The organism is Bifidobacterium sp. C0047B3, assembly GCF_056590535.1.
In genome coordinates, this window is sequence record NZ_JBWPWH010000002.1 from 1 (window position 1) to 57,671 (window position 57,671).

The window sequence follows — 57,671 nt, forward strand, 5'->3', positions numbered from 1 at the left end:
TAACTAATAAGTAGTACAGACACGCTCTTGAGTTCTCAAACCACCACCACACCAGCCGGCTCATCAACCTCAACCGAGGAGAACCAGCCGCGCTGAGCAGCAAGAGATAAACTTACACCAACCCACGCTAAAACGCAAACCCGCCAAAAATAAACACCCCAAAACCATTGAAAACAAGCCAAAACGCCGGCGTGTCGAAAAACGCGAAAAAGCACCCAAAAACCAACACAAAACCAGGAACAATAATCAAAACCAACAAAAAATAATCAAAAATAGCCCCAAAAACCTCAAAACCGGGAGTGTCGCATCGACTTGCTTTTCGCTTAAAGCGTAGCGCGAAAAGCAACCCGATGCGGTAGCGCTTGCTTATGCAGAAAGCACAGTGTGCTTTCCGCGCAAGCGCGCAAACAATTACGCTTTCTTTAAACTAATTAAGAAAGCGTAATCTGACGACCAAAGAAGATTAACTTAAAGTGAGCTTAATGCGGTAGCGCTTGCTTTACAACGCTCGCACAAACTCAGCAGCAGTACACACAAAATATATGAGCTCTATTTATGAAATAAGAAATACCTATATAAATAGATACTTATTAAATAAACTTTTATAAAGAATACAAAGCTAATAAAAACACAAAAAGCGTAAAGCGCATAAAGAGAAAAATAAGAAAATAAGAATAGGATATTAACAGATATTAATAAAAAGAAGGAGCGGAAGAATGAGCAACAAGCAATCGAGCAACAAAGCGCATCACATTGTTGTGCTCACCGGCGCGGGAATATCTACCAGCGCGGGTATTCCAGATTTTCGCGGTCCAGACGGCGTATGGACTAAGCACCCAGAACAAATGAGCGTTTATGACATAAACGCATTTTTAAGCAGTAAAGAGGAACGCATATATTCTTGGAGATGGCAAAAAGAGTCGCCCGTTTGGAACGCACAGCCGGGAACAGCTCACAAAGCACTTGTAAAACTCGAGAAGGCAGGCATGCTCGACCTCATAGCCACACAAAATTTTGATGCGCTTCACGAAAAAGCTGGCAATAACCCAGATATTATAGTGAATTTGCATGGAAGCATTGGAACTTCGCACTGCATGAGCTGCCACGCGAGCTATAAAACTGCCGATATTATGGCAGATTTAGACGAGCATCCAGATCCACATTGCAGGCGCGCTCTGCCGTACCGCAGCAATATGCCTTGTAACGGTCTCATAAAAACAGACGTTGTTTATTTTGGAGAGGCACTTCCTGAAGGCGCTATGGAACGCAGCGCGCAAGCAATAGTTAAAGCGGACGAGCTGTGGGTTATTGGTTCCACGCTAGAAGTATTTCCAGCTGCCAGCCTTGTGCCGTTAGCCGCGCGCGCAGGAGTGCCTATTACGATAATGAACTTGGGCTCTACACAATACGACTATTTGGCAGAGCGTATTATTCGCGAAGATATTGCGAAAGCTCTGCCAAAATTAGTAGACGAAACTATTGCAAAGTGATTATTGCAAAGTAACGCTATTAAAACTATTGCAAAGTAACAGCTATACCTTCCCAAGACGCAAGCGTACCGTTTTTAAGCGATGTAAGCGCGTGATTCACGTCGTAAGTTGTAACCATTACGTCGTGCGTTGTAAAGCTGTTAGAAGCGCGATTTTGCAATAATTGTGCGCTCTGCGTAGGTATAGGCACGGTTGAATCAGTCATATTAACCATTACGAGCATACGTTCTGTAGATTCCGCATTAGATTCCGCATTAGATTTCGCAGATTTAGCAACAGATTCCGCAGCAGTCTCTGCAGAATCATCCTGCTTTGCGCAATCAGATGTAAGCTCGCGCACGAAAGCGTACACGCACTCGTCGTCCGCATCGACCAAATTCCAAGAGCCAGCAGAAACAATCGGCTCCGAATGGCGCAAAGCAATCAAATACTTATAGAAAGAGTAAACGGAATCTGAATCTTCCATCTGCTCAGCCGCATTAATATCCACATAATTAGGATTCACGCTAATCCACGGCTCTGCGTTATTTTTCGATGCGATATTAAAAGGCATAAATCCCGCGTATTTAGACGCATTCCACTGCATCGGAGTTCGAGAATTGTCGCGCCCACGCTTTGCGAGCGCATCCATCATCGACTCAGCCGACTGAATATGTGCTTCTTCTACGCGCTGCTTAAACATATTCAACGCTTCCAAATCGCGATACTGCTCGAGACGCGTAAAGTGCGCGTTAGTCATACCAATTTCCTCGCCTTGATACACGTAAGGTGTGCCGCGATGCATGTGAAGAAGCATTGCAATCGCCTTAGCGGAACGCACGCGCATCTCCTCGCTAGACTCACTACCCCAGCGAGAAAGCGCACGCGGCTGATCGTGATTATTAAAGAACAAACTCGCCCAGCCAGCATCCGCTACCGCTTGCTGCTGCTCAGCCATCACGCGCTTTAATGCCGTAAGCTTTAGCGGCACAGGATTCCACTTAGTTCCGTTTTCGCAATCAATATCCACATGATTGAACAGGAATAACATGTCGAGTTCACTGTGAGCAGGGTCAGTAATATAAGTATTACGGTGCGGAGAAATTCCCGGAGCTTCGCCAACAGTTAAGAAACCTTCGCGCCCTTCGAAAACTTCTGCACGCATCTCACGCAAGAATTCGTCTAAACGAGGACCGTCCGAGCAGAACGGGAATGGCGAAGAATAGCCGTCAGCACCAGCCGGCAAATCTTCAATCTGGCAGCCAGTCTCCCCAGGCAAACGTCCTTCAGAATCAACATGCTTAGAAATCTGCGTAATCACGTCCATACGGAAGCCGTCAATTCCGCGATCCATCCACCAATTCATCATCTTATACACGGCAGCGCGAACCGCAGGATTTTCCCAATTCAAATCTGGCTGCTTTGGAGAATACTGGTGAAGATAGTATTCTCCGCGCTTCGGATCGTAAGTCCACGCGGAACCGCCGAAATACGAACCCCACTTATTCGGCTCCGCACCCGGCTCACCAGGCACACAACCTTCACGCGCAGGTCTCCACCAATACCAATCTGCGTAATCGCTCGAAGCATTCCTAGAAGCCTGGAACCAAGCATGCTCATCTGAAGTGTGATTTACTACTAAATCCATCACGACTTTAAGGCCACGCTCGTGAGCTCCAGCCAGCAGCTCGTCCATATCTTCCAAAGTGCCAAAAAGTGGATCAATATCCTGATAGTCGGAAATATCGTAACCGTTATCGTCTTGTGGAGACTTGTAAACAGGGCTGAGCCAGAGCACGTCAACACCTAAATCAGCCAAATAATCGAGGCGAGAAGTAATTCCCCTCAAATCACCAATGCCATCTCCATTAGTATCTTGGAAGCTTCGCGGATAGATCTGATACACTACTGCATTCGCCCACCAAGGGTTTGGCGTAGCGCCGTTCGTGCGCACGGATTGCGGCAAGTTTGCTCTGTCAAAAGTAGTCATTTAATCCCCATTAATTATTTTTATAATCTATATTCTATTATTTTATATTTCAGCTATCTTTGGATTTTGCAAGCAACGCTAGAGTATTACTTACCATCTCAGAATACTTGTGAATAATTTTAGAATTAGTATGAGCATTGGAGAATAATTCATCATGATTCCCCACTCTTACCAAGACTAAAGAAACAGACAAGCCATCAACCCAATAAATAAGTAGTAAATTTGGCTGCACATGCAACTCACGGTAACCTTTCCAACTACCAGTAAGAGCATGATCACGATATTTACTCTTTAATAGCTGTTGATTATTATCTATGAGAGCCTGAAATACAGCAAGAAAATCTTCAGTATCAATATGCTTTTTACGAATCTTTTTGTAGTCATTATCAAATGACTTGATTGTAAGAAGACGTCTCTTTTCACAGACCATTTAAGTAATCCATCATATCAGAAGCGGTATGTGATTCATGAGTGAATTCGCGATTTTGAACTTGCGCGCGAGCTTCTTCGTTTTTATTTTCAATGGCTTCTTCAATATACTTTTGAAGTTGTTCCTCAAGCGATTGGTAGCGCTCAAAATCTTCGCGGTCAATAATGAAGTACATTGGTTGATTATTTTTTAAAACCGTAACTGGCATACCAGAACTCACTTTAGCAAAAGCCTGTGCAGATTTACCATTACTAAAAGCACTAATAGGAACCATAGTGCTTATTGGAGCGACTGTAACCATATTTATTACCCTAACTTTTCTACAGACAATCCACGCATATACTTAATACATGTATATTTACTATACTTTTCACAAGTGTATATGAAAGTCACTATACTTGTACAGTTAAAAGAATAAAAAAGCGGCCCGCAGTAAAAACCGCGAGCCGCGCCTCCTTCTCATTCATTGCAAGAGTTATAGGGATACTCTCTAAATTATTGCTGATTATGAAGCTTGAACGCGAGTTCCGCCAGATGAACTCCATGCGTTAAGAATTCGTGAGTGCGGCAAACGTAATCATTTTCGCGACCGAGCTTTGCAATATATCCGTTGATGTAATCGACTTCAGTCTTTCGTCCGCGACTCATATCTTGGTACATAGAAGGATAGTGCAAAGGATTTGCAACACGACTTACGTAATCGATAGCCTCCAACTCCTGCTGACGCGTATTAACCATACGAATTCCAGCACGATCGCACACGTCGTACGCTTCGTTAATAAGCTGTCGAGCCATATCCATAGCGCCAGGATACGAAATAAACTGACCCATTTGAATCTGATACATTGTGCACAAAGTGTTAACTACAGAATTGAAAACTACCTTCGCCATGCACGTACCCTTGAAATCTTCCGTAATAGTAGGATTCAAGCCTGCAGCTTTAAAGTCGTCTCGCATAGCAAGCTCAACATTGCTCACCTGCTCGTTCAACGCGCACATGTTCATGGTGCCAACGCCAACTTTACCAATAAAATCAACGTCGCCCGGACCGTTCAAAACTGTTGCAATCATTGCAGTTCCGCCATAAATGTGGTCATCCGGGAAATATTGCTGCAACTTTTCGAAGTGTCCCCAGCCGTTCATTGCAGCAAACACAACCTGATGCTCTTTAAACAAATGCTTACAACGCTCCAACATTTCCGCAAGCTGCATTTGCTTCATAAACACAATCCACACGTCCGGATCGCCGTCATAATCTTCAGGCGTATACATATTAATCGGCACTAAATGACGGTTTTCATGGTCGCGACTCACCATTACGCCGCCTTGCTCGCGGACCTTATTCACATTTTCATCCCAGGCATCAATGAAATCAACATGAATGCCAGCCGTTTCCTGCAACAAAACGCCATAGCGATATCCCATAGCTCCCGAACCGATCATTGCATATTTCATGCCACTCATAGTGACACCTCCTTTTAGGTAAAAATGTGCTTAGGCGAAATTCGTGTATACATGAAAATTCGTCGAAGCGACTGTAAATATAGTAAAAAGCAGTAAGGCTGATTGTAGTGACTAAAATCAGCCAACTGCTTTTTGGTTTTTATAGCATATTACACAGTTTTAGAAGAATGTCAAAATTCTGTACATCGGCAAGGCGCGAACGTCAACTGAATATACTTACAATTTATGCATGCATCACCTACTTACAAGTGAAAAAATTGACGAATTTGAGCAACTGTACCGTAAGAAGCTTGTGCACCAAATCCAGTAGCAGCATATGCAGCTACATAAGAAGCGAGCGACGCTGCATCAACCAACCGCATATCCACAGACAAACACGCAAGCACGGTACCCATAAAAGCATCACCACAACCCGTAGTATCAACGGCATTGACATGCTGAGCCATAATTCGATGCACCGAATTATCAGCATAATCCAAAACCATAGACCCACGTGAGCCAAGTGTTACTATTGCCTCATTAAAGCCAAACTCATGCATTGCATGAAGCGTATGCTTCCAATCAAATGAATCCCAATCACCGCTATCTGGTTCTGAAATATGCAATAGCTGTGCCATTTCATGCTCATTGACCAGTAAGATATCTGCAGATCGTATAAGATCTTGCGGTAATGTATCCAAAAAAGGCGAATTATTAAGCAAAACTTTTACGCCATGCTCATGCGCTAAGCGAGCGCACATCGTAACCGATTCTAATGGACTTTCCAAGCAAAGCCCTAATACTTTTGCATTAGTAATAGCAGCTTGCACAGATGGCGACTGAATATAATCAATATCAACTTGCGAGTTAGATCCAGGCGCATAAACAATAGTATTTTCGCCACTTTGCGCATCCACTGTAATCACTGTTGCGCCACTGTTGCAATTGGGTACATGACGTACATACGTCGTATCAACACCAGATTCTCGCAAAGCACCAGTAAGAAAATCAGCATTAGCATCATCGCCTACAGCACCGAACATACATACGTGCGCACCAAGCTTTGCAGCAGATACTGCCTGATTACCTGACTTACCTCCAGGCAGTATTCGTATTTCGTTACCTTTAATGGTCTCACCAGGCATAGGAAGACGATTAGCAACAATAGTATAATCCGCATTCATAGAACCAACTATCGCTACAGTAGGCATCTTCATATTTCGTAACGCAGGCAATGTCTCGTGTTGCAAAGCCACGTTAACAGGCTGAATGACTTTAATCTTTTCTAAACTCTCCAACGAGTCAAGCATATGATAACTACACATAATTCTCCCTAAATATTGCGCAAAACAAAGCTTAGAATGGAACACCACAACGTAGCAACACGTTAGAATACGGAGTAGTCTCACCCGTTCGAATCACGAATTTAGCTTGCGAAACAAGAGCCTTAAATCCTTGTTCGCCATCATGCGGCACATAAGTCAATGGCACACCAAGCAAATCCTTGACCCATGTTTCTGGAACATCATCACGAGCTTCTTCCGCCATAATACCAGATTCAAGAACAAGATCATCCTTTATTGATGCAAGCACATCAGGAAATCGCGGTATCCCAAAAACCAAAGCTAAATCAATAACTTCTACGCCCGCTGGGACAGGCAAGCCACAGTCAGAAACAACAAATTGGTCCTTATGCCTCAATTTTGCAATAGCAGCTGCTAATTGTGCGTTCAAAATACCATGAGTTAACATAATTCACCCCATATCGTGGCTCATAAAAGTGACATCAACAATGATCATCACTTTTATAACAAGTGCGCCACCACGAACATATATGATAAAAATCTTATTAAGAAAACAATGGCGTTGAGAACACTAAATCATACGGTATTAATAAATTTTACTGTTGCGATTATTTTCACGAAAGCATCATGAATGCTCTCAGCGCCATATAAATTTTGCATTAGCTATATTAATCTATAAAATTACTCAACATAAACTTTAATGTTTATACACAGAATTACATAGTTTTATGCAAATATGTATTACTCAAAATCACCCACATTCTTTACTGTCACTGTTTTCACAGTAATTGGCTCAGTCTTTGGAACACTTTTCCCCTTAATAGCTTTTACAGCAGCAGCAACGGCAGCACGACCAAGTTCCTTTGGCTGCTGAGCAATTGTTCCAGCCATTGCGCCGGCCTTAATAGCTTTCATACCGTCAGCAGTTCCATCGAAACCGACTACTTTAATTTCTTTACCAGCTTTAGCTCCTAATGCTTGAATGGCACCTAATGCCATCTCGTCATTTTCGGCGTAAATGCCGGTTGCATTCGGGTGCGATTGCAATAAATTAGTAGCCACATTTAATGCTTCAGCACGGTCAAAGTTAGCAGTTTGTTCTGCTACAACTTTAATATTTGAATATTTCTTAATACGATCTTTGAATCCTTTGCCACGGTCGCGAGTAGAAGCCGCTCCAGGAATACCTTGCAAAACCAAAACTTCACCCTTTTTGCCCATACTATTAGCTAGCGTGTCAGCAGCCTGAGCACCACCAGCAACGTTATCGGAAGCAATATGCGAAGTAACTTTTTCACCAGTTACAGAACGGTCAACAGAAATCACAGGCAAGTTCGCGCTTAGCAACGGGGCAACTGCAGGACCAGCAGCATCAGAATCTACAGGGTTAATAATAACAGCTTTTGCACCTTGTGATTGAGCATTCTGCGCTTGATCCTGCTGCTTTGCAGAATCATTCTGAGCGTCGGAAACTTGCAAATCAACACCAAGTTTCTTTGCTTCAGCTTGGGCACCATCACGCAAATCCACAAAGAACGGATTGTTCAAAGTAGAAACTAGCAATGCGACTTTATCGCCACCATTAGTACTACCACATGCACTCATGCTGACAATAAGTGCAGATGCTGCTGCAAACGCGCAAGCAATCTTTACGCCTCGACGCATAATTGGATAATTCATCATATCTCCTTTGATTATTGCCCTGTGCTACCGCAAGTTTTAGTTCGATAAATCCACAATGTTGCAGTGGCATAAGGCTGATGTTTCACCATCTCTTTACCTTATTGTTACGTAGTTTTGAGTTATAAAGTTCAGTTATAATATTCCAAAATCGTTTCAATTCTTGCTGAAAATATTGATTACTCGCCACTTACGAATCAACATTTGCAAGATTCATCTCCTTCCTACGAGAAGATCAAGTTTATAAAAAGTATTAATTTGCTGTCAGTGCGTATCTTCCTTGCGGCGCAAAGTGTCAAGGCTCACAGCAAAGGCAATAACCAAACCAATAACTACTTGCTGCCAGAAGGAGGAAACATTCAAAATATTCAAGCCATTACGAATTACAGCCAACAAAATTGCTCCTACGAAAGTGCCAGAAATCTTACCTTTACCTCCCGAAAGCGAAGCACCACCGATAACAACAGAAGCAATAGCATCCATTTCATAGCCAGTGGCAGCTTGAGGCTGAGCGGAATGTAAACGACCGGCAATAACTAAACCAGCGATGGCAGCGAAAATACCGGAAAAAACAAACACCATAATTTGTGTTTTATGAATATTGATGCCAGAAAGGCGAGAAGCCTCCATATTTCCACCAACAGCATACATAGAACGACCAGTAGTGGTGAAGTTCAGTATTACTGCAGCAAAAACGCCCATGATAATCATCATCACAATTGGCATTGGAATACCTAATATGTTGGCACCAAAGAAATTCACCATGCCAGAGGTGGAAATAGGACGACCATCTGAAATAACAAGGGTAAGTCCACGCGCAACAGACATCATTGCCAATGTAGCAATAAACGACGGTAACTTAAGAAAAGCGTTTGCAACACCTGAAATAAGGCCAAAAAGCGCACCGGTTACTATGCCTACAACAACAGTTAACACTGGTGGCAAACCCATAGAAACGCCTGTATACGCAACCAACATACTAGAAATTGCAGCCACTGCACCTACTGACAAATCAATACCAGCGGACACGATAACAAAGGTTTGACCGAATGCCAAAATAGCAACTGTCGCAGCTTGAATACCCACATTGAGAATATTCACACTTGTCAAAAATGCTGGCGTGGCGCACGAAAGCGCAGCACACAAGATAATCAAGCCGATAAGAGCGCCATTGCGTGATGCAAACTTTTTCGCTGCAGGCAAAAATCCTTTATCAACTGCACCGTATCCCAAATGCTCAGATTTTGCACTACTCGTAGCAGCCATAATTTATACTCCTTTAACAAATTTTGCTATAACTCACTGCACTGCTGTGTGCAATAAATTGTTGTATGCAAGTTTTACGTTTGATTGGTAACTTTAATTTTTAAGATTTCAATATGACTCATGTATCAGTTTCATATTGAAAGCAGTAAGGTTTTACTCATTCCTGTATGCTCAAATACCAGATGTATTAAGGTGAGTCACTGCAAGTTCCATCACACTTTCCTGCGTAGCCTCGCTTGCAGCTAATTCACCGCTGATTCTGCCGTTCGACATCACCAATACGCGATCTGACATGCCAAGCACTTCAGGCAAATCTGAGGATGCCATCAGCACAGCACCTCCATTTTCTACGATACTGTTAATCAACTCGTAAATTTCTACACGAGCACCAACATCAACACCACGAGTAGGCTCATCCAGCAACAGCACTTTCACGTTCGCCATAGACCATTTGCCGAACACGATTTTTTGTTGATTACCGCCAGATAGCGAACCAGCGAGTTGATCAATGTTTGCCATACGAATACGCAATTTTTTTGCAGTTTCTTCCTCGCGAGCACGCTGCCCTTTCAAATCCGCAAATCCTGCATGTGCTGTAGTAACTAATGTAGAAATTCCCAAATTTTCTGCAACAGATGCTTCAAGAATCAACCCTTGTACTCGACGATCTTCTGGGACTAAACCAAGACCAGCTGCGATGCTTCCTGCAATATTCGCTTTTGCAATAGATTTACCATCAACAGTTATTGAACCTGAATCATAACTATCTGCACCAAATATTGCACGAAGAACTTCGGTACGACCAGCACCTACCAAACCTGCAAGACCCACAACTTCGCCAGCATGAACGCTGAAGGATACGTTTTCTAACGTACCTTTTCGCGTTAAGCCTTCTACTTTTAGCAGCTCTTTGCCTTGACTACGTTTGCCATGAGGGAATTGATTTGTAATATCACGACCTACCATGAGTTTTACAAGTTCCTTCTCAGGAACTTGCGCATCAACAGTATCGACGTATTTGCCATCGCGAAGTACAGTTACAACATCACCAATACGCGCAATTTCATCTAAATGATGAGAAATAAACACCATTCCAACATTTTTGGATTTTAAATCTTCCATAATGTTAAATAACTGTTCGCATTCTGGTTTTGTTAGAGCAGCTGTTGGTTCATCAAGAATAAGGATAGATGCATGTTGCATAAGTGCTTTTGCTATTTCTACCATTTGTTGACGAGCTACACCAAGTTGTCCCATTGGCTTATTGACATCTTCATCTAAACCGATAACTTGCAATGCAGATTCCGCACGAGCACGCATCGTCGCCCGACTAACAAAACCAGCTTTCGTAGGAAGCATACCAAGGAACAAATTTTCCATAATAGAAAGTTCTGGCACCAAATTTAACTCTTGGTGAATCACAGCAATGCCCAATTTGCGAGCAGTATCCACATTAGGAATTCGCACTGTTTCACCATTGATCTCAATATGACCTTTATCTGGCTGATAAATGCCACTCATCATCTTAATAACTGTTGACTTGCCCGCACCATTTTCACCAAGGAGAACATGCACTTCACCTGGTTTTACTGTTACAGACACATTGTCAACTACCGTAGAATTACCGAATATTTTCGATACTCCTACTAGCGATAGTTCCGTCATGTCCTACCTCTTTCTTCGCTACAGCACCACTGCTGCCACGAAAATGCAATAAATTACGCTACATTACGCTTGTACTTTGGATGAGAATTATGCCGCACTGTGCATGCAAAAACGTAACAACAACGGTACGCTCAGGCGATTGCTGCACACGCCTACAAAGTCACGGTACAAAAATCAATAACAATAGTGTCAAGCTATAGAATAACAGCCTTACAGCTATGCATTTCCTAACGATTCACGCGGAATATACATAGTTTCTACTCGCTGCGATTGAACATCAACATTATGTTCTAACATATCCAAAAAAAGTGCGGCACTAGTACGACCAATGCGCTGAACTTGTTGCGAAATAGTAGAAATACGCGGCGTTGCTAAGCGGAATATTTCAACATCATCAAACGAGATAAGTGAAATATCACTGCCTATCACTAATCCTTCACGAGCCATTACATCCATCACTCGCAGCGCATCTGGCGAATAACCGACAATAAGCGCTTTTACACCAACGCTAATCATGCGATGCAACACGCTAGCACATGAGGATTGTTCAAATCCCGTAGATTCTACAAATACATGTTCTTCGCCAAATATCTCCGAAGCCACTGTACGAAATACTTGTTCACGTTCTTGCAGTGACGGTGAAGCGATAATTGGACCCGACACGTAGCCAACTGAGCAAAAACCATGTTGTTTAACATCCAATAATGCGTCACGAATACCTTGCTCTGGATCCGAATCCACAACTGGCACATGCATCAAATCGCCAGTCCGAGGCTCCACATGTCGATCCATAAACATAAGTGGAAGATGCTGCTCCATCAACATTCTCATAGCATCAGTTTCCTCACCCTGAGGCACAATAATCGCACCATCAATGCGTTGAGAAAGAATACTTGTAATGAATGAATCTTGACGAGCTGCACTCTCAGAAGATGTTCCAATAAACGCACAATAGCCGGCATCAAACAACGAGTCTTGCACAGTATACGCAAGCTCAGCAAAATACGCATTGCGTATATCTGGCACAAGTAGCCCCACTGTCTTAGTGCGAGATGACCGCATCGCCTGAGCGCGAGAATCTGGTATATAACCTAGTTCCGCAACTGCATGCTCAACTTTCGCCTTAGTGTTTGCCGATATACGACCCGTATTATTCAATGCGCGAGAAACAGTTGATACTGATATACCAGCACGTTGCGCAACATCGCGAATCGTAATGTACGACATGACACCTCCAGCTCATCTCTTATGCTCAACCAGTGTTAACAATTTTGCACTGTTATCGATATGTTTTGATTTTAGCTTGTACTCCATGTTTTATACTACGTTTTTCCATATACTCCTCTCGTTGGAGAAAAATAGCACTATGCAACCATGCATAAGAGCCTCTGTGCAATCTTATTCTCAATGAGCAGCTTCATCAGCGCTGAATAGAATCCGCAAATTGAGATAACGTTCCCACAATTGTCGGTTTCTTCAACTTACCTCATGCGGTAACGTTACCGCAACTATAACATTTTGCTAGAATGAACACAAGGGAAACACGCTAAAAAAAATTACTTTTCATGCACTGCGTTATCTTGAATTAAACGCAACATTAAAAAAATAATGCAACACTTATCTAACGGTGATTTTCAAAAAAGTTTCGCAAGAGTTGAGCACACTCAGATTCGCATACTGAGCCAATAACTTCCGGACGCGAACCAACATGAGGATCTCGCAAAATATCCCACACAGACCCACACGCACCAAGTTTGGCATCCCATGCGCCGAAAATCACGCGTTTAAGACGCGTTTGCAGCACAGCTCCAGCACACATAGGACAAGGCTCAAGAGTTACTACCAAAGTGCAATCAGATAGATTCCAAGATTTGCGCGAGATAGCAGCATCTTTCATAGCAAGCACTTCAGCATGAGCCAAAGGATCAGCGCTCTGCTCGCGCATATTTGCGCCTTTGCCAATAATATTGCCGTCGCCATCAAGCACAACTGCTCCAACTGGGACTTCGCCTGCAGAAGCAGACTCTCGAGCCAAATTCAAGGCTTGATTCATTGCAAATACTATCTCATCGCGCATATTCATGAAATCACTTTACAGATTAATTTACAGATTAAGAAAAAACAAAATCGAATAAATTTACATAATCCAAATAAATCTACATAAGCCCAGAAGAAATATCGTGAGTTACAAACCATTTGCGAATATCGCCAATTTCGTTCATATCAACAGCATGATCCAGTCCGCGATAACGACGTTCTTCTAGCCAAGTATGCTCTTCAAGCCACGCGGCAGCAGCCGAAAATTCGTAAGGAGGAATCACGTCATCTTCTAATCCGTAGCCGAAAAATACAGGCGTATTACGTTCCGCTAAATCGTCGTCTTTCAAAGCAATTTCAGATGCAGAAGTAGGAGCATTAGGAGCTATAAACCCAGAAAGCGAAACAGCTGCACGATAACGCGCAGGATTCAAACGCAAAACGTGCACTGCGAGCGCAGCTCCTTGCGAAAAACCAAATGGCACAATGTCGCGATTTGCTGGAATATTTTCACGCACCCACTCGTCGATTGAGACAGCAGCAGCATACATGTCGTAATCTAAATCTTCTCGCTGAGGTACAGCATCGTGGAACCAACTGTAAGCGCCTTCCGCCAGCTTAAGCGGAGCACGTAAAGCGATTGCATCATTATATGGTGCCACTACTCGCAACAAATCCAATAAATCTTCCTCGTTAGAACCCCAACCGTGAAGAAGCAAAAGCAGCGGATGCGTTGGATGAGCTGAAGCATTACCTTGCGAATACTGTGCATTCGTAACTTTTAAAGGTTCACCAAAATGACCAGGCACAACGTGAGATTCACGACCAATATGATGTTCGTAAGAATTGTTATTTGCATTATTGATATTTAGTTCATCGTTAGTGTTCATTACATCACCGTCGCTTGTAATAAATAGAAGTTTGTACAATACTCGAGAAGTTTGTACAACATTCGCACTTTTTGCACTGCAGTTGCAATATAGCTGCTTTATATTTGCACTATACTTGCACAAAAGGCCAGAATCGTAAGAGGCAAAACCCTTGCAATTCCAGCCTTTTTGACGAGTGCGAACGGCGGGACTTGAACCCGCACGAGCATACGCTCACTGCCACCTGAAGACAGCGCGTCTACCATTCCGCCACGTTCGCATACAAAGTGCAAGGCTATCATATTTAACATAGATTCGCAATATTTAGCCTAGCATTTTGCGCTCAAAACTACTATCAGCCTTTAGAACCGTTTTCGTAATAGTGCGCAAGAGTCTCATCGCGGAACTCTTCAAAATATCCGCCGTCAATAGAAGCTCGGATATCGTCGAGTAATTTCACAAAGAAACGCTCATTATGAATGGTCGCAAGCGTAAATCCATTCATTTCACTAGCGCGCAACAAATGATCCACATACATTCTGGAATAATGCGTGCAAGTGTAGCAATCGCAGCCTTCTTCAAGCGGACGCTGATCATGCTTAAACTCAGCACGTTTTACGTTGTAGCGACCATGTCGAGTAAAAATTGCACCGTTCCTTCCGCAGCGAGCAGGAGCAACACAGTCGAAAGTATCTCCACCATTTTCAACACACGCAAAAATATCGTCAACTGCAGCAATACCAAGCACGTGACGAGGTCGATTTTCCGGCATAGCATCGCAAATCCATGCACAAGTATCACCAATAATTCGCTTCTCAATAGCGCCGCCGATTCCGACTCCATCAAAATCTAAAGAAGCAATCTCTTCAGCTGCATGCCTACGCAAATCCTCATAATTCGCGCCCTGCACAACACCATACAACGCTTGATAAGGCTTACCAACGCGCTCCTGCGTTAAACGCTGATGCTCAGCGACACAACGCTTAGCCCAGCGGAAAGTGCGCTCTACTGACTCCTCCTGGTAACGACGCGTATTCATCAAAGTAGTAAGCTCATCGAAAGCAAACATAATATCCGCACCAAGCTTATGCTGTATTCCCATAGAAATTTCAGCACTAAAACGGTGCTTGGCTCCGTTAAGAGGAGACTTAAAAGTTACGCCATCCTCGTCAACAAAAGCCATGCGCTCCTTACCGGCTGCAATAACGTCGTCCGACTTCATGCCAGTAACGTCCATTGCGAGCGTCTTCTTAAAACCAGCACCCAAAGAAAGAACCTGAAATCCACCAGAATCCGTAAAGGTTGGCTTATCCCAGTTCATAAACTTTCCCAATCCGCCAGCTTCGTCAAGAACATCCGCGCCCGGACGCTCATACAAGTGAAAAGCATTTGAAAGCATGCACTGCGCACCCAAATCCTTAATGCTTTCTGGCAATACTGCCTTCATTGCAGCTTGAGTTGCAACAGGCACAAAAGCTGGAGTTTGAATATCTCCGTGAGGAGTGTGAATTACGCCGGTGCGCCCATAGCGAGCGCCATCACGACCTTTACCTTCAGCAGTATTGGAAAGTCGCGTTTTGGTTGTAAAAGAAAATTCTTTGCGGTCACCAGGTTTCCCCGGTTCAGCTCCGCGTGGATGTTCAAGAAGACTTGTCATAACATTTACTTTATTAGAAGGCATGACGAGCGTAAATCAAAAAACACGCACAATTTATATTTTCATGTGACAATATCCAATTAATTTGCAAATTTATGAAATTTATAAAGCAAATTATTTAAAAAATTATAAAAAAACATACTAGCTATTACATAGATAACGGCATGGTTTATTATGGTGTGTTAAGAGTCTTTTGTAAGGAGGATGAATGGCTGACGATATGTATGGTGCAAATCAGCAGGAATCCAATGAAACTGCAAATAATGGATATTACGAGCAGCAGGAACAGCCGACGCAGGCAACGCAACCAGCACAACCAACGCAAGCAGCACAACCAGCACAAACATATAGCCCAGCTCCTGAATTCGGAGCTTACGGTCCAACAAATAACGAAAATGAAGCTGGTACAAACACTACACAGTATCCAGCTAACAATTACGCCGTAAACCAAAATAACGATGCGAATAATACAAATATCAGCAATGCTCCTACGCAATACACCGGATCGCAAAATTACTACGGAAATAATAATTCTAATAGCTTCGGAAATACGTATAATTACGGCACAGACAATAATTCTTACCCAAATAATGAAGTTGGCAATCAAACACCAGCACAACAAAATTTTGGAAATAATGCAAGCAACGAAGAAAATGAAAATATAGCAAAAACGAGCATTATTAACACAAATGCAGAAAATAAAAACGCTAAAAACAATGCGAAAAACACAAATAAGAAAGGTAACAAAAGAAAAACAAAAAGCTCTTCATCAACTGTTTTTGTTGCCATTCTATCCTCTGCAATTTCTGCAATAGTTTGCGTAGTTGTAGTTATGTTTGCAATCTCGCAAGGTCTTATTTCAATTCCACAAAGCAGTTCTTTATCAAGCATCGGATCTAATTCTTCTGGCCCTGGAACCGCAGTAGTTAAAGGCGGTCAAGCTCCAGATTGGCAAGGAGTTGCAAAAAATGTTTCTGGAGCCGTTGTTTCTATACAAACTCGTTTAGAGAAAGGCATGGGAAAGGGTTCTGGAGCAATCATTGACTCAAAAGGTTACGTTGTAACAAATAATCACGTAATTGCTGATGCAAAAGAAATTCAAGTAACGCTTTCTAACGGTCAAATTTATTCAGCCACATTAGTTGGAGCGGATAAAACTACTGATTTGGCAGTACTTAAATTAGACAATTCACCAAATAATTTAAAGGCAGTCCAATTTGCTGACTCTAATCTACTTTCCGTTGGCGAATCGGTTATGGCAATCGGAAATCCGCTTGGATATGACGATACGGCTACTACAGGCATTGTTTCTGCTCTGAATCGTCCAGTATCAGTTATGGATGATCAAAGCCGCTCTGAAGTTGTAACTAATGCTGTACAAATTGATGCAGCTATTAATCCAGGAAATTCGGGCGGTCCAACTTTTAACGCTGCCGGAAAAGTCATAGGCATTAATTCTTCTATTGCAGCAACCTCAATTCAAGGGGAAGCTACAGGATCTATCGGTATCGGCTTTGCAATTCCAGCAAATTTGGTAAAACGAGTAGTTACAGAAATTATTAAAAATGGTTCTGTAAAGCATGTAGCTCTGGGAATCATGATTAAAAGCACAGCAGTTGAGTCTGAAGGAATTACTCGCGGAGGAGCTCAAGTTGTTTCTGTAAATCAAGGAAGCCCTGCTGAAAAAGCTGGCCTCAAAGCCAATGACACTATTGTTGCATTTGACGATAAGCCTGTATCTAATAATTACGCACTTCTCGGCTATGTGAGAGCAACAGCGTTCAACCAAAAAGCTACGATCACAATAGTTCGTAACGGCAACACACTTAAGTTGCAAATCACATTCAACCAAGAAGAAGCTGCTGTTAATGGCACAAATAAGCGAGAAAAGCAGTTAAAGCAAAACCAAAAGAAGCCTAGCAAAAAACGCAGCAGTAAGTCGGATGATGACGACGATTTACAGCAGCGCGGAGATGACGACGGCGACGATGGTGGAATATTTGATCCATTCGGTTTCTGGTAAATAAAACCGCATGTTTTACATTAAAAAGTAAAACATTGTAATAAAAAATGCCCCTAAATAAGTTACTTAACTTACGCAGGGGCATTTTCATAGTGCAATTAAATGTAAGTAAATATACTGAAATATATTTAACTGTATTTACATGTTTATATAAATGCGCTAATTATTTTTTGCGCTCGTATACAATAATTCTTCCTTCTGAAGTTCTTGCTTTCCAAGATGATTTTGTTTTAGCAATAGTACGCTCAGTATAATGGTCAATATTGTAATTTAACGAAACAAAGTAATACCAAGGTTTGCTTGATTCCGTAACGAAGAATTCTGGCTCTTTCTTTGCCTTGCAAACAGCCATCTCATTTGATGCCTGTTCTTGAGATGGCCGCTCATTTGTAATAAACGAGCTATTCTTATAACTGCAATCAATAAGATTCTTTGAGAAATAAGGATTTGCTGTAATAAGCTGCCACGAGTATTGATGAATATCTTCAAATTCCGGAACAATAACATTACCTTGCTTATCGGTTTTTTCGTCTTGATGCAGCCAAGACGTTACAAATCGCTTATTTTCAGCATGATTTTGCTTAATAAATTGCGCAAGTGCACGCGAGCCTGAATAGTCGAATCGAATATCGTTAACGCAAGAATACGCGTTCCAAACTAAGCTTGGGTACAATAAAACAACAGTAATAATGCCAGCAATAACTTTGCTTCCGGCAGATTTACTTGCAGATTTACTATTGCTATTTTCAGTTTTATTTGTATTTTTATACTCAGCTTTGAATAACCTAAAAATAATCGTCGGCATATCTTTAGATTCCAGTGGCTTACGCGCAATGCACATCCAAAGTTGAGCCACGAAGAATACAAAAACGATTCCTACGTGATGCAAAGTGAAATATTGTGTTGCAATTGCTGCAAAAGTCAAGTAAGGGAGTATTAAAGAAACAAGCATGCCCCTTCGATAAGCGATTCTTACAGCGAAAGCCCATATTAAAATCGAAATAATAACGCAAATAATCGCGGAAGGTACGCTTAGTGTGAGTCTGCGTAAAGAAACATCGCCGGCAAATTGAGTAAACATGCTTTCTGATGGCATAACGAAAATAAACGACAAGAATTGCGTAAGAGGAGAATTTCCGTCGAATGTTTCACGTGATGCAAAAGCGTTAGAAGCAGGCCAAATACAAATAATGCTTGCAATTCCAACTAAAGCAAGAATTATCCAGCTTACTAATCTGTTAGCGTTAGAGAATATTTCAGCGAAAGCTTTTTTAATTCCTGCAGATTTTGCAGCTCGCCAAATCCAAGCCAAAGCAAAACCTGCTGCTAAAGCAATGCCGTACGCACTGATTGCACATAAAAGTACAAGACTTAAAGCGAGTTTCCAAGTATCAGAAGGTTTAGAATCAGATTGTTTCCAATAATGCGCAACCATGAACAAAGCCGTGCAAAGAAGAGCATACGGACGAGACGTAACGCCATATTGGAAGCACAAAAAATACGTAAACGGAAGCAAAAATACAGCTAATTTACTAAAAGGCGCGCGGAAAATAAGCCAACCGCCCAAAAGCGCAGTGCATAGAATCTGCACGCCTTTAAGACCAATTTCGTATGGCACTCCTGTTTTTGCCGTGATTGAAAGAAGCAAAGTCCAAAGAGGTGGATGACCCTCATAATGTGGACGAAGAGTTAACAAATCTGCAAACGAAGAATCGCGCGCAATAAGCCAACTTTGAGCTTCATCGAACCAAGGCTCATGGAAGCACATCACTACTACGACAACAGCCATGTACGCAATAAAAATAAGCGTGCGCACATGCTTTAAAAACCATAGTTTATTCGAATTATTTAAAGTTTTAGTCGTATTCGTAATTGCAGTTGCGTCTGTAGTAACTGAATTAGCATTCGCAGTAGTATTTTCGCTCATAGCTATTCTGTTTTCGCAGCCAAACGACGAGCGTTAGCAACAGCATACAAACTAATGCCTGCTGCAACAGAAGCGTTAAGAGACTCAACCGCGCTAGAAATTGGGATTCCAGCAATTGCATCGCACGCTTCTCGCGTAAGACGACTCATGCCCTTACCTTCAGATCCGAGCACAACAACTAGCGGATCAGTTTCAAAACCAGTTTCTCCGACAAGCTTATCGCCGCCGCCATCGAGACCAATTGCATACCATCCGCGCTCGCGCAAACCTTGAATTGCCTTATTTAAATTCACAACTCGAGCAACCGGCAAATGAGCTGCAGCACCGGCAGAAACCTTCCAAGCGGCAGCAGTTACGGAAGCACTTCTGCGCTCAGGCAAAATCACGCCATTAGCACCGAAAGCTGCTGCAGAACGAATAACAGCACCCAAATTTTGAGGATCTGTAACGCCGTCCAAAGCAATAAATAGTGGTCGAGCATTAATGCGAGCAGAATCTGAATCAGCAGCTTCCATTGCGCGCGCCTTCTTTTCAGCGCGTTCAACCAACTCTTGCAAAGAGTGATACTGGTAAGGCTGAACTTTCAAAATAACGCCCTGATGATTCGTGCTATGTGCAATACGATCCATCTCAAGGCGATCTGCTTCAAGCAAACGCAAACCCTGCATGCCTGCTAACTTAACGATTTCGCGCGTGCGATCGTCGTGCTCAATGCGATTAGCAACATACAATTGCGTGCTTGGAACTCCAACCCTTAAAGCCTCTAAAGCAGCATTGCGGCCAATTACCAACTCGTCTGAATCGCTACCAAGCTTATCCACGCGACGGCGCGCAGCCAAACGAGGATCCGCAAACGTGCGCTTAATAGCAGCTTTCTTAGCAAAATAAGCTTTGTGATACACGCGATCTTCAGCCTTCGGAGTAGGCCCTTTTCCGCGTAAAGCATTGCGATGTTTTCCACCCGACCCCTTGGTCGGTCCTTTTTTCGTAGTCATACTCCTATTCTCACATGCCCCCGAGGCATTGCTATTAATGGCTTTCTGCAGTCGGCAAAATTTGCTGATTCTAAGCTCGGCGCGTTGTATGGCATAATAGAACGGTACTTAATTGTTGCAAACTATTGCAATATTCCACAACCGCGCAATAGTTACAATACAAAGCGCTAAAAATGGCGTTAGCATTGCGATTATTGACTACTCCGCGGCACTCCCAAGGGGGAAGATATGGTTGATCACGCTCTTGATCAATCCAATAAAACAGCTGACTCTTCAGCTAATAGCAAAGATCCATCATTGTGTGATGTTCAACAAGTAGCTAAATCGCTTAACGTAGATATTTCATGCGGTTTAAGCTCTGAGGAAGCTGCAAAAAGACTTGATCAATTCGGTCCGAATGCACTTGCTGCTGCTCCTAAAATTCCAGCATGGAAACGATTCCTTGATCAATTTAAAGATCCGCTCGTTTACTTGCTTATTGCAGCAACTATTATTTCTGCAATCGCGTGGTTTGTTGAGCGCGCACAACATAAAGGAAACAGCGGTGGGGAGATTCTGCCGTTTGATTCAATCGTAATTATCATTATTTTGATTGCAAACGCAGTTCTTGGCTACATTCAAGAGTCGCGCGCAGAAGAAGCAGTCGAAGCTTTAGCTAGAATGAGCGCTCCGCAAACTTCAGTTTTGCGCGACGGCAGCGTGGTGCGCATTAATACTGCAGAAGTTGTGCCAGGCGATATTTTAGTGCTTGGCGAAGGCGATGCTGTGTCTGCAGACGGTCGACTTATAGCAGCGGCTTCATTACGCGTAGCCGAGGCAAGTCTTACAGGCGAATCTGTTGCAGTAAGCAAACGTCCGAATACGCTTTCGTCTGCAAAAGCTTTAGGCGATCGTACAAATATGGTTTTCAACGGAACTGCTGTTACGCAAGGAACCGGTCGCGCTATAGTCACCTCTACAGGTATGCGCACGCAAGTTGGCAAAATCGCGGATATGCTTTCAAAATCAGATGACGAAGCAACACCTCTCGAGAAAGAAATGGTACACGTTTCTAAAGTTCTTGGAATTGCGGTGTGCATTATTGCGGCTGTTGTTCTTGCTTCCATGTGGCTGATTGAAGGCTTCCACAGTATTCAAGATATTATTGATTCTCTGCTGCTTTCTGTTTCCCTAGCCGTTGCCGCTGTTCCAGAAGGTTTAGCTGCGATTTTGACAGTAGTTCTTGCACTTGGCGTGCAACGAATGGTGAAGCATCATGCTGTTGTAAAAAAGCTTTCATCTGTGGAAACTCTTGGTTCTGCTTCTGTTATTTGCTCCGATAAAACAGGTACTTTAACTCGAAACGAGATGACTGTTGAGCGCGTAATAACACCTAGCGGCGAAGTTCAGCTTACAGGAAGCGGTTACAAGCCTGAAGGTCGCATGATATTAATTGGTTCTGCAGATGCTGACTTAGCAGTGCCGCAAAATCTTGCTACAGAAGTATTAGGCGCGTTAGGCTCCGGATGTTTAGCTAACGACGGCGATTTACACTATGACGAAACTACTAAAAGTTGGCAGCCTGTGGGAGACCCTACAGAAGTTTCGCTAGTAGTAGCAGCGCGTAAAACAAAAGCAGACAAGCGTTACGCTCATTTGACTCGAGTTGCGGAAGTACCTTTTACTTCTGAACGCAAACGTATGTCTGTTGTTGTTAAAGATGGTTCGGATTCTGGAAATCTGATTGTTTGTGCTAAGGGCGCTCCGGACGTGCTGCTTTCTTATTGCACGCGTATTGCAGTAGCTGGTGCCGTGCGTCCGCTTACTGACGGCGATCGCGAAGATATTTTAGCAACTGTTGAGCGTCTTTCCGGAGAAGCCTACCGCACGCTTGGAATGGCTTATAGGCCGCTTGGAGTCGATAGTCTTTCAAAAGTTGATGGCATGGTTTCTAACGCTGCAGGTCAAATCGCGGACGTCGCGGAACAAAGTGACGTACTAGAATCTGATTTGATTTGGAACGGCATGGTTGGAATTATTGATCCTCCGCGAATTGAAGTTCGAGATAGTGTAGCTCAAGCTCATCGCGCTGGAATCCGTACTGTTATGATTACAGGCGACCATCCTCTTACGGCTACGCGTATTGCTCGAGATCTTGGAATTATTGGAAAAGATGAGCATGCGCTTACAGGCGACGAACTTGACGAGTTGCTCTCACGCGACGACGACAACATTGCTTTTGACGAAGCAATCAGTAAAACTAGCGTGTACGCTCGAGTAGCTCCTGAGCACAAGTTAGCTATCGTTTCTTCGCTTCAACGTCAAGGCAACATTGTTGCTATGACAGGCGACGGCGTAAACGATGCTCCAGCCGTAAAGTCTGCCGATATTGGCGTCGCAATGGGCATTACCGGTACAGAAGTAACTAAAGAGTCTGCCAAGATGATTTTGGCTGACGATAATTTCTCGACAATTGTTGCAGCAGTGCGCGAAGGTCGCGGAATTTTCGACAATATTCGTAAATTCTTGCGATACTTGCTCAGTTCTAACGTTGGCGAAGTTTGCACAGTTTTCGGCGGCGTAGTTTTTGCTGGAGCGCTTGGAATTACGCAGCCAAACTCTGTTGGCGTAACTTTGCCTTTGCTCGCAACTCAGCTTTTGTGGATTAACTTGCTTACGGATGCAGCTCCTGCACTCGCGATGGGCGTTGATCCGCAAACTGACGATGTAATGGATAGAAAGCCTCGAAAACTTACCGATAGCGTTATTGACCGACGAATGTGGGGAGATATTGTATTCATTGGCATAATCATGGCTGCTATCACTTTAATCGGCATGGATATGCATTTGGCAGGCGGATTCTTTACGGACCGTTCTGTTGGAATTATGGATCACGCTGCTCAGCTTACTCACGCTCGCACAATGGGCTTCACAATTCTTGTGTTTGCGCAAATGCTGAATGCGTTAGCATCTCGTTCAGACTCACAAAGCGTATTTGTAGGCTTATTTGCAAATCGTTGGCTTTGGGGTGCTATAGCAGTTTCCGTTGTGCTGCAGTTGGCTGTAATTTACATACCGTTCTTGAACGAGCCATTTGGCACTGTTCCTTTGAGCGTAACGGAATGGTTCGAGTGCCTCGGTCTTTCAATGGTCGTGTTAATTGCTTCCGAATTGCGTAAATGCGTGCTTCGTTTCATTGCAAAACGTAAAGCAGCGAACGCCTTAACTATTGCCGCTTAATAAAATACATTATTAAGCTGTTTTGCAAATACGCGGTACAGTACGTAGTTTTTTACATAACCTACGTTTCTGTGCCGCGTTTTGTGTTTTTATTTTCTATAAAATTTTTTGCAGTCAATCACAGACCGCGGCACGCGCTACAATTGTGCGTATTGTATTTTTCGCGCAAAATAGCAATAAATATTTCGTGCGAACAATGAAGTTGCTGATGTATAAGCTTTATTGCAAGGAGATTTGACGTCATGCTGTTGTCTGATCACGACATTCTCAAAGCTCATGATGAGGGTCACATTGATTTGACCCCGTGGACCCCGGAAATGGTACAGCCAGCGTCAATTGACGTGCGCCTCGACCGTTTCTTCCGATTATTTAACAATCATGCTTACACATATGTTGATCCTGCAGAAAATCAGGGAGAACTTACGGAACAGTTCGAGGTAGCTCCTGACGAGCCATGGATTCTTCATCCTGGAGAGTTCGCACTCGGTGCTACGTGGGAATATGTAAAACTTGACGCTACTATTGCTGCACGTTTGGAAGGCAAAAGCTCGCTTGGTCGTCTTGGTATTTTGACACATTCCACAGCTGGCTTCATCGATCCAGGTTTCGAAGGTCATATTACTTTGGAACTTTCGAACGTCAGCACTTTGCCAGTTAAGCTTTGGCCTGGAATGAAGATTGGGCAAATGTGCTTCTTCCAGTTAAGCTCACCATGTAAAAACCCATATGGTTCAGCTGTTAACGGATCACACTATCAAGGTCAGCGCGGTCCAACTCCGTCGCGTTCGTATGAGCATTTCTATCGTGCTGATTTAAGCGAATAATATTTTTAGAAAAATGATTCCGTTTTCAGAAAATTAATTCCTAAAATAGCAAGATTTAGAAGAAAAGTATATAATTCTCAGGTAATTATCAGTTAGCGTTACTGTTCTGCTCAGAATAGTGTGATTATATAATATTGTCGACAAAAAGACAGGTGCAGAGCACCTAAAACTTATTCTTTTCTTCTCTCCTTTATTTCCCCGGCGCATAGACGCCGGGGTTAAATTTTTTCTGCACGAAACGCCGAATTAACACTAAAAGGTTGACATTGTCACGGCTACGGCTAAACTTGTGCAACAAGATTGGAGGTTGATGAACATGAATACTCGTTTCTGGCGCAGCTGGCGTAGTTAAAAGCGAGTTCACATATCGGTGTGGGCTTGCTGATTTTAAACAATCAACGGGGCTATGCCGGATTCATCATCAACGTTATTTGAGCTGAATGGCATATAAGCTGCCATCCAGCTTTTTTGTTATCTGAGCACACGCCCTTCAAATTTACAAAATAATCAACACAACAAATAACAAATAACAAACCTAATGCCGATTTTCTCGGCACACACAAGAAGGGCAAAATTATGGTAAACGCAGTTGAACAAAACATGTATTACGGCGAATTTGGCGGACAGTACGTACCAGATATGATTCGTCCAGCACTCGACGCAGTAGCAGAAGCTTACTTACAATACAAAGACGATCCAGAGTTCCGCAATGAATTAGCTGGATTATTAAAAGATTACGACGGTCGCGAAACGCCTTTATACTACGCTGAATCTTTCACAAAATATTTAGGCGGCGCAAAAGTGTATTTAAAGCGCGAAGATTTAAACCATCTCGGCGCTCATAAAATGAACAATGTTCTCGGACAAATTTTACTCGCTCAGCGCATGGGTAAAAAGCGCATTATTGCTGAAACTGGAGCCGGTCAGCATGGTGTTGCCACTGCTGCTGCAGCAGCACGATTCGGCATGGAATGCGAAATTTTTATGGGCGCGCTTGATTGTGAACGCCAAAAACTTAACGTTTTTAGAATGACTTTGCTCGGCGCAAAAGTTCATGCTGTTCAAGAAGGCACAAAAACTTTAAAAGATGCTGTAACTGCAGCATTTATGGATTATGCACAACACTTGGATGATACCTTCTACATCGTTGGTTCCGCAGTGGGACCTTACCCTTATCCACAAATGGTTCGCGATTTTCAAAGCGTTATTAGCAAAGAGTCGAGAAGGCAGATCCTAGAAAAAGAAGGCAGATTACCGAATGCTGTAATTGCTTGCATTGGTGGCGGTTCTAATGCAATTGGTTCTTTTGCAGCATATATTGATGATCCGTCTGTACGATTGATTGGTGCTGAAGGCGCAGGTAAAGGCGCTGATACTCCTCAAAATGCTGCTACTATGACGAATGGAAAAATTGGCATTACGGACGGCATGAAAACTTATGTTCTTATGGATGATGACGGTAACGAGCTTCCAGCCTACTCTATTTCTGCAGGATTGGATTATCCTGGAGTCGGTCCAGAACATTCATATTTAAAGGATTCTGGTCGCGCAGAATACTACGCAATCACTGATGATGAAGCAGTTCAAGCTTTCCGCGCACTTTCTAAAGTTGAAGGAATCATACCAGCTTTGGAAAGCTCACACGCAATAGCACAAGCTATGAAGATGGTTCCAAAGATGAGTAAGGATGACATTGTTTTAGTAACAGTTTCCGGCCGTGGAGATAAGGATGTAAATCAAGTAGCACGCTATCTTGGAATTGAATTATAAATCATTAATTTAGCAACAAATAAAACATAGCGAATAAAACGAGGCAGTAATTCTCAAAATAAAGTGAGAATAAAAGAAAAGTAAGAGAAGAAGAATATGGCACTTCTGCAGCTAACTTAGCAAACAGAAGTGCCTATTTTATTTTTATTTTTAAGCAGAATTCCTACTTATTTTTTATGCAAATCAGAGCATGCCGAACTAATTATTTTGCACAATCCTTCCATAATTCTGTCTACTGGAGAAGCTGCGCGCCAATTCAAATATAGTGATCGATAAGGTTTAGGATTCTTAAACTCACGCAACATCAAACCAGCTGGCTGCACAATTGGAGGTACAGTTGCAAGACGCGGCAATAACGTCACATCTTTGCTACCTATAACCATATATCGCAAAGTTTCTAACGATGTTGCTCTAAATTCAGATTGCTTCGCACCTACTTTTTGGCATACGTCGAGCATGCTTCTACGCATACAATGCCCATCTTCTAATAAAAGCACTTTCTGAGTAGACAAATCTGAAAGTTCAATTGGTTTACTTTCGTGTCCTAGCAAAGAATTTGTAGAAGCAGCAAGAAGAAAATCTTCGTCAAAAACATGACACACTTTTATTGAAGGAGCATTCAAACTTTCGCTTAATATAACTGCATCAACTTGACCGCTATCTAGCAAATCAATAAGTTTTGCTGATTTTTCTTCTATAAAGCGAATAGTAAGTTTTGGTTTTAAACGTCTGAGAACAGGCATAATCCGCGGAAGTAAGTATGGTCCTAATGTTGGAAACACACCCAAAACCACTGTAGATGACCATGGATCTTCTGAGCGTCTTGCAGCTTGTCGAATACGTGACATATCTGCCTGAATACGTTTAGCATAATAAACCACTTCCCTCCCAGCAGGAGTTAAGATTTGTTTTCCGGGTGTACGCTCAATAAGTTCTACGCCTAAAGTCTCTTCAAGTTTTTTAATTTGTGTTGAAAGAGTAGGCTGAGAGACGCGCATACGAGCAGCCGCCTTAGTAAAGCTTCCTTCTTGTGCAAAAGCTATTAGATATTCTAACGCTCTAATATTCATAAGACGTCTCCCCCTTGTTTATTGCATAATAAATCTTACAGATTATTTATTTTGCGTGCTGCGGATAAGATAGTCAAATGCAGACAGTGCAGCATTTGCGCCCGTTCCATACGCTGTAACGATCTGCTTATACGGTTCGTCTGAACAATCTCCAGCAGCAAAAACACCCGGAGTATCAGTGCATCCAGCGCGATTTGTAATAATTTCTCCCCGATTATTGAGAGGAATATTATTTGCAAGCCAACGAGTATTTGGAGCTAAACCAATTTGCACAAAAACCCCATCAGTTTCAACAATATGTTCTCTGTTTTCATCATTGTCTGCTTTATTGCGATCTATATAACGTATTGCAGTAACTTTACTACCATTACCTTCAATACTGCTTACTGCAGCACTTGTAATAACTTCAGTGTTAGGTAATTTATGCAAAGCATTAAGCAATACTTGATCCGCTTTAAGCACATCCATGAACTCAACCACCGTCACATGTTTTGCAACTCCTGCTAAATCGATAGCAGCTTCAACACCAGAATTTCCGCCGCCAACAACTACAACATTCTTATCTTTGAAAAGTGGACCGTCGCAATGAGGGCAGAATGATACGCCTCTATTCCTATACTCATCTTCTCCGGGAATGCCCAACGTACGCCAAGTCGCGCCAGTTGCAATAATCACTGCACGCGCTTTCAAAGATCCGCCAGAACGCGCATGAATAGTATGCAACCCATATGGTTCCTTAGATAAATCGAGTGAGTCTGCCCAATCAGGAGTAAATACATCAATATCGTATTGCGAAATATGCTTAGTTAAATCTGCTGCTAGTTGAGAACCAGTCGTATGTGTTTGGGAAATATGATTTTCAATACTTTCAGTTTCTACAACCTGACCGCCACGATGATCCATAATCATAGCCGTACGCAAGCCTTTACGAGCAGTATAAATTGCGGCAGCGGAAGCAGCAGGGCCGCCACCAACAATAACAATATCGTATGGATTTTGTGAATTCATTTTTTCTGCGAGCGCAACATTTGCCGAAGAAACGCTATTTTCATTATTGCCATTCTCATTCTGCTCAACAGATTTTTCTTGTGCTGCAAGAACAGATACAAGTTCGTCAATTCCTGCCCGTCCGGAGGAAATAAGTTTGCCATTTTCAAAAACTGCTGGCACACTCATTACACCGAGTTTGTCTACTTCTTCGCGGAAAGCGCTACCTTCAACTACAGTATGCTGAATTTTAGGGTTAATAATAGAAATGGTATTAAGTGATTGCACAACTTCTGGGCAATTTAAGCAAGTTACCGACATGTATGTTGTCACATTGTGTGAACCAAGCTTTAGTATTGCATTGCGCTGCGCATCACTAATTTTTGGCGCATATCCACTTACTTGTAGAAGCGCTAGTACTAAAGAGCTGAATTCGTGTCCTAAAGGCAATCCTGCAAAACTAACCGACACAGTAGATTCTCCATTTACTGGATTATCTAGTTTTCTGCGCAATTCAAAGCTTGGCTTACGCTTTACATTGCTAATTTCATTATTATTTACTTCAGAAATACTAATTTTGTTGCTTTGTTGAGATACTTCTTCTAACAAGGCTTTGACTTTTTGAGATGTTTCAGAATTATCAACGTAAGAAATAATTTCTATTTTAGATACCATCTTTTTTAGTAATTCTGAAAGCTGAGCAGTTAATGACGCATTCAACAAAGACATAGTTTACTTCCCTTTACAATTTTCGTCACAAGCAAAAATAAGAGAAATGCGTAGGAAACTATGAACGTAGCTCCCTACGCATTGAGATAATTCTTTAAAAATATTCTTTAATATTTAATATTTAATTGCAAAAATCAGATTTTGCCGACTAAATCGATAGAAGGTTCCAAGGTTTCTTCGCCCTGCTCCCATTTTGCTGGGCAAACTTCGCCTGGGTGCGCTGCAATATACTGTGCTGCTTTAACTTTACGAAGCAGCTCGTCTGCGTTACGACCAATTCCGTCTGCAGTCATCTCAAAGAACTGAATCATACCTTGCGGATCCACAAGGAACGTAGCACGGTGAGCTAAACCGGATTCTTGATTCCAAGCGTCAAAATTACGCGAAAGAGCGCCTGAAGGATCGCCCAACATAGTGTACTTTACTTTTGCAATTGCTTCAGAATCGTCATGCCATGCTTTGTGTACAAAATGCGTATCCGTAGAAACTGAGTAAACTTCAACGCCTAACTTTTGCAATTCTTCATAGTGATTTGCAAGATCTTCCAACTCAGTTGGGCATACAAATGAAAAATCAGCTGGATAGAAGAAGAAAATTGCCCATTTGCCAAGAACATCAGTATCGCTTACTTCAACAAATTCGCCATTCTTATAGCCATTTACTTTGAATGGAAGAATATGCGTGTTCATTAAACTCATATCATTCTCCTAAATAGGTCATTTGCGCATTCGTTGCGCTTTTATTTTCATTATTAAGAATAGATTATGGCTATTCATAACTCTAGTTATATAGATGTTTTCTATGGTGCTTATACACATCGTCAATGATTTTAGTAAACAAAAAGAAGCAACAACATTTATTTAGAAGTATGGACTTTTGTTTATGTAGACTATACAATTGAACCGTGTAGAATAGCAATTGTGGCGGCAAAATAAATTTCGATTAATTTATATAACGCGCGTAGTTAACAAAGAGGTGCTACAAATCGTAATCATAATAAGAAACAGTCGTCCTATACATTTGTTGACTACAAAACTAAACAAAATATGGGAGGTACTATGAAACGCAATGCGGTGACAGGGTTCTTAACTAGTCTGTGCATGCTCTTGAGCCTATCTGCTTTCACAACGCCAGCAATGGCAACAACCGCAGATAATTATGCAAAAACTCCACTTACTGCTGAAACAGCTAAACAAATCGCAGATGGAACTATAGGCTTAGATTTACCTGGCGCTTTGGATATGTCTTTATATCACAAGAAGCCTCTTGACCCACAAGCTGATTTAGACGGTGACGGCTTAACTAATAGCCAGGAAATTTACACTTACACTAAAGACGGTAAGACTTATTATGGGTACAATTCTCACCCTATGATGAACGATACCGATGGCGATGGTATTCCAGATAATCAAGACAGCAATCCTCGCAGGTGGGATATTAGTCCTCGCGATATGGTTTTATTCTCTGAACTTTCTTATCGAGATGATAATTACATAAATAAGGTACTCGATTACACTAAACCACTTCACGACATTTACAAAAATCGCAATGAGTACCGCCTTATGCACAACGAGCTTGCACCATTTTGGAAAGTTAAGGAAACCTACCACAAAAGGGGAGGATTTGATGCTGTTTTGTTTGAAAATGTAAGTCCATACCCATTCTTAGAACAAGGCACCGTTCAAGTACTAGCAATTCGTGGAACTTCCCAATTTAATGATTACGATGATGATTTTGCAATAGCTGTAGGTCATAACCCAGATCAAGCTAAAGATGTTGAACAGTTGATTGAGCGTTATGGTCGCGAAAATACTGTTAGCAATTTGTATATTACTGGACATTCCCTCGGAGGATATCTTGCACAGCGTGCTTTAATTCGTGCTAAAGGCAAAGGCTACAACTGGATTAAGAAAATTTACACATTCAATTCACCACAAATTTGGGGAAATATTTTCAACCGTTGGTTACGCGCAGTCGCCAATACTGGCAATAAGCTCACTCAAGAAGGTTACGCTGTTCATTACAAAGTAGACAACGACAAGGTTATTCGTTCTGTTGGCAATTTTGCTGGAGCTATAAGCGTCGGCAATTCTGCGCAAGGACATAGCTCTAGAAGCTATCTTGAGGCTCGTATGAACAATTTCCCAGGTTTCACCGTAGGTACTCGAGGAGATATTTCTGGCACTGGACGTTGGATGGAAGAACTTAACAACTTCTACGATGTTCGCACGTTCTAATTATTGCTAATTAATGATTATTAATTAGCACCAGCAATAGACAGCTATCTCGTGTAATTTATTAACAATAAGCTAAGCGCTGATTTACTGATGATTCATTAATATCATAAGTAACTCAGCGCTTTTTATGTAGCTTGTGTATAGGGACGACTGCTACGTCAAAAAGTACTTGACTACTCAAAACCGCTCAGAACTATTCTGGCTCAAACCTAGGCTAAGCTGCTGTAGTTTTTATACATCCAATGTACAAAAACTGCAACTTACGCAATTTTACAATATGAATGGAGCGGACAACGGGAGTCGAACCCGCCTCTGAAGCTTGGGAAGCTTCCATTCTACCGATGAACTACATCCGCATGCTGAATTAAAAGCAAACTAGTTTCAACAACCATCTAAGGGTATCATGCACAGCTTACCGCTTCAACATTTATAAATCAGTTTATAAACTCAATAAACAAGACAATCAAGTTCAACAAATAAAATATTCATGCAGCAATGCTCATTAAACGCCCAATCCTATCCTGAACAGTAGGACGCGCAGCGCACAAACGCACAAGCGCAGAAGAATTATCATTCCATGGGCAAATAATCATCAAAGAAGCAACCGCTTGCAATCCGGCAGTAGATTTCATCTCGTGAAGCTGCATGCCGTAAGTAATTTTATTAAGTGCGGAAGCAAGAGCAGCAAAATCTCCAGTAATTTCGCCACCTCCCTTATCTGCGTCAAATTCACGCGAACCGGGAATAATTGCGTTGATAATAACAGAAGCAATAGGAGCGAATAAAATATTCAAAAACTTACCGATAAATTTGCAATACTTGCGAATATCACGACGATACGTATCCCCGACATAAACAAGCCAAGAACCAACGTACGTTAATACTGTTGCTGTAGCAGTAGCCAGCGAAGAAGCGAGAATATCATGATTATAAATATGAGTTAATTCATGACCAATAACACTACGCAACTCGCGTTCGTTAAGAATATTAATCAAACCACGAGTACAACATATGCTCGCATGACGCTCACTTCTACCAGTTGCAAAAGCATTAGGACTTTCGTAAGGAGAAACCATTACTCGCGGCATAGGTTTACCAATTCGAGCAGATAAATCTCTAACCATTGCGTAAAGCACAGGCTCTTCTTCTTCACTAACTTCTGTAGCATGCATAGCAATAATCGCAAAATTACTTGAGCACCAATAAGCAAAAATGCTAAATGCGATACCAGGAATAATGAACCATATTAGTGACGAAAGACGCGAGCCAGCAAGAACCCAGCATAAGGCAAGAAAAAGCCACACAACAACAAAAAATAGTGCGGCTTTTAAGCTGCCATAGTGTATTCTCAAGCCTTTCAACATATGAGCCATCTTAATAATGCGAACTTAAATTTTTCTGAATATATACTGCGTATTTACTAACTACAAACTTAAATACTAAGTAATATTTTCAGTTTATTTAGAGCATTACTTGCTACCCAAAGCAATATTTACAAGTTCAGAAGCTGAAACAACTTTCTTTCGAGTTCTCTGCTCATTGGCTCCAAGTTCACGCTCATAAGAGTCGACTCGCTTCCAACCAGCGTAATCAATTGGTTTAATGCCTTTTTCTGCCAACAATTTATCTATAGATTTTTCATCGCGATCAGGTGCGATTCGTCCAGCATTGCCAACTTTAGATAAATCTTCAAGCATATTATTAACAATCAAAAGAGCATCAGATTTTGTAGAGCCGATTAATCCTACCGGCCCACGCTTAGCCCAGCCAGTTGCATACAATCTATCACGAATTTCGCCATTTTCTACAGACGTCACTAAGCGACCATCAATATTGGCAAGCAAAGTACGCTTTTCGTCGTAAGCAATACCTGAAACTTCTGCAGGATGATACCCAATCGCGTGATATACAGCTTGAACGGCATACTCCTCGAACTCTCCAGTACGAGTCATTGTGCCATCCGCGCTTGTAGTTGTACGCTCAACTCGTATTGCTTTTACACGCCCATCTTCACCAAGAATTTCTACCGGCGCGCAGTTGAAGTGGATAATATAGCGTTTGTTGGCTGGATTCCCCTCAAAATCAACGTTCCCGCCATCTTCCATATCTTCAGCCATATCGCGAATAGCGAAAAGCTCCTCAACCATTTGACGAGTTAGCTTATCATTACCGGCAACTTCTATTGTTTCATCGTCAAGTTCAAAATCGTCCTCATTAATAACAATTTGCACTCCGGATAATTTTTCCATTTCGCGCAATTCTTGAACAGAGAATTTTGCTTGAGCAACTCCACGACGAATAAACAAATGCAAAGTTTGAGTTTGATTTTTTTGCAATCCCTCATACACGTCGTCTGGAATATCCGTATGCGAGCGCAAATAATCCGGGTCGCGCAAAAGCTCACGAGCAACATCCATTGCAACGTTTCCGCCGCCAATAACAGCTACTTCTTTAGCTTCAAGTGGCCATTCTCGATTGCTAGTTGGATATCCGTCGTACCATTCCACAAATTTCGCGGCTCCGTACACTCCGTCTAAATCGGCGCCTGGAACTCCTCGAAGAGGCCTATCTTTCACAGCGCCGGTTGCAAATAGCACAGCATCGTAGCGTTCCAATAAATCTTCTAATGCAATATCCTTGCCAAATTCAACATTTGCATACAAATGAATATTTGGATTATCAAGAGTTTTCTCAAGCGCATCCGCAATAAATTTGATACTTGGATGGTCAGGAGCCACTCCGTAACGCACTAAACCGAAAGGCACAGGCAACTTTTCAAAAAGATCAATGCGAGCGCTAGAGCCTAATCCCAATTCTTCTCCACGCTTTGCAATCTGACGTAAGAAGATATCGGAAGAATACACTCCTGCAGGGCCTGCTCCTATTACAGCAATACGCAGTTGAGATGTTTCTTGTGAAACATTTTCGGCTAAGTTATTTTTTTCCATTATTATCCCCATATTGAGCTGTATTATACGGCACTTTTCGCCGTTTTCGCGCTATTTAGCGCGGCCTACAAGCATAGGTTGCCTCAATCCACTCAGCAAAGTAACTGTAAAGCGTTTATATGTAATTCTTCGCCAAAAATAAGTTACGTACAAGCTTGAGCCATTACCGTCTGAAACTAACTCGTATGCTTTCATAATTAGACTAGCGCATTACTTCGTCTTACAACATGCTCAAACGAATAAAACAATTAAATAGATAAAATGCTCAAACGAATATTGTTAAAGGTGTCGTAATGAATATCGTAAAAATATTGCCAAAAATATTTTTATTTTCGTTCGCGCAATGCTGTTAAAGCCCACATAATAGCAACAACATCAATTGCTTCTTGCATCATTGCGCCAATAACTGCTGGGATAAAACCGAAAGCCGCAAAGAGCATACTTATAATTGCCAATCCAATACCCATCAATACTGACTGAACCATGACGCGTTTAGTATGTTTTGCTACTCTTATTGCGCTTGCAACAGAAGAAATATCGTTGTTCATAATAACTACCTGTGCGCATTCAGATGCTGCCGTATCTGTGCCATCCGTTACTGCTACGCCAATATCTGCAGCTGCAAGCACTGGAGCATCGTTTACGCCATCTCCAACCATCATTGTTACAGTTGAATTTTGCTTATTTTTAGACGAGCCATAAATTTCTTTTTTTACGTGCGCTAATTTATCTTGCGGAAGTAAATCTGCATATATTGTTTCAATTCCAACGCTTTTACCAATTGTTGTTGCAGCTTGCAAACTGTCTCCAGTAAGAATAGATATTGAGCGAGTGCCAAGCGTGCGCAATGCGTCAATAGTTGATTTCGCATTATCGCGAGGCACGTCTTTTAACACAATCCGACCAACCAGCACTCCGTCAAAAGACACGTAGGTTGCCATTTCGTCTGCAGCAAGAGATTTGCCTATAGTTTGGTTCGTGTTTTGCTCTGTAACGTACTTGCGTCTGCCTACACGCACTAAAATACCGTCTACAACGCCTTGAATACCCTGACCTGCAGTTTCTTTAACACTGTGCACTACAGGGTATTCTCTAACGCTAGGCAATTGCGGAGTCGAAGATGGATGCGTGCGTTCCCACAAAACTGAACCTGCTTTTGCAATGCCTCCAGCGAGAATATGCTGCGAATACGTTTCTAGTACACCTGCGAGCATCACAATACGATCAGCTTTCTGCGTAGTATCAATTACTTCTACGTTCACAACTTGTGGCTGTTTTACAGTTAACGTGCCAGTTTTATCGAAAAACACGTCTGTTACGCGGCTTAATTGCTCAAGCACATCCTGACTTTTAACAACAATTCCAAGTTTTGCTAGACGCCCAGTACCAGCCATGCACGCAACTGGCACTGCGATTAACAACGGACACGGAGTTGCCAAAACTAGCACTTGCGCAAATCTAAGAGCATCTCCAGAAAAGCCCCAAGCAAAACCAGCAATTGCAAAAGACAAAACAGTAAACGGCACAGATAGCATATCCGCAAAACGAACTACAGCTGCCCTAGAAGACCTAGCTGATTCAACTAACTGCATAATCTTCTGGTATTGAGAATGCTCAGAGAGCTTTGTTACGCGCATAATAAGCACAACGCCGCCATTTACGCAGCCTGAAAGCACTGCAGCTCCAGCAAACACTTCTCTAGGCACAGATTCTCCGTTAATGGCACTAGTGTCAAGAGTTGCAGAACCGCTTAGTAATTCACCGTCAACTGGCACAGTTTCGCCAGGAAGCACAATAATTACGTTTCCAATCTTTAATGCATCAACTGGAACCGTTTTGTAACGCTGCAAATTTGAGGCGATTGTTCCATCTGTAGTTGATTGCAAAAATGGGCAAATATCGCGTTTATATTCGCAATTTTGCTCTCCAGCATTAGATTGTGCAGAATTAGTAACATCTACTTTTCTAAATTCATCATGCTTATACAAAGAGCACAAACTTGGCTTACATTGATTGCATTCAATACACGGTGGAACATAAGATTCATCGCAGTTTTGATTATGATTAGTCGCATTTGCACGATGCATTTCATGCTCAAGGCCTGGCAAAGTCATAAGATGAGCAGTTTTTGGAGCTGCGCTTACTAAAAGAGACAGATTGCGCTGGGCTTTCATATGCGCAAAATCTTCAATCGCATCACCTGTAAAAACCATTACAACAATCAAATAGCTTGCCCAAAATTCGCCGATACAAAGCGTTGCAAGCAATGCAACAAAAGCTAGCAAATCAATTCCTAAAGTTCCATGCAGTAAATGTTTAATCATATTACGCAAAGAAATAATGCTCGTATATAAAACGAGAATAGCGATAATAGTTTTGCCAATACTAAGACTTATGGAAATATCGCAATCAATTTTTAAGAAATCAAAGATTTGCTGCGAAAGATTAGATATTTGCTCACTGAAAGTATTTAATACAGGCAAATTATACGAGTACAAAGCCGCAATAAACGGAAAAGCAAGAATTACGACTGTTAATTGAGGTGCACGACGGCAATATGCTAAAAGTTTACGCATACACTTTCCTTACGCTGATCAGGTTAACTACGTTTAAACGCTGCTAACACACGATTTCACGCCTTGTTAACCCATTGGGCGCAACTTAAATAGCGCACTCAATACACGGCGTAAAGATACTTATGTTTATGTATATGTAATTATTGTACCAATAGGCCTTGATGAGAAGCATTCTCATAAACGCAAGCTTAAACAATAAAAAACTAAAGCAAACTCAAAAAAGAAATTGATAAACAAAAAAAGTTCTGATTGAAAAATCAATCAGAACTCTGTTCGTGGAGCTAAGGAGACTCGAACTCCTGACCCTCTGCTTGCAAAGCAGATGCGCTACCAGCTGCGCCATAGCCCCATTCGGTATTGAATGAAATAATCACTCAATTCCGTGGGCCCGGGAGGACTTGAACCTCCGACCTCATCCTTATCAGGGATGCGCTCTAACCACCTGAGCTACGGGCCCAACTTGTATGCTTAAAACATACAAGTAGTTACTGTAGCACAGCCACAGAAAATGTCAAACCGCAACACGCCATAAAAAGAAAACAGCATGTTGCGGTTTGAATCAAAAAAATTAAACAGAGGTTAATTAATCAAGATGACTACGCATGAACCACTGGAACTTTTCCAACTGTTGAACATGATCTTGAATAATATTTGAGCTAACTAAATCAAGCTCATCAAGCTCCGCGATAGCTTTGCGATCGTCTGCAATCATATCGTTATAGTATTCAATAAGCGCTTGCAAATACTCCTTTGTGGACTTGCGACCAGTTAAAGCAAAACGCTTCCATGTGCGAGCTGCAACAACATCGTCTGCGCGGCCAAGTGGAGAGCCGCCCAAAGTTGCAATTCGCTCAGCAGTTTCATCCGCCTGCGCCAAAACTTCAGCAACCTGTGGATCAAGCATTTCGTGCACTGCAATAAAATCTGGACCAGTAACATTCCAATGCGCATGCTTAAGCACCAAAGCAGCTTCCTGCTCGTGGCTTAAACGATTCTGTAAAATGGCAACAGCCTTTTCACTGGCCGCTTCGTCGAGACCTGGCAAAATATGCAACAAAGCCATGTTCTATCCTTCCTTAGGTTTGTTAATACCGTTATTATTCTACTGCTATGGCTTAAACTACGCGCGGCGACGCACTTCAATCGTCGCAATACGCCTACCATCAACCGCAGTCACAGTCATATCGTAACCATCCGCATCATGCAAAACAGCTCCAACACTTCCCATTGAGCCAGTATGCGCTAAAAAGTAGCCTGCAACAGTCTCATACGGACCATCCTCAAGCTCAATGCCGGTAATATCAGCAAAATCCTCAATGGTCATACCACCATCAATTTTTGCAACACCGTTTACAAAAGCAGTTGTTTTATTCACATTATTTTGCTCAGTTTCACCAGGCAAATCATATTCATCGCGAATATCTCCAACTAGCTCTTCTGTCATGTCTTCGAGCGTAACAATACCGTCAGTTCCACCATATTCATCGATGACAACAGCCAAATGAATACCACGTTTACGAAGAAGTTCCAGACTCGGCAATAATTTGGAAGTTCCAGGAAGACTAATTCCTTCGCGAGTTACATCTGCAACAGTTTTTGCATTTGGATCACGCACATCTAACAAATCGCGAACATGCACAAAACCAATAACGTCGTCAAAATCCTTGCCAATAACAGGGTATCTGGAATATGGAAGCTCACGAATTTTCGCCGCAGCTTCTTCAAGGCTCAACGAGCCATCCAAAAACTCAACATCAGCACGAGGACGCATTACTTCAGCAACAATAGTTTCAGACGCATCAAACACATCATCCAAAATAGTGCGCTCATCTTGACTTAAACGCTTATTGCTATTGACAAGCACACGCAGTTCTTCGTCAGAAACTTCGCTTTCCTTCTCGTTAGGATCAAAGCCAAGAATGCGCACAAAACCATTAGTATTCTTTCCAATAAGCCAAATTAAAGGCTTGCAAATCTTTGAAAAAACATCAACTGCCGGAACTACTGATCTAGCAATCTGCTCAGCACGCTGCATAGCAATACGTTTTGGAACTAATTCAGAAATAACAATAGAACAGTAAGAAATAACAAGAGTTAGAAAGATTGTTGTAAGTGGGCCAGCGACATGCGAAGAAACACCCCATGAGCACACAACAGGCACAACGTAAGGAGCTAACGCAGATTCGCCGAAGGATGCAGAAAGAAAACCAGAAAGCGTTACGCCAATTTGCAGTGCAGATAGAAAAGTGTTAGGGTCGCGAGCAATTTTTGCAACTCTAGCGCCACGCGCATCCTGCAATTCCATGCGATCAATTTGCGAACTTCTCAAGCTCACTAAAGCTAATTCGGTTGCCGCAAATACGGAACCAAATAGCAAAAAAATCATAATGAGTAGAATATTAAAACCAATCGCCATACTTGTTATCTTAGTTTACTTCTATGCGATATCAACAATTCTAAAATAATTATCACCATTAACGAAGATAAATTATTTATGGGCGATAAAAATATCCAGTTGGAGCTTGAGCTGTTTGCATTGATATAACGTGCAGCACAACTCCAGAATGCTGATATCCAGGAATGCCAATATTGCCCCTAGAAACGCGCGCACGAACACGCACCCATTCATGATCTTGAATTTCGCCAATATTTGATTTTTCTGCAACTAATCCAAACGGAGACATGTCGAGAATACAGCATGACATAAGCTGACGAGATACCCTAAATTGATTTGCATTCAACGTAGAATCTCTGCTAACAAAACCTGTAAGAGTAATCGTGTATCCATCATATTTTGCAGCATTATGATCAATTTCGTCATACCATGAGCCAAAATCATCATCATCAACTGTTATCTCACGAGACTTTTCCTGCAATCCTGGCAAAGGATAATTTTGGCTACGAATAGCAATAGCACGACCACCAGCATACTGGTCGAATCCATCTAAACTAATATTTTGAGCGTAACACAAAGGAATAATAATAAGTAGCGCAGGAACAACGAAAGCTACAAGCATACGCCAAGCATCTCGCGAAGAAACAGAAAACCATCCAATCGCAGCGCATATAGACAAAATAAATAGCAAAATAGCAGCAATTAACAAATAATAATATGCTCTAGGCGTAGTAAAAAGCGTATATTGACCACTTAAAGCAACTTCAGCAATTATGATTGCAAAAAATAGCAATAAAATAGCTTCTACAAATTGAGCTAAAGTGATTTTTTTACAAGCATTATGCTCAGCACATTTTTGCTTTTTCATGCGATGAACCCCCAAGCCCATTGAGCTAATAACGACGCTAGGAAGCACGCAAAAGCAATAGTTAATGTTAAGCGCCACACAAATTTACCACGACAATCCTCAACGAGCATAAGCGTATTCTTTAAATCAAGCATAGGACCAAACAGCAGAAATACTAGCACCGACGACATAGGCAATGATGTTGCTAAACTTCTTGCAATTACAGCATCTGAGCTGGAGCATAGAGAGCTTGCGTACGCAATAGCCATCATTACAGGAATAGCAATGAAAACATTACTCACTTGCACGCGAGAAGCAGGATCAGCTCCGAGCCACGCGCGAATTACAGAGGCAACTATAGTTCCACATACAATAATTGGGATTAATTTTATTAAATCCTGATGTATATGCTGCACATATTTGCGAATTTGCGCAGAAATACTATGCTTTTCAATATTATTTTTTGTGATATTACTTTCGTTATTCAATTCGCAAGAACAATGTAAAGAAGATTCGTTTTCTATTAAAATTTTCTTACGCAAAATATTGATTTTCGAAGGAAATATAACAAAAGTTAATCCAACCAGTAATGCAATACCAACACCTAGGGCAATACGCATAATAGCAACAGCTGGAGCGTCAGAGAACGCATAAAATGTTGCCAATACAGATACTGGATTTACAACAGGAACTGCACATAGAAAAGTTATGGCGCACGGCAAAGGTAGTTTTCTTGCGACTAAACGAGAAAATGTTGGAACTACTACACAATCACAAACAGGCACGCAAACGCCAGCCAATATTGCAGCCAAAAAACCGTTTGCCGTAGATTTTGGAGCATGTTTCTCAATAAAATCAGCAGTTACCCAAGTTTCTACTGCAGCAGAAACAAGCACACCTATGAGAGTAAAAGGTATCGCTTGTAGCAACAAGCCGGAAACACCTCGAATTGTTGTATCAATTAGAAACCAAGGATGTTGCCCTTGTAAAGCAGGAGCAGCTGCAATAATAAAAGCTACTAAAGGAGCTCCGACAAGCAAGAAAAGATAGTTCGCAGAATTAGTGGAATTTGCAGAATTTGCATCAAGCGTATCTTTAGATGATTGATTCATATCTGTAACCTAACAACGTATTAATAATTCTGTTAAAAATGCGACTACATGCTACTTAGCATGAAAGAACCTCTACCAAACCATCACTCATTCTATATCTAGCGCCAACTAGCATAAGGTTATCGTTAAAAGCGGCTTCACGAATAATTTGAGATTTATCGCAAATTTCAGCCAACATATTAGACACGTGAATGCGCTCAATATCGTCCGTGCTCAAGTCTTCTTCAATACCTGCGAGCGCAGCCGGCCCTAAAGAACGAAGCAATATTGACTCGCTAGACTCAATCATTTCGCTTGTTTCATCTTCGCCGTATTTAGAAACCAGCTTTTGCACATTCGGCAAAACGGCTTGTACTGCACCGCAATGCTCGTGTCCAAGAACAACAAGCACTTTTACTCCCAAATCGCTTACAGCGTATTCTAAAGATGCAATTACAGCATCATCAAGCACTTCGCCTGCAGTGCGAACAGAAAAAATATCACCTAAACCGGCACCAAACACAAATTCTGGAGCCACGCGCGAGTCAGCACAGGAAAGAACAACAGCTCCAGGATGCTGACCTTCAATAAGAGATAATCTCGTTTCTTCACTAAGTCCATGGCAATTTAATGAGCCTTCTGCAAACTTACGATTACCAGCTAGCATCGCGCTCCACACAGATGTAGCCAAAAGTGAATCTTCTTTTAAAAGATCTTCTTTGACTGTCTCGTGCATTATTACCTCCTTGTATTGATGCGCTTGCGCAAAGGTGACAAATACAAGCTATCAACAAATTTTGAAAACACTTCGACTTATAAAACATATTCTATCGTTACTGTGTTAAATAGAAAATATGCTATAAAAGCTAACAAAATTTATAAAATATGATTATAAAAAGAAAAGCCAACGCACAGCTAATAAAGCAGTACGAAGGCTTTTCTTAATCACATAAACTTATAAAATCATCCAGTATTCTGCAAGCCTGCAGCAACACCAGAAACAGTGCAAAGAATAAGGTAGATGAACTCTGCCTGCTGGCTTTCGCTAAGCTCTTCTTTGTCTACCTTGTTGCGAAGCTTGTGCAATGCAAGCGACTGGATTACAGACAGCGCGTCAACATAAGGCGAGCGCACACGAATAGCCTGACCGAGCACGTGACGATGCTGCAAAGGCCACTTGTCGTCGACTATTTGCAAAACCCACTTGCGAGTAAGCTGCATTTCTGAAAGTACTTTATCGCTCAAATCTTCGCGATCTCCAAGACTCAAGTACATGCGAGCAATACGCTCATCTGTCTTAGCCAAAGACATCTCAATATTGTCAATAAAAGTACTAAACAGCGGCCACTCTTCGTAAGCTCTGCGCAAAGTTTCCAAATCGCCAAACTTTTCGCAAGCCGTACCCAATCCGTACCATGCTGCTAAGTTAATGCGAGCCTGAGCCCAGGAGAACACCCACGGGATTGTGCGCAAATCGTCCAAAGACTTTGCGCCCAAACCACGCTTAGCTGGACGAGAACCGATTGGGAGCAATCCAATCTCGCTAAGCGGCGTAACCGTGGAGAACCATGGAGTAAAATCATCCGTTTGCAACAAGTCAAGGAAGCGCTCATGAGCTGCAACATCAAGTTTTGCAGCCATATCTGCGTACTTCTTCGTCATATCAGTGTTAGTTTTCTCAACACTTGGCGAAGACTGAAGCAAAGTTGCAGAAGCAACGGATTCAACGTGACGAATAGCAAGAATTGGATTGCCATATCGCGCGAAAATAACTTCGCCCTGCTCAGTAAGCTTGAAGCGGCAGTTGACGGAACCAACTGGCTGAGCAAGCACTGCACGGTTTGCAGGACCGCCACCGCGACCAACAGCGCCACCGCGACCATGGAACAATGTCAAATCAATATCGTGCTTCTTAGCCCATTGAGCAATTCGCTCCTGAGCAGAATGCAAAGCAAGCGTTGCGGAAGTAGGACCAGCATCCTTGGAAGAATCCGAGTAGCCAAGCATAACTTCCATCTTGCGGCCAGTAGCCTTAAGACGAGCCTGCACTTCAGGAATTTTAATAATCTCCTCAAGCACGTTTACGGAATTCTGCAAATCTTCGAGCTGCTCAAACAGCGGAATGACGTCGATTGTTGGCGCATCCTGTGGGTGAGCGAAAGCAAGACGATTAAGCTCAAATACGTCGCGCACATGCTGAGCAGATTTTGCGAAGGAAATAATGTAGCGTCGAGCAGCACGCATTCCGTTGCGCTTTTGAATTGCGCCCAAAGCGCGGAAGGTGTCGAGCACTTCACGAGTCATTGGCTGAAGCGGACCGCGTTCGCCATGCAATCCGTGCTCGCGAATATCTTCCAAAGCGCGAGAATGCACGAGAGAATGCTGACGGAATTCCATTTCAACCATGTGGAATCCGAAGGTTTGCGCCTGCCAAATCAAATCCTGCAAAGGACCATAAGCGGCTCGAGGATCTCCGCCTTCTGCCAAAGAGCGTTGCACAATTTGCAAATCCTCAATGAAATCTTCGCAAGAATGATACATCAAATCCGTATCGCGGCTAATAGTGCGATGCAAACGTTCAGCCATTACCAACATTACAGCGCGATGCGGCTCACTATTAGAAACATCTGAAGCGTTTTCTGTAAGCTGTTCGCTCATTTCGCGCTGACGATTCCACAACTCAAGCAACTCCACGCTTGGAGGCGTTGTACGAGTTTCCATAGTTAAGCACTTGCCAACTTCGCGAGTACGATTCTCCAAAGCTGCAAGCACGTGATCGCTAAACTTTCGAGCGACTTGACGGCTCACTTTAGCTGTCACATTAGGGTTGCCATCTCGATCTGAACCAATCCAGCTTCCTGGATGGAAGAATGCAGGACAACGCGGAGGAACTAATCCAGCCTTCTTGCCAAGAAGCCAATCGTCAAATCGACGATACACGACTGGAATCGTATCAAATAATGTAGCATCAAAAATGTCAAGAATAGTATCCGCTTCTTCAACCGGAGTTGGCTTCTTCAAAGCAATCGGAGAAGTGCGAAGAAGCGCATCGATTTCGTTATAGAGGCGACGATAATTTTCGCGCTTATCAGATCCGCCTAAACGATGATGTTCGCTTAATAATTGCGAAATTCTGCGAATCTTACCTGCAACGGCTTTACGACGAGCTTCGGTTGGGTGCGCAGTAAATACAGGATGGAACTCAAGCTTTGCAAGCAATTCTTTCGCTTCAGCAGGGCTCATTTCAGTGAGCAACTTGTGATAAGCACAAGTTAGTTCGTTAACTGGATCAACCGGCAACGAGTCTTCAACTTCACATTCACGCTGATGAAGTACAGAAACACGATAATTTTCCTCGCACAAATTTGCCAAGTGGAAATATGTTGCAAAAGCACGAGCTAAAAGCTGCGTATCGTGCAAATTCATTCCGTTGAGCTTGCTAACAGCTTTGCTTAAGCCATCATCTGCAGTTACTTTTGCATCTACCATCTGCGCAAAATGAGCTGCACTAGCTTCTACAGCATTCAAACGCACATCGTCGAATACTGCTAATAATTTTTCATCGAATTCGCCAAGAACATCGCGAAGAATATGCAAGCACAAATCCATGTCTTGCTTAAGTGATGCTGGAAGGTCACGCTCCTCTGGGCCTTTTCGCCCTAAACCAGACGTAACAATAGTTGCGTCTGCCGGAGTAACCTGCTGATTTTCTGTTGCCATCAGACCTCCTTACGCCAGACTAAGGTTGCTTGGTCGTCTGACTTCCGCGGCTCCTCCGCGGTTATGTAGGTCAGAAGTTGCAAGCCCACAGCCTTGTTTCCAGCGAGATACCAAGTTAATTGTGAAACTACCACCGGACGTATTAAAGAATGCTGATTTATCAACAAAATATAACTCGGCAACGGGGTTGCGTATACTAAAAAATTGTGAGTACAGCAGAGAATAATATTGAGAATAATACACACAACAACAGCATCAACAACTGCGATTGCGATAAGCCTGAAATTCTTTCGACTGGTCATATAGTCGGAAAACCTTCTGGACGTTTTCATACTCATGCTATTCCGCTCGACATGGACGATGTTGAGCGCGATTGGGATAAGCCAGTTACCGAAGCCTGCATAGCTGCAAAATCAAGCATTATTATTCGCGTCGGCGCGCTCGGATTAGGAGCAGGAACCGGAAGCTACCGTGTTCGCGAACTTATGCACAGAATCGGCGAACCGATGGGCGTTCACGTGCGCGCGGACGTGAATCTCACGGATATTGAAGCAACTTGCACAGATAAGCATGAGCGAATTACTGAAGTTGTAGATCTTCCAACCACAGGTGTTAACACTGAGCGCATTTGGCTTCTAGAACATTTTGCAGATTGGTTTAATGTCAAGCTTGGAAACGATTCTTTATATCACTCTAAAGCTGCTGTTTCCAAGGAATTAGTTGACACTTTGCAAGCGAGCGACGACGAACATACTATTGTACAAACTGCCAAGCAGTCTGAAGAAAATGCTACTAAAATTGCAAAAAAGAAAGCATTGCAAGAAGCCATAAAAAAAGAAAAACCACGCGGCATTTTTGCATTGCAGCCAGAAAGTGCTTACGCTGAACATTTTTCGCATGTTCAAAAAATTACAGAAAACAGCAATAAGGAAGATGAAAATAATCATCCTCTTACTGTTCGCGAAGTGCACGACCGTCTTGATTTGATTAAAAATAGGAAACCGCTATACAAACCGTGGTTTGCTGGTCTTGCTTCGGCAGTTGCTTGCGCATCCTTTGCGTTCTTGCTTGGCGGCGGTATTTACGACATGATTGGTGCTTTTATTGGTGCAGGAATCGGTCACTATATTCGTCGCAGAATGTTTATGAAGCATCTAAACCAGTTTGTAGTTACATTCGTAGCTGTTGCAATAGGTGCACTATCATGCATTGGGGCTTTGCGTCTTATTGGCTTCTTTGACCCTAGCGCGCTCAATCATACAACTGCATATATTGGCTCAGTATTGTTTGTTATTCCTGGATTCCCTCTTATTACAGGCGGCTTAGATATTGCAAAAATTGATTTCCCTTCAGGAATTCAACGACTGTGTTACACAATGGCGATTATTTTGATGGGAACTCTTGCAGGATGGACGGTTGCAAGCCTTGTACAGCTCAATCCTCAAGGCTTCCCTCCTCTCGGATTAAATCCTTGGCTTAACGCAGTTCTTCGACTTATTACAGCTTTTGCCGGAGTATGGGGCTTCTCAGTGCTGTTTAATTCTCCACAACGCATGTGCATAGTTGCTGGCATTATTGGCGCTATTACAGATACTCTTCGCTTAACTATGACAGATTTTGGAGTTGCTGCCGAAATTGCAGCTTTCAGCGGTGCTTTATTGGCAGGTTTGCTAGCTTCTGCTTGGAGAACTATCGTTCGTCACGGATTAGCGCCCCAATATTTGGGTTATCCACGAATAGGTCTTACGGTTCCATCTATCGTAATTATGGTTCCTGGACTTTATATGTATCGCGCAATGTTTTATCTTGGTCAATTCCACACGCTTCCAGCGTTAGACTGGACTTTCCGCGCTTTTATGGTAATTATTTGCTTACCTATTGGTCTTGCCGTAGCACGCGTTATTACAGATAAAAGCTGGCGTTACGACGTGTGATGTTCTAAGTTTCAGCCCGTTAATTTTTAACAAAAAGCCGCTTACAAGTTTTCTTGCGAGCGGCTTTATTTTTTATTAATTTACTTATTGAAATTTAATTAATACTTCATTCCCATAGCATCTCGCACTTGGGAAAGTGTTTCTTCTGCAATAGCATTTGCGCGCTTATTGCCGTCATGCAAAATGTCTCGAACAGTATCCATGTCTTTTGCAAGTTCTGCACGACGCTCACGGTGAGGTGCCAAGAAATTATTCACATTTTCAATTACGTAAGCTTTCAATGCGCCAGCACCAGCGTTACCAATTTCTTCAGCAATCTCTTTAGGATCCCTGCCTGTAACTAAACCTGCGGTAGTAAGAAGCGCAGAAACTTGCGGACGAGTTACTGGATCAAAAGTAATCATCCTCTCAGAATCAGTTGGACTCTTCTTAATTAATTTGGCAGTTTCCTCGGCAGTAGCTCCGAGCATAATCGAATTACCGTAAGATTTGCTCATCTTTCGTCCGTCCAACCCTGGAATTTCAGGAGCATCAGACAAAATTGCTGCCGGCTCTGGGAACACTGGATTCTTTTTTGCGTATCTCTCATTAAAACGACGCGCAATCGTACGAGTGATTTCAACGTGCGGCAAATTATCTTTACCAATCGGCACAACATTAGCTTTGCAGAACAAAATATCGCAAGCTTGGTGCACTGGGTACGTAAGGAGCAATCCAGTTAAAGCATGTCCAGATGATTCCATTTCCGACTTTACAGTAGGATTCCTATGTAATTCTGCTTCTGTAACAAGCGAAAGGAAAGGCAACATAAGCTGATTTGCTGCAGGAACTGCGGAATGAGTAAATATCATTGTTTTTTCAGGATCAATTCCGGCAGCCATATAATCCAGCACTAAATTCAAAACATTATCTTCAATATGCTCGGTGGTGTCACGATCAGTAATTACTTGATAGTCTGCAATAATAATATTGGTTTTTACTCCGCGCTGCTGCATTGCAACACGCTCACGAATAGATCCAAAATAATGTCCTAAATGCAAACGGCCGGTTGGGCGATCTCCAGTAAGCATAGTAAAAGACGAAGGGCTAGATTTTAACTTTTCAAGCGTTGCATCTGAACGTTTACGCGCTGCAAGGAAGCTTGCGCTCATCTCATTACCAGCAGCTGTAACCTGTGCTTCTTCCGGCATTTTAGGCTCCTTAATTGTGCGTATTTTTACGCTGAAAATATGGCTTTTATGGTAAAAGTTTACACAGACAATATACTCGGTTGCGGTTAAGTGGTACGCTCTTGTGTGATGAACTGATTGTTACTTAATTTTTAGAGGGGGTCAGATGGGCCGCGGACGACAGAAGGCAAAGCAACAGAAAATTGCCCGTAAGCTCAAATACCTGACGACCGATACGGATTATGACGAGCTTGCTAAGGAACTTAATTCCAGCGAACCCGGACAAGGATCCTTCGATCCATTTGCGTCGAGCGAAAGCTATGAGGAAGAAACATATCTTCCAGAAGAGAATGACACAGATCAAGAAAATGATGCCGTTGATGCTTCAAACGAAGATGATTTAGACGAGTATGCCAAGTGGGCTGCGGAAGCAGCTGCAAAAGCCGTTAGCAGCGAAAACTCTTCTACAAACTCGGGAGCGCACACGCCAGTGCATCATCATATCCCTATGCCAATTCCAAACTTCATACACAAACACGACAATTAAAAATTAAATTTATTGAAATTATTTTATTTACGTATCCTGGGCATTCGAAATACTGTTTGCCCAGGATATTTGTAAATACATGCTGTAAATACGCAATTTAAGCTGCTTAAATCCAACTTACAACGGCAAAATATCGCTTAAATCATCACGCTCGCCAATTGCACTTATGTTGCCAAAGTCCTGTTCCTGATGCCATTTAGTAACACCACTCGCTAATCGAAGCCATACTTTAGGCTCAAGTTCAATAACATCTGGCGGCGTGAGATTATGCGGATCCGAAGCTGGTCCTTCCAAAATTTTTACTGCACCAAAAGGCGCAACTCTTACTTCTACTGCACACCCAGGCACCTTATTTTCAAGAAGATATAGCGAATATCTAACTGCTAAAGCTTCGTCACTTAAAGAGATATTTAAAATATTACTATTTATTTGCGTAGCTTCTACGCCATCGCCAAGTGCTTTAATAGCTGATTCGCGCCAGGATTGCCAAGCACATTGTCCTCGTTTTATATCTCGTTCAAGTATTACTGACATATTTTTTTATTATCTTCTAAACAGCCTACTTTCAGCAATATATTTGTATTAAGACGTTATATACAAATATTTAAAGGGATTAGGTTGTGGTATTCTTGGGGTTATCGTGTGCATTCACATGCCTCTTGTAGTTATCTTCAAAAGTTATCTGCAAAATGGTGATGGTTTAATTGCCTAAACACAAAGTTTTAGGCTGCACACTTTTAGGAAATATATCAAACGGCACAAGGAGTCAAATATGACTAAACACGTCGCGCCGAAAGCCAAAACTACTGCGACGGCATTTGCCAAAGAACTTCAAGAGCACCTCAAGTACACCCAGGGTGTAACGCCAGAGCAGGCCACTACGGCAGATGTGTATGTTGCCGCTGCTACCGCAGTTCGTCGTCACTTGATGGACTCTTGGATGCAGACTCAGCATGACATGGTTAATGGCAATACCAAGGCTGTGGGCTATTTGAGCGCAGAGTTCTTGATGGGTAAGCAGCTTGAGAACGCTTTGTTGAACGCTGGTCTCACTGACCAATTCAATAAGGCTGTTACTAAGCTTGGCTTTGATCCAAAGGCTGTTATCGATGCTGAGTATGAACCAGGTTTGGGTAACGGCGGTTTGGGTCGTCTCGCAGCCTGCTTCATCGATTCACTCGCCTCTATTGGCGTTCCAGCATTTGGCTACGGCATCCAGTATCGTTACGGCATCTTCAAGCAGCGCTTTGATGAAGAAGGTAAGCAGGTTGAAACCCCTGATTACTGGCTTAGCAATGAAGAGCCATGGGGTCACATTGATTATGGTCGTGACCAGCGCGTCAACTTCGGTGGTGAAGTTGTAGAAGAAAACGGCAAGCGCGTTTGGAAGCCAGCTTGGTCTGTTCGTGCAGTACCAGTTGACTACATGGTTCCAGGTTATAATTCTGGTCGCGTAAACACTCTTCGTTTGTGGACTGCTAAGTCTTACGACGAGTTTGATTTGCTCACCTTCAACAAGTCTGATTACTTGGACGCTGTTAAGCCACAGGTTGCAGCGGAAAACATTTCTAAGATTCTTTATCCAGAAGATTCCACTCCAGAAGGCAAGGCTTTGCGTCTTGAGCAGCAGTACTTCTTCGTAGCTGCTTCTATTCATGATGCTATCCGCGTATTCTATCCAGGTCAGGATAAGCCGGATCTCACCACCTTCCCAAGCAAGATTAACTTCCAGTTGAACGATACTCACCCAGTTATCGGCATTCCAGAGCTTATGCGCGTTCTTATGGACGAGTACGGCTACGATTGGAACACCGCTTGGGGTATCACCACCAAGACCTTCAACTACACTTGCCACACCTTGCTTCCAGAAGCTTTGGAAGTTTGGCCAGCCAAGCTCATCGGCGAACTTTTGCCACGCCACCTTGAAATCATTCAGGGCATTAGCGAGCAGTTCCGCAACGAGCTTCGCGGTAAGGGCGTTGCTGAGGATCAGGTTGAGCGCATGCGCATCGCTACCGACGCTGACGAAAATGGCGAAGGTGCTGTAGTACGCATGGCTTACTTGGCTACCTACGGTGGTTCCTACGTTAACGGTGTTGCTGAGCTTCACTCTGAGTTGTTGAAGGATGTCACTTTGAAGGACTTCTCCAGCGTTTACCCAGATAAGTTCAAGAACGTCACCAACGGCGTAACTCCTCGTCGATTCGTGCGCTTGAGCAACCCACGCATGTCTGCTCTTATTACTGAGGGCTTGGGTACTGACGCATGGCAGGGTGATTTGGAGCTTCTCGAAGGTTTGAAGCCATTGGCTGACGACAAGGCATTCGTTAAGAAGTTTGCTGAAGTTAAGAAGCAGAACAAGCTTGCCTTCGTTGATTTCGCAAAGCACAAGTATGGCTTTGAAATCAACCCAGACACCATGTTTAACACCATTGTTAAGCGTTTGCACGAGTACAAGCGCCAGTCCATGAAGATCCTCCAGGTTATCTCCACATACGCTGGAATCAAGAATGGCACAATCGACGTAGACAAGATGCTTCCACGCACCGTGTTCTTCGGCGCTAAGTCTGCTCCAGGCTATGCTATGGCAAAGCTCACCATTCAGCTCATCAACAATGTTGCTCGCGTGGTGAACAACGATCCAGCGTGCAAGGGCAAGCTCGCAGTGTTCTTCCCAGAGAACTACAACATTGAACTTGCTATGAACTTGATTCCTGCCACCGATTTGGATGAGCAGATTTCTCAGGCTGGTAAGGAAGCTTCCGGCACCGGTAACATGAAGTTCGCTTTGAACGGTGCTTTGACTGTTGGTACTCTCGATGGTGCAAACGTTGAGATTCGTGAGCGCGTTGGCGCTGAGAACTTCTTCCTCTTCGGCATGACCGTTGACGAGGTTGAGAAGCTCTACGCTGAAGGCTATGATCACGGCGGATCCCGTAAGTACTATGAGTCTGATCCTCGCTTGAAGACTGCTGTGGATATGGTTGCTGACGGCACCTTCTCCAACGGCGACAAGAGCGTGTATGAGCCACTCGTTAACGATTGGCTTACACATGATTACTTCATGGCAATGGCTGACTTCAGCTCTTACATGGATATTCAGGCTCAGATTGAGGAAACTTACCGCGATCCAATGAAGTGGGCTCGCATGGCAGTTTTGAACGTAGCCAACTCTGGTTACTTCTCTTCTGACCGCTCTATCGAAGATTACCTCGATCGCATTTGGCACACTGGTGCTCTTCCAACACCTGTTGCTGAGTAATTGAGTATTCTCTAATAGCAATACATAAAAAATAAAAGGCGGAAGCTGTTAATCAGTTTCCGCCTTTTGTTTAGTTTTTAGTTAAATTGTGTGTAATACAAACGCTTTTGTTTACAACACTTCTTTAGTAGTTACAAACAAAGGCGACTACGAATATACGCAATCGCCTTCATTTTGGACTTTATAAACTTTATAAAGCAAATGTCACTTATGCCTCAGCGGCAGGAGTATCGTTAGCTTCTTTCTCTTCTTTTTCTAACCCTAGGTCAATTGGCGAAGAACTGTTCTCCCATGGTTCCTCCCAAGGGTCATAATCAGGATTATGCTGCTTGTACACATACAACGCAGCAATACCTGCGAGCAGTGCTCCGAAGAGCAGTGCAAAGAACTTCCAACCGCCAGAGGATCTGTTCTCCATGATGGCTCCTTTCCGGTTAAGCTGACCTGCTCGTCCAAGTCAACAATCTATACCGCTTTTTGTCGCGTAATAACTATCATAGTTGCTTTTCTTCAGAGTTGCATCTTTTTTAAATAATGTTATTGATTAAATTTGTGAAGCAAAACCGATATCATAAACATATGCACAACTTTGATATTAAAAATATTTTAAATAATATAAGACTTCGTTTTAACACGACCACAGCCATTTTAGTATATTCATGCATTTTTATTTGGATATTGGAAATGGTACTAAACTTTGCATACCCAAATTATTATTTGACTCTAATAAGCTATACTGCTTTTCTTCCAATTACTGCGTTGCAAACACCTTGGACTTGGTTCACATCACTGTTTATTCACGCACCAAATTTAACCCATATTTTCTTCAATATGCTATGTCTTTGGTCACTCGGAGTTGAATTAGAACGATTCTTCGGTAAATGGAAGTTTTTTGGATTATATTTAATATCCGGCTTTGGCGGAAGCGTAGCTGATATCGTATGGTGCAAACTCACTAATAATTGGTTCGTTGCTTCATACGGTGCTTCAGGAGCTATTATGGGACTTATAGGCGCACTTCTCGTAGCACAATGGCGACTAGGGGAAAACATGCGAGGGACAATTATTTGGATTGCTATTACTCTCGCTATGCCAATTATTGTGCCTAATATCGCTTGGCAAGCACACGTTGGAGGCTTAATTTCGGGTACTGCAATTGCAGCATTGCTCGGAATGCAAAATCCACTACTTAAAAAAGCTTCGTTTAATACGCGTTTCTTAGTATATTTTGTATCACTATTTGCTATTCTCACTGCTTGTGCAATGTTTTGTTTGAAGGCATAATTTGTTAAATTACACGCGTGTAGTTTTCCACCAATGTGCACAGGATTGTGTATAAGTTGTGCCTAAATTGGTGACAACTATATAAGTTATCCACATAGTTAGTCACAAACGTTGATAACTTGCCTTTTTCAAACCTGTGCACAAGTGTATAAGAGTTATCCACAATTTAAATTTTTTGTGGACTAACCTATTGGTTAAATAATTTTAAACTCTGCTTGCTCTAAAATTTTCTACACCTCAATAAGGAATGAGATTCATGCCTACACTTCAAGTTCCAAAAACAATCGAACCAGCAAACGCTTCTACACTCACTTTTATTAAAGAAAACGCACAATTGTCACCAAGCAAAGCTGCTCTTAAAGCACCCCGCAACGCGAATATCGACATACCTTTTGCAATTAACCAAATAGCAGGTAAACAAATAGCACAACAAAAACTGCCAAAATGGGCTTCATGCAACGAAGTCATATATCCTGCACACATTTCTATGGAACAGTGTTCTTCTCAATCAACAGCACAATACAAAGCAAATGTTGCAAAAGAATTACTCAACAAATTAAATTCAGAAAATTTTAGTAACACACTTGTGGATCTTACTGGCGGCTTTGGCGTTGATTGCGCAATAATGTCTGAAGTTTTCGATTCTGCTATTTGTATTGAACAGCAAAACGAACTTTCTAGCATTGCACATCACAATATGAATGCACTTGGTATTACAAACGTAAAATGCTACAACAACAATAGCCTTGATGCACTCAAAAATATTCCTAAGTCAACGATAATATACGTTGATCCAGCTCGTCGTGACAAACAAGGATCTCGCACATACGCTATTGAAGATTGCACTCCAAACGTATTAGATCTTAAAAATCAGTTGCTTGCTAAAGCAGAAATAGTGATTATTAAACTTTCTCCAATGCTTGATTGGCACAAAACAGTTAGCGATTTTAGTGGCAATGTAGAAGCCGTACATATAGTCGCACATAGTAACGAGTGCAAGGAACTATTGATAATACTCAGCAACTCTCAGCACACAAAAGTACCAGTATATTGCGTAAACGACAATCAGATAACTGTTATACAAGCAACTTACAATACTTCAACAAATCAGGTATCAATACAGCCTGAATCAAATGTTTTAAATAATATAGAAGAAAATAATAAAAAATATGAAAATTTAGATATAAATAACTGGCAAGAATGGTCGCAATACGTTTATGAACCGAATGCAGCAATCATGAAAGCTGGTTGTTTTTCATTGTTAGAAACTCAATACAATATACAACAAATCAGTGCAAATAGTCATGTTTACGTATCGAAAGAGTACTACTCAGAATTTCCGGGAAAAATATGGAAAATTGAAAATGTATGCAGCATGAATAAACGCGAGATAAAACAAACTTTTGCTGATATTACTCATGCAAATATTGTTACTCGTAACTTTCCAATACCAGTAGAAGCATTGCGAAAAAAATTAAACCTACAAGATGGCGGAAACACAAGAATTATTGCAACAACTGATAGCAATAAAAATCATATACTTATTCGCGCAGTAGCAGCAACAAAATAAAAAGTAGCTACACAATTGCATAGCTACTTTTAAAACATATTAAACAGTTTGTTTTACAGACTAACGCCACCACATTGTCATAATAAACCCAGTCATTACTATTACTAATGCAATAACTAAATTCCATGCACCAATTCCAGGAATTGGAAGCACAGGGTTCAAATAATAAACAACAGCCCAAATTAATCCAACAACCATTAATGTGCAGAACAGCGGCACAAACCATGCAGCATTAGCTTTTGTGCCTTTAATGCTTTCTTCGACGCGTCGCCTATTTTCAGCTTGTCGCTGCATCATTTGCTGAATCTGTGGAGAAAGCGTTGCTTTATCCGCAGTAGCATTCAACACTGCTTCAACTTCGTCCATAGGAACGCCATAAGTATTCTCATTTGACGTATCGCTCTTCTTTGCAGCGTCGTCAGCTGCAGTCGTGTGCAATTCTTCATCAGCCATAACTGTAACTCTCCAATCAATCGGCTACACGCTATAATAGTGGTTACACTCGAACGCGTGAAGAATGAAGGCGAAATATGGCTAAGAGAACTGGGAAACATCGTGCTCAACACTCGCTGTTAAGCAGTTTTGCTGTTGCTGTCGCAGTATTTCTTACCGGCTATTTATTCGTTCTTAACTTGCGCGTAAACCGCTCTGCTTTTGTGACTTCTAATACAAGTCAAATGGTTGAAAGAAATTCGCAACGCACAAAAAATTTACGAGAAGATATAAAATCTTTAGATTCTAAAATTAATTTACTTAACAAAACGCTTGGCAGCAGCACTAGTGAAGGAAAAGAATCTTCTGATACTGGAAGCAGTACTGTACTTCCAAAACTTGAAGGACCTGGAATTGTTGTAACTCTTAACGACTCTCCTCTTTGGAAAGGAGCGGTTAATGGTTCCGGAACATCCGGAAATATTAATGATTACGTAATCCACCAACAAGATATTGAAGCTGTAGTAAATGCTTTGTGGCGCGGCGGCGCAGAAGCAATAACTATTCAAGATCAGCGAGTATTATTTAATTCCGCAGTTATTTGTATTGGTAATGTTCTTATGCTGCAAGGTCATCAGTACTCGCCACCGTATAAAATATCTGCTATTGGTCCAATGGATGGCATGGTCGATGCTCTAAACAATTCACCAGCCATAAACACCTACAAGGAGTACGTAAGTTCGTTTGGATTAGGATGGAAAGTGGAGAAAAAGAATAATCTGCGATTCCCTGAGGCATCGGCTTTGTTGCAACCATTAAGGTACGCAACAGTTCCTAAAGTGCTAAACAAATAAAATATGTTGCAAAGTCTTCATACATCAATAAAGGAGTAGCACACTATGCAATCTGCTAATATGCAGGAAAGAAAAACGAAGCGTAGCAGCTCGAATTTCTGGTGGCAAGCCGCTGGAGTTATTGGCGAACTGTTGATAGCTTTTGCAGTTATTTGCGCACTGTACATTGCATGGCAAATGTGGTGGACTGGAGAGCAGGCTGAGCACACTCAAGTAGAGGATCGTCAAGCAATATCTTGGCAAAACCCAAAAACTGGTGATAAAACAAAGATTGCTTTACCTCAGAATACTGACCCGCCAGCCTTAAAAAAACCAAAGTCTGATGACCTTATAGCTCGTTTGTATGTACCACGTTTTGGAAATCAGTGGGAACGAAATGTTGTAGAAGGAATTACGCCAGAAATATTAAGCAAACGCGGTTTGGGTCATTATCCAACCACGCAAATGCCTGGCGCAATGGGTAATTTTGCAGTAGCAGGACACCGAAATGGCTATGGTCAGCCATTGGGAGACGTAGACTTACTGAAACCTGGCGACCCAATAGTGGTTCGCACAAAGGATTATTGGTTCGTCTATAAATACACTTCTTACAAGATTGTTACACCAGATCACGGTGAAGTTGTTGATGCAAATCCTGAGCATCCTGGTGAGAAACCAACAAAACGTATGCTTACTCTTACAACTTGTGAGCCTAAGTATACTGCTGCAACTCATCGCTGGATTAGCTACGCAACGTTTGCTTATTGGGCAAAGATTAGCGATGGTATTCCAAAAGAACTTTCCACTATTGACGAGCAAGGAAAAGTGAAGTTTATTAACAATGAACAACAATCTCTAGCTTCTCAACTTTCTTCGCTAGTGCCAATTATGGTGTTTGTTCTGTTAGTATATGTGATGATTTTCGCAGCAGGAGCAATCGCTTGGCAATGGCCAGAACTTCGCGCTATTCGCGCTGGATTAAAGAGAAAGCCTGACATAAGCATTTTTGGCGGCATTTTGCGCATACAGCCAGGCATCACAGTGATTCGTTGGATTCTTTCGATTCTGATTTATTTCTTCATTGTGTTAGTGCTATTCCAGTGGATTTTCCCTTGGGCTGCATCTACAATTCCATTACTTCAGCAGATGTCTAATTACTCAACAACTATATGACAATGGATTGAATAGTAAGTTTTAAATATTCTTAAATTACTTTAAAACTTGCAAAATAAAAACATTTAAGGCGATTGCGTACTAAGCGCAGTCGCCTTTTGTTTTTATTAATAAAATAAAAGCCTATAGAAACGTATAAAATCATGCATTGCTGTAAAACTATGTCTAAACAAATAAACATATCTTAAACAGCTATTTTTTCGTTTTATAACATGCTCTGCAACTTAATATAAATCTATTTTTGCAGATCTATTTTCACGCATTAATTTTTATAAGCTATATACGGATTCTCATTAGAT

General features: G+C 42.1%; 45 protein-coding genes and 4 tRNA genes. 13 read left to right on the top strand and 36 right to left on the bottom strand.

The window, feature by feature from the left end; all coding sequences use genetic code 11:
• Window positions 1–35: 35 nt before the first annotated feature.
• On the bottom strand, window positions 36–182 hold the full coding sequence (locus AC1EKT_RS02675; RefSeq protein ID WP_481616151.1) for a hypothetical protein: 147 nt from the start codon (window positions 180–182) through the stop codon (window positions 36–38).
• Window positions 183–716: 534 nt separating this feature from the next.
• Between AC1EKT_RS02675 and AC1EKT_RS02680 the strand changes: the two genes are divergently transcribed.
• Window positions 717–1,490, top strand: a complete 774-nt coding sequence (locus tag AC1EKT_RS02680; protein ID WP_481616150.1) for an SIR2 family NAD-dependent protein deacylase — start codon at window positions 717–719, stop codon at window positions 1,488–1,490.
• A gap of 25 nt (window positions 1,491–1,515) precedes the next feature.
• On the opposite strand, the gene AC1EKT_RS02685 is transcribed toward AC1EKT_RS02680, so the two are convergent.
• From AC1EKT_RS02685 to tgt, 14 genes are all read right to left on the bottom strand, one after another.
• Window positions 1,516–3,459, bottom strand: a complete 1,944-nt coding sequence (locus AC1EKT_RS02685) for an alpha-glucosidase (protein ID WP_481616149.1) — start codon at window positions 3,457–3,459, stop codon at window positions 1,516–1,518.
• Between the two features lie 49 nt (window positions 3,460–3,508).
• Entirely contained in the window at window positions 3,509–3,889 is a 381-nt protein-coding gene (locus tag AC1EKT_RS02690) for a type II toxin-antitoxin system YafQ family toxin (RefSeq protein WP_481616148.1), read from the bottom strand.
• On the bottom strand, window positions 3,879–4,190 hold the full coding sequence (locus AC1EKT_RS02695) for a type II toxin-antitoxin system Phd/YefM family antitoxin (RefSeq protein WP_415683121.1): 312 nt from the start codon (window positions 4,188–4,190) through the stop codon (window positions 3,879–3,881). The genes AC1EKT_RS02690 and AC1EKT_RS02695 overlap by 11 nt, the downstream gene beginning before the upstream one ends.
• A gap of 194 nt (window positions 4,191–4,384) precedes the next feature.
• On the bottom strand, window positions 4,385–5,353 hold the full coding sequence (locus AC1EKT_RS02700) for a ketopantoate reductase family protein (RefSeq protein ID WP_415687034.1): 969 nt from the start codon (window positions 5,351–5,353) through the stop codon (window positions 4,385–4,387).
• A 242-nt stretch (window positions 5,354–5,595) separates the two neighbouring features.
• Window positions 5,596–6,642: a ribokinase gene (locus AC1EKT_RS02705; RefSeq protein WP_004109420.1), complete on the bottom strand. Its 1,047-nt coding sequence runs from the start codon at window positions 6,640–6,642 to the stop codon at window positions 5,596–5,598.
• A gap of 46 nt (window positions 6,643–6,688) precedes the next feature.
• The gene (rbsD, locus tag AC1EKT_RS02710; protein ID WP_415683122.1) at window positions 6,689–7,084 is read right to left on the bottom strand and encodes a D-ribose pyranase; all 396 of its coding nucleotides are present in this window, start codon (window positions 7,082–7,084) and stop codon (window positions 6,689–6,691) included.
• Between the two features lie 293 nt (window positions 7,085–7,377).
• Window positions 7,378–8,316 (bottom strand): D-ribose ABC transporter substrate-binding protein, encoded by a 939-nt coding sequence (locus tag AC1EKT_RS02715; RefSeq protein ID WP_415687035.1) that lies wholly within the window; start codon window positions 8,314–8,316, stop codon window positions 7,378–7,380.
• Window positions 8,317–8,580: 264 nt separating this feature from the next.
• Window positions 8,581–9,582 carry an ABC transporter permease gene (locus AC1EKT_RS02720; protein WP_415683123.1) on the bottom strand — a complete coding sequence of 334 codons (1,002 nt, stop codon included), beginning with the start codon at window positions 9,580–9,582 and terminating at the stop codon, window positions 8,581–8,583.
• Between the two features lie 171 nt (window positions 9,583–9,753).
• Complete coding sequence (locus AC1EKT_RS02725) at window positions 9,754–11,247, bottom strand: sugar ABC transporter ATP-binding protein (RefSeq protein WP_415687036.1); 1,494 nt, start codon at window positions 11,245–11,247, stop codon at window positions 9,754–9,756.
• A gap of 216 nt (window positions 11,248–11,463) precedes the next feature.
• The gene (locus AC1EKT_RS02730; protein ID WP_415688906.1) at window positions 11,464–12,474 is read right to left on the bottom strand and encodes a LacI family DNA-binding transcriptional regulator; all 1,011 of its coding nucleotides are present in this window, start codon (window positions 12,472–12,474) and stop codon (window positions 11,464–11,466) included.
• Window positions 12,475–12,868: 394 nt separating this feature from the next.
• Window positions 12,869–13,330 (bottom strand): nucleoside deaminase, encoded by a 462-nt coding sequence (locus AC1EKT_RS02735; RefSeq protein ID WP_415687037.1) that lies wholly within the window; start codon window positions 13,328–13,330, stop codon window positions 12,869–12,871.
• Window positions 13,331–13,403: 73 nt separating this feature from the next.
• On the bottom strand, window positions 13,404–14,174 hold the full coding sequence (locus tag AC1EKT_RS02740; RefSeq protein WP_481616147.1) for an alpha/beta hydrolase: 771 nt from the start codon (window positions 14,172–14,174) through the stop codon (window positions 13,404–13,406).
• Between the two features lie 176 nt (window positions 14,175–14,350).
• Window positions 14,351–14,433: transfer RNA gene (locus AC1EKT_RS02745), tRNA-Leu, on the bottom strand.
• 75 nt (window positions 14,434–14,508) lie between these two features.
• Window positions 14,509–15,834: a tRNA guanosine(34) transglycosylase Tgt gene (tgt, locus tag AC1EKT_RS02750; RefSeq protein WP_415683127.1), complete on the bottom strand. Its 1,326-nt coding sequence runs from the start codon at window positions 15,832–15,834 to the stop codon at window positions 14,509–14,511.
• Window positions 15,835–16,018: 184 nt separating this feature from the next.
• On the opposite strand from tgt, the gene AC1EKT_RS02755 reads away from it, so the two are divergent.
• Window positions 16,019–17,833: a S1C family serine protease gene (locus AC1EKT_RS02755; RefSeq protein ID WP_481616146.1), complete on the top strand. Its 1,815-nt coding sequence runs from the start codon at window positions 16,019–16,021 to the stop codon at window positions 17,831–17,833.
• A gap of 163 nt (window positions 17,834–17,996) precedes the next feature.
• On the opposite strand, the gene AC1EKT_RS02760 is transcribed toward AC1EKT_RS02755, so the two are convergent.
• Together AC1EKT_RS02760 and rlmB are read right to left on the bottom strand one after the other, a co-directional pair.
• Complete coding sequence (locus tag AC1EKT_RS02760; RefSeq protein WP_481616145.1) at window positions 17,997–19,760, bottom strand: ABC transporter ATP-binding protein; 1,764 nt, start codon at window positions 19,758–19,760, stop codon at window positions 17,997–17,999.
• 2 nt (window positions 19,761–19,762) lie between these two features.
• Window positions 19,763–20,755, bottom strand: coding sequence for a 23S rRNA (guanosine(2251)-2'-O)-methyltransferase RlmB (gene rlmB / locus AC1EKT_RS02765; protein WP_481616144.1), 993 nt, complete (start codon window positions 20,753–20,755; stop codon window positions 19,763–19,765).
• A gap of 228 nt (window positions 20,756–20,983) precedes the next feature.
• Between rlmB and AC1EKT_RS02770 the strand changes: the two genes are divergently transcribed.
• From AC1EKT_RS02770 to trpB, 3 genes are all read left to right on the top strand, one after another.
• Entirely contained in the window at window positions 20,984–23,974 is a 2,991-nt protein-coding gene (locus AC1EKT_RS02770) for a cation-translocating P-type ATPase (RefSeq protein ID WP_481616143.1), read from the top strand.
• A 242-nt stretch (window positions 23,975–24,216) separates the two neighbouring features.
• On the top strand, window positions 24,217–24,798 hold the full coding sequence (gene dcd, locus AC1EKT_RS02775; RefSeq protein ID WP_481616142.1) for a dCTP deaminase: 582 nt from the start codon (window positions 24,217–24,219) through the stop codon (window positions 24,796–24,798).
• Window positions 24,799–25,374: 576 nt separating this feature from the next.
• Window positions 25,375–26,568 (top strand): tryptophan synthase subunit beta, encoded by a 1,194-nt coding sequence (gene trpB, locus AC1EKT_RS02780; RefSeq protein WP_481616141.1) that lies wholly within the window; start codon window positions 25,375–25,377, stop codon window positions 26,566–26,568.
• A 167-nt stretch (window positions 26,569–26,735) separates the two neighbouring features.
• Here the strand turns inward: trpB and AC1EKT_RS02785 are convergent, their stop codons facing one another.
• The 3 genes from AC1EKT_RS02785 to ahpC form a co-directional block, all read right to left on the bottom strand.
• On the bottom strand, window positions 26,736–27,638 hold the full coding sequence (locus AC1EKT_RS02785) for a LysR substrate-binding domain-containing protein (RefSeq protein WP_415687609.1): 903 nt from the start codon (window positions 27,636–27,638) through the stop codon (window positions 26,736–26,738).
• 42 nt (window positions 27,639–27,680) lie between these two features.
• Window positions 27,681–29,354: an alkyl hydroperoxide reductase subunit F gene (ahpF, locus tag AC1EKT_RS02790; protein WP_481616140.1), complete on the bottom strand. Its 1,674-nt coding sequence runs from the start codon at window positions 29,352–29,354 to the stop codon at window positions 27,681–27,683.
• A 134-nt stretch (window positions 29,355–29,488) separates the two neighbouring features.
• Window positions 29,489–30,052, bottom strand: coding sequence for an alkyl hydroperoxide reductase subunit C (gene ahpC / locus AC1EKT_RS02795; protein ID WP_004119771.1), 564 nt, complete (start codon window positions 30,050–30,052; stop codon window positions 29,489–29,491).
• Window positions 30,053–30,412: 360 nt separating this feature from the next.
• Between ahpC and AC1EKT_RS02800 the strand changes: the two genes are divergently transcribed.
• Window positions 30,413–31,591 carry a lipase family protein gene (locus AC1EKT_RS02800; protein WP_415683134.1) on the top strand — a complete coding sequence of 393 codons (1,179 nt, stop codon included), beginning with the start codon at window positions 30,413–30,415 and terminating at the stop codon, window positions 31,589–31,591.
• A 282-nt stretch (window positions 31,592–31,873) separates the two neighbouring features.
• Here AC1EKT_RS02800 and AC1EKT_RS02805 read toward each other — a convergent pair.
• The 12 genes from AC1EKT_RS02805 to AC1EKT_RS02860 all read right to left on the bottom strand — a co-directional run bounded on the left by AC1EKT_RS02805 (window position 31,874) and on the right by AC1EKT_RS02860 (window position 45,168).
• A tRNA-Gly gene (locus tag AC1EKT_RS02805) sits at window positions 31,874–31,947 on the bottom strand.
• A gap of 129 nt (window positions 31,948–32,076) precedes the next feature.
• Window positions 32,077–32,964, bottom strand: a complete 888-nt coding sequence (locus AC1EKT_RS02810; RefSeq protein ID WP_481616139.1) for a M48 family metalloprotease — start codon at window positions 32,962–32,964, stop codon at window positions 32,077–32,079.
• Between the two features lie 96 nt (window positions 32,965–33,060).
• Window positions 33,061–34,539, bottom strand: coding sequence for an FAD-dependent oxidoreductase (locus AC1EKT_RS02815; protein ID WP_481616138.1), 1,479 nt, complete (start codon window positions 34,537–34,539; stop codon window positions 33,061–33,063).
• A 326-nt stretch (window positions 34,540–34,865) separates the two neighbouring features.
• The gene (locus AC1EKT_RS02820) at window positions 34,866–37,115 is read right to left on the bottom strand and encodes a heavy metal translocating P-type ATPase (RefSeq protein ID WP_481616137.1); all 2,250 of its coding nucleotides are present in this window, start codon (window positions 37,113–37,115) and stop codon (window positions 34,866–34,868) included.
• A 276-nt stretch (window positions 37,116–37,391) separates the two neighbouring features.
• A tRNA-Ala gene (locus AC1EKT_RS02825) sits at window positions 37,392–37,464 on the bottom strand.
• A 34-nt stretch (window positions 37,465–37,498) separates the two neighbouring features.
• Window positions 37,499–37,572: transfer RNA gene (locus AC1EKT_RS02830), tRNA-Ile, on the bottom strand.
• A 126-nt stretch (window positions 37,573–37,698) separates the two neighbouring features.
• The gene (locus AC1EKT_RS02835) at window positions 37,699–38,178 is read right to left on the bottom strand and encodes a Dps family protein (RefSeq protein ID WP_012913682.1); all 480 of its coding nucleotides are present in this window, start codon (window positions 38,176–38,178) and stop codon (window positions 37,699–37,701) included.
• Between the two features lie 57 nt (window positions 38,179–38,235).
• Window positions 38,236–39,531 carry a CNNM domain-containing protein gene (locus AC1EKT_RS02840; RefSeq protein ID WP_174164331.1) on the bottom strand — a complete coding sequence of 432 codons (1,296 nt, stop codon included), beginning with the start codon at window positions 39,529–39,531 and terminating at the stop codon, window positions 38,236–38,238.
• Between the two features lie 76 nt (window positions 39,532–39,607).
• Window positions 39,608–40,378 carry a TIGR03943 family putative permease subunit gene (locus AC1EKT_RS02845; RefSeq protein WP_415687045.1) on the bottom strand — a complete coding sequence of 257 codons (771 nt, stop codon included), beginning with the start codon at window positions 40,376–40,378 and terminating at the stop codon, window positions 39,608–39,610.
• Window positions 40,375–41,469 (bottom strand): permease, encoded by a 1,095-nt coding sequence (locus AC1EKT_RS02850; protein ID WP_481616136.1) that lies wholly within the window; start codon window positions 41,467–41,469, stop codon window positions 40,375–40,377. The genes AC1EKT_RS02845 and AC1EKT_RS02850 overlap by 4 nt, the downstream gene beginning before the upstream one ends.
• 55 nt (window positions 41,470–41,524) lie before the next feature.
• The gene (locus AC1EKT_RS02855) at window positions 41,525–42,184 is read right to left on the bottom strand and encodes a carbonic anhydrase (protein WP_421790435.1); all 660 of its coding nucleotides are present in this window, start codon (window positions 42,182–42,184) and stop codon (window positions 41,525–41,527) included.
• Window positions 42,185–42,411: 227 nt separating this feature from the next.
• Window positions 42,412–45,168, bottom strand: a complete 2,757-nt coding sequence (locus AC1EKT_RS02860; protein WP_415687048.1) for a phosphoenolpyruvate carboxylase — start codon at window positions 45,166–45,168, stop codon at window positions 42,412–42,414.
• Window positions 45,169–45,374: 206 nt separating this feature from the next.
• Here AC1EKT_RS02860 and AC1EKT_RS02865 point away from each other — a divergent pair, with 206 nt between their 5' ends.
• Window positions 45,375–47,102 (top strand): threonine/serine exporter family protein, encoded by a 1,728-nt coding sequence (locus AC1EKT_RS02865; protein ID WP_481616135.1) that lies wholly within the window; start codon window positions 45,375–45,377, stop codon window positions 47,100–47,102.
• A 98-nt stretch (window positions 47,103–47,200) separates the two neighbouring features.
• On the opposite strand, the gene trpS is transcribed toward AC1EKT_RS02865, so the two are convergent.
• A complete protein-coding gene (trpS, locus tag AC1EKT_RS02870; RefSeq protein WP_481616134.1) occupies window positions 47,201–48,292 on the bottom strand; it encodes a tryptophan--tRNA ligase in 1,092 nt (363 codons plus the stop codon).
• Between the two features lie 145 nt (window positions 48,293–48,437).
• On the opposite strand from trpS, the gene AC1EKT_RS02875 reads away from it, so the two are divergent.
• Window positions 48,438–48,818 carry a DUF3073 domain-containing protein gene (locus AC1EKT_RS02875; RefSeq protein WP_391496101.1) on the top strand — a complete coding sequence of 127 codons (381 nt, stop codon included), beginning with the start codon at window positions 48,438–48,440 and terminating at the stop codon, window positions 48,816–48,818.
• A gap of 117 nt (window positions 48,819–48,935) precedes the next feature.
• Here the strand turns inward: AC1EKT_RS02875 and AC1EKT_RS02880 are convergent, their stop codons facing one another.
• Complete coding sequence (locus tag AC1EKT_RS02880; RefSeq protein WP_004106130.1) at window positions 48,936–49,352, bottom strand: sterol carrier family protein; 417 nt, start codon at window positions 49,350–49,352, stop codon at window positions 48,936–48,938.
• Window positions 49,353–49,590: 238 nt separating this feature from the next.
• Between AC1EKT_RS02880 and AC1EKT_RS02885 the strand changes: the two genes are divergently transcribed.
• On the top strand, window positions 49,591–52,080 hold the full coding sequence (locus tag AC1EKT_RS02885) for a glycogen/starch/alpha-glucan phosphorylase (protein ID WP_415687052.1): 2,490 nt from the start codon (window positions 49,591–49,593) through the stop codon (window positions 52,078–52,080).
• A gap of 208 nt (window positions 52,081–52,288) precedes the next feature.
• Here AC1EKT_RS02885 and AC1EKT_RS02890 read toward each other — a convergent pair whose 3' ends face one another.
• A complete protein-coding gene (locus AC1EKT_RS02890; protein ID WP_004106126.1) occupies window positions 52,289–52,498 on the bottom strand; it encodes a hypothetical protein in 210 nt (69 codons plus the stop codon).
• A 161-nt stretch (window positions 52,499–52,659) separates the two neighbouring features.
• Here AC1EKT_RS02890 and AC1EKT_RS02895 point away from each other — a divergent pair, with 161 nt between their 5' ends.
• Window positions 52,660–53,364: a rhomboid family intramembrane serine protease gene (locus AC1EKT_RS02895; RefSeq protein ID WP_481616133.1), complete on the top strand. Its 705-nt coding sequence runs from the start codon at window positions 52,660–52,662 to the stop codon at window positions 53,362–53,364.
• 256 nt (window positions 53,365–53,620) lie between these two features.
• Window positions 53,621–54,934 carry a THUMP-like domain-containing protein gene (locus AC1EKT_RS02900; RefSeq protein WP_481616132.1) on the top strand — a complete coding sequence of 438 codons (1,314 nt, stop codon included), beginning with the start codon at window positions 53,621–53,623 and terminating at the stop codon, window positions 54,932–54,934.
• Between the two features lie 60 nt (window positions 54,935–54,994).
• On the opposite strand, the gene crgA is transcribed toward AC1EKT_RS02900, so the two are convergent.
• Window positions 54,995–55,387: a cell division protein CrgA gene (crgA, locus tag AC1EKT_RS02905; protein ID WP_004106118.1), complete on the bottom strand. Its 393-nt coding sequence runs from the start codon at window positions 55,385–55,387 to the stop codon at window positions 54,995–54,997.
• A gap of 77 nt (window positions 55,388–55,464) precedes the next feature.
• Between crgA and AC1EKT_RS02910 the strand changes: the two genes are divergently transcribed.
• Entirely contained in the window at window positions 55,465–56,220 is a 756-nt protein-coding gene (locus tag AC1EKT_RS02910; RefSeq protein WP_391496106.1) for a DUF881 domain-containing protein, read from the top strand.
• A 45-nt stretch (window positions 56,221–56,265) separates the two neighbouring features.
• A complete protein-coding gene (locus AC1EKT_RS02915; protein WP_415683149.1) occupies window positions 56,266–57,372 on the top strand; it encodes a class E sortase in 1,107 nt (368 codons plus the stop codon).
• Window positions 57,373–57,671 lie beyond the last annotated feature (299 nt).

Bases quoted from the DNA above. Each gene is read 5' to 3' on its own strand.
- AC1EKT_RS02680 (WP_481616150.1), top strand. From the start codon at position 717: ATGAGCAACAAGCAATCGAGCAACAAAGCGCATCACATTGTTGTGCTC.
- AC1EKT_RS02685 (WP_481616149.1), bottom strand. From the start codon at position 3,459: ATGACTACTTTTGACAGAGCAAACTTGCCGCAATCCGTGCGCACGAAC.
- AC1EKT_RS02690 (WP_481616148.1), bottom strand. From the start codon at position 3,889: ATGGTCTGTGAAAAGAGACGTCTTCTTACAATCAAGTCATTTGATAAT.
- AC1EKT_RS02695 (WP_415683121.1), bottom strand. From the start codon at position 4,190: ATGGTTACAGTCGCTCCAATAAGCACTATGGTTCCTATTAGTGCTTTT.
- AC1EKT_RS02700 (WP_415687034.1), bottom strand. From the start codon at position 5,353: ATGAGTGGCATGAAATATGCAATGATCGGTTCGGGAGCTATGGGATAT.
- AC1EKT_RS02705 (WP_004109420.1), bottom strand. From the start codon at position 6,642: ATGCTTGACTCGTTGGAGAGTTTAGAAAAGATTAAAGTCATTCAGCCT.
- rbsD (WP_415683122.1), bottom strand. From the start codon at position 7,084: ATGTTAACTCATGGTATTTTGAACGCACAATTAGCAGCTGCTATTGCA.
- AC1EKT_RS02715 (WP_415687035.1), bottom strand. From the start codon at position 8,316: ATGAATTATCCAATTATGCGTCGAGGCGTAAAGATTGCTTGCGCGTTT.
- AC1EKT_RS02720 (WP_415683123.1), bottom strand. From the start codon at position 9,582: ATGGCTGCTACGAGTAGTGCAAAATCTGAGCATTTGGGATACGGTGCA.
- AC1EKT_RS02725 (WP_415687036.1), bottom strand. From the start codon at position 11,247: ATGACGGAACTATCGCTAGTAGGAGTATCGAAAATATTCGGTAATTCT.
- AC1EKT_RS02730 (WP_415688906.1), bottom strand. From the start codon at position 12,474: ATGTCGTACATTACGATTCGCGATGTTGCGCAACGTGCTGGTATATCA.
- AC1EKT_RS02735 (WP_415687037.1), bottom strand. From the start codon at position 13,330: ATGAATATGCGCGATGAGATAGTATTTGCAATGAATCAAGCCTTGAAT.
- AC1EKT_RS02740 (WP_481616147.1), bottom strand. From the start codon at position 14,174: ATGAACACTAACGATGAACTAAATATCAATAATGCAAATAACAATTCT.
- tgt (WP_415683127.1), bottom strand. From the start codon at position 15,834: ATGCCTTCTAATAAAGTAAATGTTATGACAAGTCTTCTTGAACATCCA.
- AC1EKT_RS02755 (WP_481616146.1), top strand. From the start codon at position 16,019: ATGGCTGACGATATGTATGGTGCAAATCAGCAGGAATCCAATGAAACT.
- AC1EKT_RS02760 (WP_481616145.1), bottom strand. From the start codon at position 19,760: ATGAGCGAAAATACTACTGCGAATGCTAATTCAGTTACTACAGACGCA.
- rlmB (WP_481616144.1), bottom strand. From the start codon at position 20,755: ATGACTACGAAAAAAGGACCGACCAAGGGGTCGGGTGGAAAACATCGC.
- AC1EKT_RS02770 (WP_481616143.1), top strand. From the start codon at position 20,984: ATGGTTGATCACGCTCTTGATCAATCCAATAAAACAGCTGACTCTTCA.
- dcd (WP_481616142.1), top strand. From the start codon at position 24,217: ATGCTGTTGTCTGATCACGACATTCTCAAAGCTCATGATGAGGGTCAC.
- trpB (WP_481616141.1), top strand. From the start codon at position 25,375: ATGGTAAACGCAGTTGAACAAAACATGTATTACGGCGAATTTGGCGGA.
- AC1EKT_RS02785 (WP_415687609.1), bottom strand. From the start codon at position 27,638: ATGAATATTAGAGCGTTAGAATATCTAATAGCTTTTGCACAAGAAGGA.
- ahpF (WP_481616140.1), bottom strand. From the start codon at position 29,354: ATGTCTTTGTTGAATGCGTCATTAACTGCTCAGCTTTCAGAATTACTA.
- ahpC (WP_004119771.1), bottom strand. From the start codon at position 30,052: ATGAGTTTAATGAACACGCATATTCTTCCATTCAAAGTAAATGGCTAT.
- AC1EKT_RS02800 (WP_415683134.1), top strand. From the start codon at position 30,413: ATGAAACGCAATGCGGTGACAGGGTTCTTAACTAGTCTGTGCATGCTC.
- AC1EKT_RS02810 (WP_481616139.1), bottom strand. From the start codon at position 32,964: ATGGCTCATATGTTGAAAGGCTTGAGAATACACTATGGCAGCTTAAAA.
- AC1EKT_RS02815 (WP_481616138.1), bottom strand. From the start codon at position 34,539: ATGGAAAAAAATAACTTAGCCGAAAATGTTTCACAAGAAACATCTCAA.
- AC1EKT_RS02820 (WP_481616137.1), bottom strand. From the start codon at position 37,115: ATGCGTAAACTTTTAGCATATTGCCGTCGTGCACCTCAATTAACAGTC.
- AC1EKT_RS02835 (WP_012913682.1), bottom strand. From the start codon at position 38,178: ATGGCTTTGTTGCATATTTTGCCAGGTCTCGACGAAGCGGCCAGTGAA.
- AC1EKT_RS02840 (WP_174164331.1), bottom strand. From the start codon at position 39,531: ATGGCGATTGGTTTTAATATTCTACTCATTATGATTTTTTTGCTATTT.
- AC1EKT_RS02845 (WP_415687045.1), bottom strand. From the start codon at position 40,378: ATGAAAAAGCAAAAATGTGCTGAGCATAATGCTTGTAAAAAAATCACT.
- AC1EKT_RS02850 (WP_481616136.1), bottom strand. From the start codon at position 41,469: ATGAATCAATCATCTAAAGATACGCTTGATGCAAATTCTGCAAATTCC.
- AC1EKT_RS02855 (WP_421790435.1), bottom strand. From the start codon at position 42,184: ATGCACGAGACAGTCAAAGAAGATCTTTTAAAAGAAGATTCACTTTTG.
- AC1EKT_RS02860 (WP_415687048.1), bottom strand. From the start codon at position 45,168: ATGGCAACAGAAAATCAGCAGGTTACTCCGGCAGACGCAACTATTGTT.
- trpS (WP_481616134.1), bottom strand. From the start codon at position 48,292: ATGCCGGAAGAAGCACAGGTTACAGCTGCTGGTAATGAGATGAGCGCA.
- AC1EKT_RS02875 (WP_391496101.1), top strand. From the start codon at position 48,438: ATGGGCCGCGGACGACAGAAGGCAAAGCAACAGAAAATTGCCCGTAAG.
- AC1EKT_RS02880 (WP_004106130.1), bottom strand. From the start codon at position 49,352: ATGTCAGTAATACTTGAACGAGATATAAAACGAGGACAATGTGCTTGG.
- AC1EKT_RS02885 (WP_415687052.1), top strand. From the start codon at position 49,591: ATGACTAAACACGTCGCGCCGAAAGCCAAAACTACTGCGACGGCATTT.
- AC1EKT_RS02890 (WP_004106126.1), bottom strand. From the start codon at position 52,498: ATGGAGAACAGATCCTCTGGCGGTTGGAAGTTCTTTGCACTGCTCTTC.
- AC1EKT_RS02895 (WP_481616133.1), top strand. From the start codon at position 52,660: ATGCACAACTTTGATATTAAAAATATTTTAAATAATATAAGACTTCGT.
- AC1EKT_RS02900 (WP_481616132.1), top strand. From the start codon at position 53,621: ATGCCTACACTTCAAGTTCCAAAAACAATCGAACCAGCAAACGCTTCT.
- crgA (WP_004106118.1), bottom strand. From the start codon at position 55,387: ATGGCTGATGAAGAATTGCACACGACTGCAGCTGACGACGCTGCAAAG.
- AC1EKT_RS02910 (WP_391496106.1), top strand. From the start codon at position 55,465: ATGGCTAAGAGAACTGGGAAACATCGTGCTCAACACTCGCTGTTAAGC.
- AC1EKT_RS02915 (WP_415683149.1), top strand. From the start codon at position 56,266: ATGCAATCTGCTAATATGCAGGAAAGAAAAACGAAGCGTAGCAGCTCG.